Below are 40,554 nucleotides of genomic sequence, written 5' to 3' on the forward strand. Positions count from 1 at the left end.
TCTTGCTCGCAGGCTTTGCGGGTGAAGGTCTGGAGGACTTTGCCTTGATGACCGATTGCTTGGTGCCTGGTTTGCGGAGAGCAGACTTTTTGAGAGCAGACTTTTTGAGTGCAAGCTTGGAGCGCGAATTCATTGTGTGGGAAACCTGTGTTCAACAATCGCGACGGCGGGCGGGGGCATCAGGATTTAACAGTGCGTTAATCGGCTTCGGCCAGACTGCCCCGATTCGAGACAGATAGTAGTAGCGTGCGGGGAACACCATGGCTGCCAGTATTTTGATCGCCGACGACGACGCTGTAGCCCGCCGGCTGGTCGAAAACATGGTGCAGAAATGCGGCTATGAGACGATCGTGGTGGACTCCGGCGATGCGGCGATCGCCGCCCTCACCGCCCCCGACGCGGCCATCGACGGCGTCATCCTCGATCTCGTGATGCCCGGCCTCGACGGCATGGGCGTGCTGGCGAAAATCCGCGAAGCGGGTCTCAGCATCCCCGTCATCGTGCAGACGGCCCATGGCGGCATCGACAATGTGATCTCGGCGATGCGCGCGGGTGCGGCCGACTTCGTGGTCAAGCCGGTCGGCCTGGAGCGGCTCCAGGTCTCGCTTCGCAACGCGCTCAATTCGTCCGCGCTCAAGGGCGAATTGCAGCGCATCCGTCACAGCCGCGAGGGCCGGCTGACCTTCTCCGACATCATCACACGCGCCGAGGCGATGGCGGGCGTGATGCGCGCGGCGCAGAAAGCAACAAACTCCTCGATCCCGGTGCTGATCGAGGGCGAGTCCGGCGTCGGCAAGGAGATGTTCGCGCGTGCCATTCATGGCAGCGGCGAGCGCAAGGCCAAGCCGTTCGTCGCGGTCAATTGCGGCGCGATCCCCGACAACCTCGTCGAATCCATTCTGTTCGGTCACGAGAAGGGTGCCTTCACCGGCGCCACCGAACGCCACACCGGCAAGTTCGTCGAAGCTCATGGCGGCACGCTGTTCCTGGACGAGGTCAGCGAGCTGCCGCTGAGCGCGCAGGTCAAGCTGCTTCGCGCGCTCCAGGAAGGCGCGGTCGAGGCGGTCGGCGGCCGCAAACCCGTGAAGGTCGACGTCCGCATCATCTCGGCGACCAACCGCAGGCTGCTCGAGCGGGTCAAGCAGGGCCACTTCCGGGAAGACTTGTTCTATCGCCTGCATGTGCTGCCGCTGACGATCCCATCGCTGCGCGCCCGGCGCGAGGACATTCCGCATCTGCTCAGGCATTTCCTGGCGCGCTTTGCCGCCGAGGAGAACCGCCCCATCACCGGCATCAGCGGCGAGGCCGTTGCGCACCTCGCTCAGCTCGATTGGCCCGGCAACATCCGCCAGCTCGAAAACGCGGTCTATCGCGCCGTGGTGATGAGCGAGGGCGACCAGCTTGGCCTCGACGACTTCCCCCTGATCGCCTCGCAGCCGCATCCGGGAACAGACATTCCGACGGCGCCGCTGATGCTGGAGCCAATCGCGGCCCCCTCCGTCGTGTCGGGTAATGACATACCGATCGCACCGCTGCCGCAAGCGGGTGCTCTCTCCATGCTGACCGCGACCGGCGACGTCCGGCCGCTGGAGGACATCGAGAACGAGATCATCCGTTTCGCGATCTCGCATTACCGCGGGCAGATGTCGGAGGTCGCCCGCCGCCTCAAAATCGGCCGGTCCACCCTCTACCGCAAACTCGATGAGGCCGGGGTTCCCGGCCATGGCGGCAAAAGCGGTGAGGAGACGCACTGAGCCTGAGCGAACGGAGGTTCGTCCGGGCGGAGCGATACGACTGTAAGCCGTTCGTATGACGACGGAATTCGACTGCGATTTGAACCGTGACTTGGAAGTGACAGACACAGGGAAAAGCGCGTGGCAGAAGCGCACAATCCGTTGCCAAGAGGCGTGCTTGAAGTCAGTTTGTCGTGAGTTGTCCCGGGTAGCGCTGGCTGCGAAATCGGGGCCTGTATATCGTCCGCGTAAGATTCGTCTGCGTAGGAATCGTTGCGTGCAGGCGTGCAACTTTCGAGAGGCCGGCGCGGTTTAGCCGAAGCTCAATAGGCGATAACGAAGCTGTTCCACGGGGGACAGTTCACCCGAGGGGTGCGACACAATGCGTGACTGTTTGAACCACCGTGCAGGCTTTGACCGTGTCTTGTTCACGGTCGCGGCGACCTTCCTCACGGTATCGGCCAGCTCAGCCCTGGCGCAGGATCAGGCGCGCAGCAGCGCTGCCGAGCTCGCGATCGAAGCCGCAATCCCGCGCCCCGAACCCGCAAACGTCCCGCCCCCGACCGCATCAGACATCAAGGTCGACACCACCGCCACGATGGTGGACCCTGCTAAGGAGCCCGCCAAGGAACCCCTGAAGGCCGAATCCGCCCCCGCGCCGGACAAGGTCGAGACCAAGCCTTCCGACGTCGCCACCACGCCCGCCGCCGAGGCGACGAAGAGCGAGACGGCGAAGACTGAACCTGCCAAGACCGAACCTGCCAAGGCCGACACGGCGATCCCAACGCCGGCCGCGCCCGCCACCGCTGCGGCTCCGGCCTCGGAGCCGGTAGGGGCCGCGAGCAACGTTCCCGCGGCCGACCAGCCGGTCGCCGACAAGCTCAAGGACATCATTGGCGCAAAGGCCTCGCGCTATTTCGACCGTAAGAACGAACGCGCTGCGATCGAGAAGTTCTACGGTGCACGCGACTTCGCGCCGGTCTGGAGCCAGGGCGGCAGCCTGACCGCTGCGGCCAAGGGCGTGATCGCACGGCTGAAGGACGCGGCGTCCGACGGTCTCAATCCCGCCGATTACCCGGTGCCGGACTTCGCGGCCGCCACGACACCCGATACGCTCGCCGATGCCGAGCTCAAGCTCACCGCCAGCATGTTCGACTATGCGCGCCAGGCCCAGAGCGGCCGCATGCACTGGTCGCAGGTCAGCGGCGACATCCTCTATCCCGAGCATCCGGTCGATCCGAACGAGGTGCTCGCCAAGGTCACGACCGCGGCGGACGCCTCCGCGGCGCTCGACAGCTACAATCCGCCGCAAAAACTTTACAAGGAGCTGAAGGCGAAGCTCGCGGAGCTCCGCGGCCAGGGCAACGGCCCGGTGATCGAGATCGCCGATGGTCCGGCGCTGAAATACACCCCGGCCGGCAAGAAGCAGGCTGAAATCGTCGTTGAAGATCCGCGCGTGCCGCAGCTGCGCGCCAAGCTCGGCATCACCGAGAACGCCAGCGACACCCGCTATGACGCGGCGGTCGCCGAAGCCGTGCGCAAATTCCAGAACAGCGCCGAGCTCAAGGCGACCGGCATCCTCGACGACAAGACGGTCAGGGCGATCAACGCCCCGAAGCGCGACAAGCAGATCGACGTGGTGCTGGTGAACATGGAGCGCTGGCGCTGGCTGCCGCGCGACCTGGGCGCGCCCTCGCTGGGCGATGCCTATGTCATCCTCAACATTCCCGACTACACGTTGAAGGTGATGCAGCGCGGCCAACAGGTCTGGACCACCCGCGTCGTCACCGGCAAGCCCGGCACGCATGCGACCCCGCTGCTCACCGAGACGATGAAGTACATCACGGTCAATCCGACCTGGAACGTGCCGCCGTCGATCGTCTACAACGAATATCTGCCGGCGCTTCAGCAGGACCCGACCGTGCTCCAGCGCATGGGTCTCAAGCTCGAACAGAACCGCGATGGTTCGGTGCACATCTCGCAGCCGCCCGGTGAAGCCAACGCGCTCGGCCGCATCCGCTTCAATTTCCCCAACAAGTTCCTGGTCTATCAGCACGACACGCCGGACAAGAACCTGTTCGCCCGGGACGAACGCGCCTTCAGCCACGGCTGCATGCGCGTGCAGAACCCGGATCAGTACGCCTCGGTCCTGCTCAACATCGCGATGCCGAACGAGAAGTACACGCCGGAACGCATCCGCAGCATGTACGGCAAGAGCGAGATCGACCTGAAATTCCCGACCCCGATCCCGGTCAACATCACCTATCAGACCGCATTCGTGGACGATGGCGGCAAGCTGCAATTCCGCAAGGACGTCTATGGCCGCGACGCGACCATGATCAACATCCTGAAGAACGGTCGCGGCAAGGATCTCGAGAACGTCGTCGCGCACTCCCAGCCGAGCTATTCACGCCCGGCGACGACACTGCCGAACGGGGTGTTGGCGGCCAACAACGGCGGCTCGTCCGGGCCAAATTTCTTCGAGCGGCTGTTCGGAGCGCCCACCCCGCCGCCGGCCCCGGTCGGCCGCCGGCCGCAGCAGCAGCGGGTATTCACCCGCTGAGCCAGGCCGCCCGGCGCCTGATTTCCTGAAATTCTGCAGTACAATCAGCGACCTCATCCTCTGGTGGGGTCGCTTAACGTTAACCATTCTCCACCTGACCTCAGGCAGCGGGCGTTTTTTTGCCACACTCACCCGGTTAGGTTCGCGATCTGACTTGGTTTGGGGGCGGGAAGGTCAACCTCGAATTAACCTTCTCGCTTTAACAAAGCGTTCATCCTCTTTCGCGCGCTAACGGGGTTAGCGGGAGAGTCCATTTTGAACGCTCGTCGACTGGGTGGGCTCTAACGTGCTGACTGGAATCGCACGCCAATTCGCTGTGCTGTCGTTGTCCCATGCGGGAGTGAAGGCCGGATCCAGAATCGGCCTCGCTGCCGTATTGCTGCTTGCTGCCGCGGGTTCAGTTCACAACGCCGCCGCGCTCAACGAGACCAAGACGCTCTCCTTCCACCACACCCATTCCGGCGAAGACCTCACCGTCACCTTCAAGCGCGACGGACGCTACGACGAAGCGGCGCTGAAGCAGCTCAACCACTTCCTGCGCGACTGGCGCAGCCAGGACGAGACGGTCATGGACCGTCACCTCTTCGACATCCTCTGGGAAGTCTACCGCGACGTCGACGGCAAGCAGCCGATCCAGATCATCTCCGCCTACCGCTCGCCCGCGACCAACTCCATGCTCCGCCGCCGCTCCTCCGGCGTGGCGCGCTTCAGCCAGCACATGCTGGGGCATGCGATGGACTTCTACATCCCGAACGTGCCGCTGGAGCAGATCCGCTTCGCCGGCCTGCGCCTCCAGCGCGGCGGCGTCGGCTTCTACCCGACCTCCGGCTCGCCGTTCGTACATCTCGACACCGGCAGCATCCGGCATTGGCCGCGCATGACGCATGACCAGCTCGCCCGGGTCTTCCCGGACGGACGCACCGTCCACCTCCCGACCGACGGCACGCCGCTGAAGGGCTATGAGCTCGCCAAGGCCGAGATCGAGCGGCGCGGCAGCGGCGAGGATTCCGGCAGCAAGTCGAATTTCTTTGCCGCCCTGTTCAAGGGTAAGCCGGCTCCGGCCGCGGCGAGCAACGACGAGGATGACGAGGGCGCGCCCGCCCCGTCCGCGAAGACTGTCGCGCCGACCGTGGTCGCCGCCGCGACCAAGCCGGCCGATCCGGTGCCGACGCCGCGCGCCAAGCCGTCAGTCGCGGCGACGATTCAGCTCGCCTCGGCCGATGCGCAGATCGTCGCGCTGGCCAAGCCGAAGCCGGCCCCCGTGGCTGACAAGCCGGCCGCCGGCAAATCTGCTGACGCAAAGCCCGAGACCCCCGCCGACATCATCAATGCCCGTGGCTTCTGGGATACCCCGACTGCGCCGCAGCAGGCGACGCCGGCCCAAATTGCTGCGCTGAAGGCACGGCAGGCGCTTGCCGCCGCCACCGATCCGCAGCCGACCGCGAGCGTGTCCAGCGCCGCCTATCAGGCCCTGGCCTACGCGCCGGCGTCCGCCTCACCGGTCGACCGCGCCAACGTCGTCGCCGCCTCCGCGCCGATCCCGCGCTCCGCCCGTCCCGCCTCCGCGTCGCGTAACCTTGCGCCGGCGACCGAGATCAACACGGTAGTCGGTAAGCGCGTCGACGGCATGGTCGCAACCGCGACCCGGCTCTCCGCAGCCAAGGGCGAAAGCATCTGGCTCAAGATCGTGATGCTGTCGCCGAGCGCCAGCCGCGCGATGTCGGTCACGCTGATGGGTGAGCTCGACACCGCCGCAATGCGCGCCTACTTCGTCAAGCCGCAGTCCGTGATCGCCATGGGTTTTGCCGACGATCCGATGCAGGGCCTGTCCTGCGACAGTTTCTCGGGCACCGCCACCGCCAAACTCGAGACGACGTCCTTCGTCGTACGGACGGCTTCGCTGCGCTGACGTCTTCGCGCGCCGCTAACGCTTCCTCCGTCGATCCAGATGATACGTCAACGCCAGCGACAGGCAGACCGATAGGTCCTGCTTCGGCAGCTTGCCCGACACCGGCAACAGCAACGCCCTGGTCTGCCGATATTCGAACTGATCGGGAAAGCGTTCACGAAAGGTATCGACCAGCGTCGTCTTGCAGTTGAACAGAATCGCGGCGTGCGCGGAGTCCTTCAGGCGGCCGAGCCGGATCGTGCTGCCACTGCCGGTCTCTTCGGTCAGATAAGCAGGCTCGCCCCATTTCAACGTTTCGGTAAGACGGCCGATGCCTTCATGCGCCGCGGCGGCCGCGAAGATCAGCTCGCGTACCCAAAGCAGCCGCTTGCCGATCGACGCCGGAAAAGCATCGTAGGCACGGCTTACCTCGCGCGGCAGCGGCGGCGCAGTCACCGCGGTCTCCTTCGATCGGCATGGTGTCGCCCTGGCGAAAGCCAAGACGACACCGATAGCTCAGATCATCCCCAGTGCTTGCATGTAGGTCTCGAGGATCGTCTCGGCCTCGGCGCGCTCGTTCGGGTCCTGCTTGCGCATGCGCACGATGGTGCGCAGCGCCTTGACGTCGTAGCCGTTGCCCTTGGCCTCGGCGAAGACGTCGCGGATGTCGTCGGAGATCGCCTTCTTCTCTTCCTCCAACCGCTCGATGCGCTCGATGATGGACTTGAGCTGGTCCTTGGCAAATTTCGTCGCGGGCTCGTCGTCGCGGACGGCGGCGGAGGTGGCCATCTTGGTACTCCCAATAGAACTGGCAAAACGAGGTGACGCCGGCATCCTCACCGCGCGTGCTGGTTAGACCCTTAGGGTTCGGACCTCTCGCGTTCAAGGCAGCATCGCGCTCGTCCACAGCGCGCCCACACCTTCCTGCGGCGTGTCGAAGAAAGCGGTTGTGTGATGCGACTCAATGGCACCGCATATCAGGCTGCCGGCGAGGCCGTTCAGTGCCCGGGATGAACCTTCTTCATGGCATCGAGCTGCTCAGGCGTGGCCGCGCCCTGGTATTTCGACTTCCAGGCCTCGTAGGGCATGCCATAGACGGCTTCCCGGCTCTCATCCTTGCTCAAGGCGACGCCCTGGGCGTCGGCGGCGTCCTTGAGCCAGTTCGACAGGCAGTTGCGGCAGAAGCCTGCGAGATTCATCAGGTCGATGTTCTGGACGTCCGTCCGCGTCTTCAAATGATCGACCAGGCGCCGGAAAGCGGCAGCCTCGAGTTCCGTTCTGGTTTTGTCGTCAATTGCCATGGCTGGATCCCTCGGCTTTGCGAATTGGCTGTGACCTGGATGGGTCACCCTTACGAGATCAGGTGGGGCCTGTCACAGATTTTGCCATATCGCGGCGCAAACGGGCGCGAAGCCGGCTTCAGGCAGTTCCCGGGCTCTACGCCAAATCGTCAATGATCTGATATAGCTTCCGCGACAATGATCGCCGAATCTCCCCGCTCCCGCCTTCGCCTGCTCGCCCGGTTGGTCCCGGTGCTGGTGGTTGGCCTGCTGTGCCTCTGGGCCAGCCCGGCCTCCGCCGATTTCCGGCTCTGCAACAACACATCGAGCCGGGTCGGCATCGCGCTCGGCTACAAGGATGCCGAGGGCTGGACCACCGAAGGCTGGTGGAACATCTCGTCGCGCTCCTGCGAGACCCTGCTGCGCGGAACTCTGGTGGCCCGCTTCTATTACATCTACGCCATCGACTATGACCGCGGCGGCGAATGGTCGGGCCAGGCTTTCATGTGCTCGCGCGATAAGGAGTTCACCATCCGCGGCACCGAGGATTGCCTTGCGCGCGGCTATGACCGGACCGGCTATTTCGAGGTCGATACCGGCGAGCAGCGGGCCTGGACGGTGCAGCTCACCGATGCCAACGAACAGCCGTCAAAGCAGCAGCGCGTGCCAGGCCTCCCCGGCCCTGTTGGCCCGGGGGTCCCGGGTTTGCCCAATGGCCCGCCCGGTGGTACGCCCCCCGCCGCGCCTGGCCTCCCGCCAGCTCCCTCGCCCCCGTCTGGAAATAAGCCATGAGGCGTCTTCGCCGTATCAAGATTCTCGCGACCCTTGGACCCGCTTCTTCGGACCTCGCGATGATCCGCCGCCTGTTCGAGGCCGGCGCCGACCTCTTCCGCATCAACATGAGCCACACCCCGCATGACAAGATGCGCGAGCTGGTGGCGACGATCCGCAACGTCGAGAGCAGCTATGGAAGGCCGATCGGCATTCTGGTCGATCTCCAGGGGCCAAAGCTCCGGCTCGGTGCCTTCGCCGAAGGCGCGGTCCAGCTCCAGAATGGCCAGACCTTCACGCTCGATTCCGACAAGGCGCCGGGCGACACCACCCGCGTCCAGCTCCCGCATCCGGAGATCCTGGCCGCGCTGCGGCCGGGCCACGCGCTGCTGCTCGACGACGGCAAGGTGCGGCTGATCGCCGAGGAGACCTCGAAGGAGCACGCGGTGACGCGCGTCGTGGTCGGCGGCCGGATGTCCGACCGCAAAGGCGTCAGCCTGCCCGACACCGACCTGCCGGTCTCGGCGATGACGCCGAAGGACCGCGCCGATCTCGAAGCGGCGCTGGTCACCGGCGTCGACTGGATCGCGCTGTCCTTCGTGCAGCGCGCCGACGACGTGCTCGAGGCCAAGAAGATGATCCGCGGCCGTGCGGCGGTGATGGCCAAGATCGAGAAGCCGCAGGCGATCGATCGCCTCGCCGACATCATCGACGCCTCCGACGCCCTGATGGTGGCGCGCGGCGACCTCGGCGTCGAGCTGCCGCTGGAACGCGTGCCGAGCCTGCAGAAGCAGATGACGCGCATGGCGCGGCGCGCCGGCAAGCCGGTGGTGATCGCGACCCAGATGCTGGAATCGATGATCCAGTCGCCGGTGCCGACCCGCGCCGAGGTCTCCGACGTCGCCACCGCCGTCTACGAAGGTGCCGACGCCATCATGCTGTCGGCGGAATCGGCGGCCGGCAAATTCCCGGTCGAGGCCGTCTCGACCATGAATCGCATCGGCGAGGAGGTCGAGCGCGACCCGATTTATCGCTCCGTCATCACCGCACAGCGCCCGGCCCCGGAAGCCACCGCCGGCGATGCCATCGCGGACGCTGCGCGGCAGATCGCCGAGACGCTCGACCTGCCGGCCCTGATCTGCTGGACCAGTTCGGGATCGACCGCCGTGCGCGTGGCGCGCGAGCGGCCGAAGCCGCCGATCGTGGCGATCACGCCGAACGTCGCGGCGGGACGCCGGCTGTCGGTCGTCTGGGGCATACATTGCGTGGTGGCAGAAGATGCGCGCGACCAGGACGACATGGTGAGCCGCGCCGGCCAGATCGCGTTCCGCGACGGCTTCGTCCGGGCGGGCCAGCGCGTGATCATCGTCGCCGGCGTGCCGCTCGGCATCCCCGGCACCACCAACATGGTGCGCATCGCCTCGGTCGGCCCCGAGGGCGAAGCGAATATCTAGCTCCGCCGGCACCCGGCAAACAAAAAATGTCGAAAACAACCCCATGCACAGTAGCCGGCGAGTCCGGCGGATGTGCTGAGGTTTTTTGAAAAGGCGAGCTCGAGCAACGGCCTGGGCGCGATCAGGTCCGCCGGTCGATCAGGATGACGTTTTAGGCCCCAACCAGCGCTTTCGCCGTCGGCAGCAGCGTCTGCTGCACGACGAGCCCCCTGGCGCGGGCGTCCATGACGCCGACCGCGCGGAGCGCCAGCAGCGTCACGGTCTGCACGGCATCGCGCATCCTGGCGGGATCGTCGAGATTGTCCGGCGCGAGCGGTCCGACCAGGGCCTCGTGCAGCGCGCCGAGCAGCGCGGTGGCAGCAAGGGCCGTGTCCTGCGCCGGCAGGTGGCCGGCGCGCACGGCGGCGTCGATCCGCGAGGCCATCTCGCCCGCGATCTCGCGCCGACTGGCGAGACGTGAAGCGCTGACATCGACATCGACCGGCTCGGCCAGGATGCCCCAGGCGAGCCTGCGCTGTGACAGGGTATGGACAGCCACGGTGGTGACCGCCGCCGCCAGCGCCGAGGACGGCCCCGGCGCGGCATCGGCGGCTCGCCGGATCGCCGTGAGCTCGTCGCGGGAGACTTCGGCAATCAACTCGGAGATCAAATCGGCCTTGGAGGGGAAGTAGCGGTAGACCGTACCCGCAGCGACGCCGGCGCGAACCGCGACTGGCGCAATCTGCACCGCCGCCATCCCGCCTTCCGCCGCCGCCTCCCGCGCCGCCGCCAGTATCGCACTGCGCCGGGCCGCAAGGCGCTTCACCACTTGATGCGTCCGCCGATAAACCATGGCGCGCTTCCTGTCCCACACGCCGGTCGCACGCCCTGCGGCCGAACGCTTCGTCACTGATATCGCAAATCGCCCCGCAAGGACTGAACAACTATTCAGAGTGGATGACAAGGTGCAAATGCATGAAGCGTCACGCAAAAAAAACGCGAGCTCAAACAGCTAAAAACGTCGCGAACTGCTTTGGTGAAGGGGTAACCACGATCGTTACCGCCATCTTAAACCTGCTCCGCGACTGTGCTGCGGTATCGCGATCCCACCTCGGTGCAGCATGGTCGACACGGATGCCCGGACCGCCTGGCAGCTCTTCCACCTGAACTGGCTTCCCATCGCAGCCATGGGCAGCCTGCTGGCGCTGGGCCTCGCCTTCACCGGCCTGAGCCTCGAACCAGTCGCCTATTGGGTGACGCTGGCAGTTGCTGCAGTCTTGCTCGCGCTGGCCTATGGCCATCGCATCGTCAAAGGCGAGCTTGCTGACCCGAAGCTGCTGTTTTCGCTCGGAACGATCGGACAGATCATTCTCACCTGCGCCATCGTCGGACCGCTCAGCTATGTCGCGGCCAAGCTGAACTGGCCGCTGCAGGACCAGGCGCTGCTTGCGATCGACCGTGCACTCGGCCTCGATCCTGAACCGATCGCGCGATACGTCAACGACCATCCCTGGCTCGCGGACTGCCTGGCTCGCGGATATGGGCTGATCAAATTGCCGCTGCTCGGCATTCCCGTCGTGCTGGCACTGACGGCGCACTATATGCGGCTGCAATTGTTCATGCTCGCGATGAGCCTCGCGCTCGCAGTCACCATCGCGATCTCCGCCGTCGTGCCCGCGATCGGCACCTATTGGGGGCTGCAGCTGTCCGCCGCGCATTTTCCCGAAATCAACACCGCGGTCTATGCCGGGCAGTTGCGCGACATCCTCGCGCTTCGCGACGGTAGCCTGCACGAGCTCCAGTTGTTCTTCCTCGCCGGCATTGTCTCGTTTCCGAGCTTCCACGCCGCATCCGCCGTGCTCTACATGTGGGCGCTGTGGCCGGTGCGCGGCCTCGGCGGCATCGCGGCTGCGCTCAATCTGCTGATGATTGCGGCAACACCGGTGATCGGCGCGCATTACGTCATCGACGTCGCCGGCGGAATCGCAGTCGCCGCAGCGTCGATCTGGGCGGCGAAATTCTATCTCGAATGGCACCGCCGCGCGCAGCAAACGTCTGCCGCGCCTGCGCCGTCGGCGGTCTGGCAGCCCGGCCTCGCGGAATGACAGCCGACAAGTTGCCCTAGGGTCCGCGCGTAGCGGCGTGCCCGCCGGTAACTTTCAATGTTCAATGTTCTCGACGGTGGGAACGCCTGCGCTTTCGGAGCCGCGGCAGACGCTTTGCCGCCCTACAAGCTTGCTACAGCTTCACGACTTCTCAGATCCGGAAATCGTCCGCCAGAAGAAAAGAGCCCCGTCAAGGGGCTCTTTGAATTCGCGATTCGTACAGCGTTACTTGAGGCTGCTCGAGATCGAGGTGAACTTGGCGTTCAACGTGGTGCCCAGGTTATTGACGACAGTGATGATCGCCAGCGCAATGCCGGCGGCGATCAGACCGTATTCAATAGCGGTGGCGCCGGATTCATCTTTCGCAAAACGCGCAACGAGGTTCTTCATAAAGAGCTCCAAATGAGTACACGAGGCTACAACTGATCTGGTCTTTTGGGCTTCCCAGCGCCGCTTGACCATGGAACCGAACGTAGAGGCAAAGAATTGCGCCGCAGTTAATTCGACTGCGGAAACACAGAGCGGTTTGCGTGTATGCGTCGATGGTAAACCGAAATCTAAAACGATCCGTTAAATTGTCGAGACATCAAGCCGGCCCCGCCTCACCGGTTTACCCGGAATTATGACCGCCGTGGTCCAATGTCGATCGCTCGGCACAACGACAAAAACACCAGGACGACGAGGCGGCATGTCCCTTTCCTTTGCCAACAGCATCACGGTGCAGGGTCGTGCGCGAGCCCTGGTGCCGCTGTGCGTCGGTGCGGGCGCCTATCTCTTCTTCGTGTATGTCGGCGACACGCTGCTTCAGGACTCCGACTCGCTCTGGCAGATCAAGATCGGACAATGGATCCTCGATCACCAGGCGCTTCCCTACACGGACTTCTATTCCTTCACCCGTCCGGGGGCGCCCTGGGTTTCGACCTCATGGCTGTCGCAGGTCCTGTTCGCCCTCTCCTATGCGCAATGGGATTGGGCCGGCCCGGTGATCCTCACCGCGCTTGCGGTCGCATTGTCGGCGGCGATGCTGGTCGGCCTGCTCGAGGCCCATCTGGAAATTCCGCGAGCGGTTCTGTTCGCGATGTTCGCGCTGTTGCTGTCGCTGCACCACGTTCTGGCGCGGCCACACATGCTGGCGCTGCCCGTGATGATCGCGTGGGTCGGCGTATTGATGGCCGCAGCCGACCGCAAGGGCGCCCCGTCATGGTACTGGCTGCCGCTGATGTCCCTGTGGTCGAACCTGCATGGCGGCTTCGTGCTGGGCCTGGCCCTGATCGGCCCGATGTCATTTGTGGCGCTCTGGGGCATGGAGTCCGGCAAGCAGGTCCGACTGCTGTCGCGCTGGTTCCTGTTCGGTGTTGCGGCACTCGCCGCAAGCTGCGTCACGCCTTATGGCTGGCGCACATTGCTCGGCGCGATCAACATCCTCAATCTGGGCGAGCTGCTGACGATCATCTCCGAGTGGGCGCCCGCGAACTTCGCCTCCTTCAACGCATTCGAAGGCGCGCTGTTCGGCCTGATTGCGATCGGGCTGTATCGCGGCCTGACGCTCTCGCCCCCGCGTATTCTTCTGATCCTGCTTCTGACCTGGATGGCGCTCACCCACGTCAGGAGCATCGAGGCCTTCGCCTTCCTGGTGCCGCTGGTGCTGGCCAAGCCCCTCGGCGAACGGTCTGCGCTGCCGCAGCCTGGCACGCAGGGCGGCGAGAGTTGGGCTGCCCGTTACGTCACCGCGACCGGCGCGCTGATGATCGTGGCCGCAGGCTGGACCTCGACCTCACTCTACATGGCGCATCACCGCTTCACCTTCACGATGGATCAGACACCGGTCGCCGCCGTCGATCTGCTCGAGAAACGCAAGGCGCAACGCATCTTCAACGCCTACCAGTTCGGCGGCTATCTGATCTCGCGTGACATCCCGGTCTTCATCGACGGCCGCGCCGAGCTCTACGGCGAAACCTTCGCCATGGACGTCTTCAAGGCCGTGGAGCTCAAGAAGCTCGACAGTCTGACGCGGCTGCTCGACGCGTACCAGATCGACGCCACGCTCATGGTCGCGGACGCACCGGCCGCCCAGGTGCTGGACCACATCAAGGGCTGGAAGCGGCTCTACGCGGACAACATCGCCGTGATCCACGTGCGAACCGGCGGCACAGAGGCCGGCGCGATGCCGGAAGCGGAGTCCTCGAGGGAAGCCGTCAAGTGAGCGCGTCAGCTCAGCAGCCGATATCCGGTCCATCGCGCCGCTGGATCGGAATTCCTCTCGTGATGCTGCCAGCGTTTTCGATCGCAACGCTCTTCGCCTGGGGCGTCCTGATCTCCACCTTCACCCATCCCGGTTGGATCGGGCTGAACCACGTCGCTCCCGGCACCGACTGGATGGTGTTTTACGGCGCCGTCAGATCGTTGCTCGCCGGCAATCTTGCGCTGGTCACCGATGGTGACGCGTTCACGGCCTATCTCAACCAGTCGTTCGCATCATGGCTCACGGTGCCTCTGGAGTTCCGTCCATGGTTCTATCCGCCCGGCTTCCTCGTTCTGCTGCTGCCATTCGCGCCGCTTGGCTTCATCGGCTCCTATGTCGCATTCCAGGCCGCGACCGCAGGCTTCCTGGCCTGGGCGCTTCGCAACCGGTCCGATCAGCCGCAACTGACGCCCTACATCATCGCGGCCGTGCTGGTCTCGCCATCGGCATCTCTCAACCTGGCCGATGGACAATGCGCCTTTCTCGTTGCCGCACTGCTGGTCGCGGGCGTCAGGCTGCTCGGACCGCGACCGCTCCTGGCCGGGGCAATCCTCGGGCTGCTGAGTTTCAAGCCGCAATTCTTCCTGCTCGTCCCGCTCGCGCTAATGGGGGCGCGCCGCTATGGCAGCCTGTGCGCTGCTGCATGCTCGGCATTCGCATTGGCGGCTGCAAGTGCCATGATTTTTGGCGTCGAATTGTGGCTCTGGTGGATACCGCAGGCGTACAACAATCTGGTCAGCCCCGACGCGAAATGGCTGGCCTATGGCCGCATCTGGGGTCACAGCGTGTGGGCCTGCGCGATGCTGCTAGGCCTGCCGGAGCGGCTGGCCTCCATCCTGCAGCTGGCCGCGATCCTTTCGAGCGCGGCGGCAACGTTCGCGGTCTTTCGCTCCTCGCTCAGTACCAACAACAAGCTGATCGTACTGCTTGCGGCAACCGTGCTGGCAGCCCCGCATTCGGGCCCTTATGACGCGACGCTGCTGACGGTCGCCGTCGTGCTGTGGCTTGCCGCATCGATCGATGCTCCACGCTTTCGCGACTGGCTGATCGGGCTCGGCATCTGGATGGTGCCGTTGCTCAGCCCGGCGGTGTATATTCCGGCGGGACGACTATCGCCGCTCCTCATCGTCGCTCTCATCGGCGTCGTGTTCGGCGCGTTGCGCAGTCCGGCAGGGTCTGGCGAGCCGGCAATGTCGCCGCATTCCTGAATCCAATCTGCGGCTGGCGATGCGGGCGCCGAAGTGATGACGCAAACTCCAGAGCGTGTGCCACCACTTCTAGCGTGATTGGCGAGAGATGGTGGGCGCGGCGCTTAGGCACCTTTGCCTGCCGTACTTCTGAGTTTCCAGTGCAACTGCATCAAAATCGTCAATGCGAGCGCAGTGAAGCAAATCCAGACTGTCACCGCGGATCTATTCTGGATTTCTTCGCTGCGCTCGCAATGACGGGGCGCTGAGTTGGCACCACCCGCAAATCACCATCACCAACAAAAAACGCGGCGTTTCCGCCGCGTTTTTCAATTCGATCTGCCGTACGCGATTACGCCTGCGGCTGCGGCTCCAGGCCGGGATCCGGATCGGGTCGCGGGCGCGACTTGCCGGCCGGCGGCACGGCCGAGGCGCGCGGTGTGGTCGGCTCGAGCACGGATTCGCGGTTCGGCTTCTTGCCCTTGAGCAGGTCGATGATCTCGTCGCCGGAGAGCGTCTCGAATTCGAGCAGGCCCTTGGCGAGAGCTTCGAGATCGGCGCGCTTCTCGGTGAGAATACGCGTTGCCTCGTTATAGCCTTCTTCGACGAAGCGCCGGATCTCGGTGTCGATCTTCTGAACCGTCGCTTCCGATGCGTTCTGGGTGCGCGACACCGACATGCCCAGGAAAACCTCGTCCTGATTCTCGCCGTAGGACACGGTACCGAGCGCCTCGGACAGGCCCCAGCGCGTCACCATCATGCGCGCCAGACGCGTCGCCTGTTCGATGTCGGACGACGCACCCGAGGTTACCTTCTCGCGACCGAAGATCAGCTCTTCGGCGACGCGGCCACCCATCATGATGGCAAGGCGCGAGGTCATCTGCTCCAGCGACATCGACAGCTTGTCACGCTCGGGCAACTGCATGACCATACCCAGCGCACGCCCGCGCGGAATGATGGTCGCCTTGTGGATCGGATCGGTCGCGACGACGTTGAGGCCGACGATGGCGTGGCCGCCCTCGTGATAGGCCGTCAGCAGCTTCTCTTCCTCGGTCATGACGAGCGACTTGCGCTCGGCGCCCATCATCACCTTGTCCTTGGCTTCCTCGAACTCGGCCTGGGTCACCATCCGCTTGTTGCGGCGGGCGGCGGTGAGCGCGGCTTCGTTGACGAGGTTCATCAGGTCGGCGCCGGAGAAACCCGGGGTGCCGCGCGCGATGGTCTTGAGGTTGATATCCGGCGCCAGCGGCACCTTGCGGACGTGGACCTTGAGGATCTGCTCGCGGCCGACGACGTCCGGGTTGGGCACCACGACCTGACGGTCGAAGCGGCCGGGACGCAGCAGCGCGGGATCGAGCACGTCGGGACGGTTGGTCGCGGCGATCAGGATCACGCCCTCGTTGGCCTCGAAGCCGTCCATCTCGACCAGCAACTGGTTCAGCGTCTGCTCGCGCTCGTCATTGCCGCCGCCGAGGCCGGCGCCACGGTGACGACCGACGGCGTCGATTTCGTCGATGAAGATAATGCAGGGCGCGTTCTTCTTAGCCTGCTCGAACATGTCGCGGACGCGGCTGGCGCCGACGCCGACGAACATCTCGACGAAGTCAGAACCCGAAATGGTGAAGAACGGCACGTTGGCTTCGCCCGCGACCGCACGCGCGATCAGGGTCTTGCCGGTGCCGGGAGGTCCGACCAGCAGCACGCCGCGCGGAATTCGGCCGCCGAGGCGCTGGAATTTGCCGGGGTCGCGCAGGAATTCGACGATCTCCTGCAGGTCCTGCTTGGCCTCGTCGACGCCCGCGACGTCCTCGAAGGTGACGCGGCCATGCGCTTCAGTCAGCATTTTTGCGCGCGACTTGCCGAAGCCCATCGCCTTGCCGGCGCCGCCCTGCATCTGCCGCGACAGGAAGATCCACACGCCGATCAGCGCGATGAAGGGCAGCCAGGAGACCAGCAGCGAGACGAACCACGGCACGTTGTCGCCGGGCGGCTTCGCAGTGATCTGCACCTTGCTGTCATAGAGGCGCTTCACGAGCGTCGGATCGCTCGGCGCATAGGTCTGGAAGCTCGAGCCGTTGGTGAAGGTGCCGTGAATGTCCGGCCCCTGGATTACGACGTCGCGCACATTGCCGCGGTCAACCTCGCTCAGGAGCTGGGAGAAGGCGATGTCCTGCGAGGAGGCGCGCTGACCCGGATTCTGGAAGAGCGTGAACAACGCCAACAGCAGCAGGACAATGATGACCCAGAGGGCGAAATTGCGCAGATTGGCGTTCATCGATCTTCCTTCGTGGTCGCGCGGATCGCGGCCTGAGCCTTGGGCAGTTATTTGGGCAGCGCGAGGAAATCCCCAAGGAATCCTCTCGGTTAGACGCATACAATCTAGGTGTCGCTCCGGTCGCTGCCAAGGGAACGAGATGGGACTATTTAGCCCATCTTAGTCCGATTCCCGCTGAAATAATGGCGCTCGGGTCCGGGTTTTTCCTGCCTGGTTAAGGTGTCCTCACGGCGCGGTCTCGAAACGGCCGGTGCCATGATCCGCCCTTATCCACCCTTGATCCACCCTTGCGCCGGGCCGGCGCCGGGGCGATGCGGATACGTCCCCCGGCAAGGCTGATCAAGGCTCCCGCAAGCGTCTGCTTCAGGGCCGGCCGGCCATTTGCGGGTGCGCGGGCACTTGCGGCAATGGCCTGATCGAGCACGGCCAGGAGGGATTCGACCTTGCCGAGTTCCGCCGGCCCCTCATGCCCGAACGCGTTGATGGCCCGCAGCAGGATCCGCAGCCGGACCTCCTCCGGCAGGGCGGCAAACCCGGAGGCCTCGAAGCTTCGAACGCCGGCCTGCGGCGCATCGCCGCGATCCCGCAAACGGAGGAAGCGCTCGGCTCCATCGGTCAGCACCTCGACGGCCAAATTGGCGCGCGCCAGCCTTGCCGCGAGCCGAGCCAGGCTGCGGGCATCACCGCCCTCCGCCGCGAGCTGCGGCAGCAGCGCACGCAGCCGCGGCCGGGTAAAGGCAGCGTCGTGGTTGGTGGGATCGTCGGCAAAGCCGATCTTCGCCCGCTTCAAGGTCGCGATCAGCTGCGACTTCGGAACATCGAGCAGTGGACGCGCAAGAACGACGCCGTCGCGCTCGGTGAGACGGGCCATCGCCGACAGCCCGGCTAATCCGCTGCCGCGCACAAGCCGCATCAACAGGGTCTCGGCCTGGTCGTCGCGGGTGTGGGCGGTCAGCACGTGGCTCGCACCGGCGAGGCGCGCGGCCTGCACAAGCAGGCGGTAGCGAGCTTCGCGCGCGGCGGCCGGCAGTCCCGTTTTCGGCTTTGCCCCGCGCCAGCGCACGGTCCGGTGCGGCAGGCCAAGCCCGGTTGCGAGACGCTTGACCTCGCGCGCCTCGCGCGCCGCCTCCGGCCGCAAGCCGTGGTCGATAGTGACTACGGTGAGACGCGGGCCCCGCGAAAGGCTGCGATGCCAGCGCGCCGCAAGCCACATCAGCGCCACCGAGTCGGGCCCGCCGGAGACCGCGAGCAGCAGTCCCTGCGCGCCTTTCAGGCCTGCGAAGAGGCGCTTGGCCTCACGCGCCGAGATCGGTGAATTGTCCTCTGACATGACACTGCAATCGTCCGCGGATGGACACTGTTTAGCGCAGCGCCATCCTTCTTGTCAGGATCAATCGCCGCGCCTCAGCACTTCACCCGCTTCTGCTCGCGGTCGACCGCAGCTTTGACGCCGGCGGAAGCGCGCGGATATTTGCGACCGACTTCACCGAAGGCGGCACACGCCGCCTCCTTCTCCTTCAGCGCCGCCAGCGACTGGCCGAGCCGCAGCAGGGCATCCGGTGCCTTGGCGGATTTGTCGTATTTCGTGGTGACGGCGAGGAAGGCTTCCGCGGAGTCGCGATATTGCTGGCGCTGGAAATAGCTCTCGCCGAGCCAGTATTGCGCGTCACCGAGCAGCGGGTCGCTCGGATATTTCTGCGAGAAATTCTTCATGGTCTGCTCGGCCAGCGCATAGTCCTTGCGCTGCATGTAGCCGATTCCGAGGTCGAATTCGTCGCGCGGCGTTGCCGAGGGCGGCAGGGTCGCAAGGCCCGTGCCGCCTGATGGCGCGGGAGAGCCGGATGAGACCGGCGGATAGCCGGGCTGCGCAGCCTGAGGCCCGACCGCCTGCGGATAGCGGGGGCCGCTGTTGGCGAGATCAAGCGGTTCGCCGGCGCCACGGCCGCCGGGCGCGCCGCTCGGGGCACCTGCAGGCATCGGTTGCTGCCCGCCGCCGAGCGCGCGCGGCGCACCCGGCGCATTCGGACTCTGGTTCGGGTCGAAGGCATCGCCGCGGCGGCGCGTGCCCGGCGCGCCGGGCGCAGGCTGCTCCTGAACGATCGGTGCCGGAGAGGCGATCTGCGGCTGCTCGTAATTCGGCTGGGCCGCTTGCTGGTGCGGCGGCTGCTGGCGATAGGCCGGCGCGGCTTGTGCGGGCGGCATGGCCGCGACATTGGGCTGGACCGGCGTCTGGCCGGGCGAAGCTTGCGCGCCGCCCTCGAGCGCTCTTAGCCGCTCTTCGAGCTGGCGGTTGCGATATTGCAGCTCTTCGTTCTGACCGGTGAGCTGGCGCAGCTGGTTCTCCAGCCGCTCGATCCGCATCTCGGGATCTGCATCGTCCGATTGTGCGAGGGCGGGCGAGCACAACGAAAGCAGCGCGGCGATCGCCACGGTGCCGGTGAAAACCTTAAATCTGGATGACATCTTGCCCTGACGACGAAAGCGAAATGGCCTGCGACCGAACATTCGACGCGCCACACATTGAAGGGGAGTACGCCAAAACTGTGACTGTAACAAACGGGTTTCTGTCACAGATCGCTGAAACGAAACCGGCGCCCGAGAGGGCGCCGGCATAATCGCTATCTGAAGATGAACGGCGCCTGACCGATCGTCAGGAGCTCGCGTTCAGCACGGTGACGGCGCGGCGGTTCTGCGACCAGCAGGAGATGTCGTTGCAAACGGCCACCGGCCGCTCCTTGCCGTACGAGATCGTGCGCATGCGGTTCGGATCGATGCCGCGCGAGGCGAGGAACGAACGCACCGATTGGGCGCGGCGAGCGCCGAGCGCGATGTTGTATTCGCGGGTGCCGCGTTCGTCGGCATGACCTTCGACCGTGAAGCTGTAGCGCGGATAGCTCTGGAGCCACTGCGCCTGCTTCTCCAGGGTCACGATCGCCTGCGGGGTCAGATCGGTCTGGTCGCTTTCGAAGAACACGCGGTCGCCGACATTGACGACGAAGTCTTGCTGGCTGCCCGGCGTCGCCGCGTTGGCCATCGCATCCGTGGCAGAGTTCTTGTTGGCGCAGGCACCCATCGACAACGCGACGGCAAGCACCGCGGCCAGCTTCAATCCCTGGAGGATGCGCATAGGATGTTTCATTCCGGAGCCTCCACGCTCACGTTTCGTCCACTGCTGTCCGGTCTACAGGGGGTTGGTTAAGCGAACGTTCCGTCAACCTTGATGGAACCTTGCCACAGCCGGTCAAATGCCCCCAACCAGCGAAAAGCAACCGTCATGGTTAATGGGTTGTAAATGTGGCGCGACGGTGAAGGCAAGCCGCAACGACCGGCAAAAACCGCGGCCTTTGCTGGAATTTTAGGCTCGTCGCGTGGGGCCTAGCGGGCAGAACCCGTTGCCGAGACGGCTACGTCCGGGGGCCGCTGCGTGGCCAGCGACACCGGGCGCGCGGCAGCCTGGCGGGGGCTGCTGCGTTGAAACAGCATGCGCCGCTCAAACGCGCTGGAGCGCATGATCGGAAAGCGCGTCAGGACCTTTTCCCGCTGGTTCCGGAAATCGGACGCCATCAGCACGGCCTTCTTGGTGGGCCAGCCCGGAAACCCGCGTGGCTCCGGTGAAATGGTCTCGTGCAGGAAGATGCGACGATAAAACGCCTGGTGGTCGGTCCGGATCATGGCCAGCCCGGTATCGGCGTTGAAATGATCGCAGGCCACAAAGGCCAGCCGCACGGTCAGATAGGGCAGCTCCGGAAAACGCTGGTGCTTTTCGGGATCGGCAACAAACCGGCATGGATCGATGAGAACTTCGCCGCGGTCGAGGCGGGGATGCAGCACGTCGCCAAACACTTCGGTCGTGTAGGACATCCGCCAGTCCGACGTCAGGACGTGAATGCGAACGGAGCTGCAGAGCTCTCCATCGACATAGACCCCGAAATTCCAGGTGTTGGGCGCATCGTCGAAGCGATCGGTTACGCGCCGCGACTCCGACGGCTCGATCAGACCGGCGTGCAGATAGGCCCGGTACCGCATCAAATAGAGGTTGTCTCGGTCCTCGGGAGTTTCGATCAGGCGGTAATCGATGCGGTCAAACAGAGCGGCTCCCCGCGGAAGGAGCACCGTTTGCGGTTCAGCTCCAGACGTCATCCAGTACCCCTACACTCCAAAGCAACTTCTGCGAGTGTGAGGAGATTAATGGTTCATTAACGGAATTGCAAAGGCTTAGAAACGTTAGGGTTAACCTTTGCAGCCCGCAAAAACACGGGCGAACGAGAGCTAAATGCGTTGAAGGAGTGACGCGGAGAAAGATCAGGCGATCGATCGCGAGGACACCATGACGATGTGGTCCTCAGCCCCGCGGCGGCCATGCGAGGCATTGAGCAATTGGCGAATCCGGACTGCCGGCACCGGCCGGCTGAACAGATAGCCCTGCCCTTCGGTCACGGTGCCGTCGGCGCTGATCAACTCGAGCTGATCATTGGTCTCGATGCCCTCGACCACGACCGCCATGCCGAGATCGGCCGACAGCCGCGCTACGCCGCGCAGCAGCGTCAGCGGCCGGTCGGCATCGATGCCCTCGAGGAAGGAGCGGTCGATCTTCACCTTCTGCATCGGGAAATTGTGCAGGTAGCTGAGGCTCGAATAGCCGGTGCCGAAATCATCCAGCGAAATGCGCACGCCGATCGCATGCAATTGCGACAGGATGTCGTGCGTGAGCTGGGTGTTGCGCAACAGGGAGGATTCGGTGATCTCGATCTCCAGCCGATGCGCCGGGAGCCCCGAAACCTCGAGCGCGTAGCGGATTTCGCTCAAGACGTCGCGCTGGTGGAATTGCTGCGGCGAGAAGTTGACGGCGACGCTGACGCCCTCCGGCCATTTCATGCATTCCATGCAAGCGCGGCGCAGGATCCAGCGGCCGAGATCGACGATCAGCCCCATGTCCTCGGCGACCGGGATGATGTCGATCGGCGAGACCGTGCCGCGCACCGGATGATTCCAGCGCAGCAGCGCCTCGCACGTCGTGATCTTGCCGGATTTCAGATTGACCAGCGGCTGATAGAACAGCTCGAACTCCTCGTTGGCGAGCGCCTTGCGCAGATCGAGCTCGAGGATGCGGCGCGCCTCGACGGTCGCCGCCATCTCGTCGCGGAAGAAGCAGAAGGTGCCGCGGCCGTCGGCCTTGGCCCGGTACAGCGCCATGTCGGCATTCTTGAGCAGCGTGTCTGCGCTGATGCCCTCCGGCAAGGTCAATGCGATGCCGACGCTGGCGCCGATCTCGACCAGATGATTGTCGATGCGGTAACGCTCGCTCAGCCGTTCGACGATCCGGCGCGCCAGCGCAGCGGCGTCCTCGGGCGAGGAGATGTTCTCCTGGAACACGACGAATTCGTCACCGCCGAAGCGGGCGACGAAATCCTCGGGGCGCAGCATCTCGCGCAGACGGTTGGCGACCGCGCACAGGAGCTGGTCGCCGCAGGGATGGCCGAGCGTGTCGTTGACCTGCTTGAACTGGTCGAGGTCGACGAACAGCAGCGCGGACAGGCGCTCGGCGCCGTGCGAGATCGCCAGCAGCCTTTCGATCTCATCGCGGAAATGAACGCGGTTGGGCAGCGCGGTGAGGTCGTCGTAGCGCGCCAGATGCGTGATCTTGGCCTCGGCGCTACGTCGCTCGGTAATGTCCTCGAGCAGCACCACCGCGCCACCGTCAGCCATCGGCTGGACAGTCCAGGACAACGACCGGTTTCGCTGCGTATCGGGATCGGCGGTGATGATCTCCTTGGCTTGCGAACTCTCGATGTCCGCGACGATTCGCTCGCCGCTCCCAGCCGAGATGGATCCCGCGCTCACGCACGCCGCGACGATGTCACGCGCGTTGACCCCGCGCTGCGCGAGACCTTCCGGCAGATTCATCATTGCGCCGAAGCGGTGGTTCATGACCGCCAGCTGTCCGTCGACGCGGAACATGCAGAGGCCGTGCGGCATGTTGTTCAGAGCCGTATCGAACTGGCCGGCGAGCGCGGCTTCACGCTCACGTGCCACGACCGCTCCCATGAAGATTCGATGCAGATTCACCGAGAGCTGCATGATCGCCATCAGGAACGCGGCGCTGACCAGCGCCATCGCGATGTAGTAGGGTGTTCCACGCAGCGCCAAGGCAAGCACGGCCGGGCCGAAGATCAGCACGGCCTGGAGGTGGAAGATCGCAGGCCGGCCATATGCCCTGCCCGCGCCGCCTGCCGCGATTCCGGTCGTGACCGACAAGGCGATCATGTGGGCCACGGCGTCGTCCGTGGCCAACAGGGTGGTGGCGCACCAGATGCCGATCGCAGCCGCCTGGATCTTTGCTCCGATCTGATAGCGCTTCTGCCAGCGTGCGGCCGCCTCGACGGTCATGACCGCGTGACGTGCCTGATAGAGGCGCAGGTCGATCGCCCGCGCGGTCCCGGCCAGGATCAGAAGTGCGACGCACGACCAGATCAGCGGCTCGCCCGTCCTCAGCGCGGTCAGGGCCGCACCAATCGACACGAAAATGAGTCCCGCCAGCAACGGGCCAGGCGCTTCGAACAGCGAATCGATTTGCGCCGCCGAAGTTTTCGGCGGCCGCTGTTCCGGCTCTCCGCTATGACTTGCAAACTGCATCTGGTGTTTACGCGCGTCCTGTCTGGAGCGCAGTTTTACCGATCCGGTATGAAGTCTTTCTGAGGGAACATCGTTAAAGTCGAGTTGTTTTGAATGACCAATAGTCGGAATACATCAATAGAAACAAACCCATGGGAAAAGTTTGCCTAGTGCAACCTTAAAGAACAATTATCGCGGGGAAACATCTCGCCAAGTTTTCGGAAAAGGCGCGCGGTCAAATCATCGCGCGCCGGGGGCGGCGGCTAGCCCGATGTCGAGGACAAGAGCGGCGACCATGCCGGGTCGGAGGCGAAGCCCGGCGTCGGCACCTTCAGCTCGTTGCGGCCCGAGATGTCGACGGAGAACAGCGACGGCCCGCCGCTGCCGCCCGGATCGCGGAAGAACATCAGCACGCGGCCGTTCGGCGAGAAGGTCGGACCTTCGTTGTGGTAGCCAGAAGTGAGAAGCCGTTCGCCGGAGCCGTCCGGCTTCATCACGCCGATCGAAAACTGCCCGCCGCCTTGCCTGGTGAAGGCGATGTAATCTCCGCGCGGCGACCACACTGGCGTCGAATAGGTGGCGTTGTTGTCGTCCTTGGAGAAGGAGATGCGCTGCGCCGCTCCGCCGCCCGCGGCCATGACATAAATCTGCGATCTGCCGCCGCGATCGGACTCGAAGCAGATGCGGGTGCCGTCCGGGGAGTAGGAAGGCGAGGTGTCGATCGCGGGCGTGTCGGTGAGGCGCGTGGTCGAGCGCGAGCGCAGATCCATCACGAACAGGTTGGAATTGCCGCCCTGCTGCAGGCTCATGATGACGCGCTGGCCGTCCGGCGAGAACCTCGGCGCAAAGGTCATGCCGGGGAAGTTGCCGACGATCTCGCGCTGGCCGGTCTCGATGTTGAACAGGTAGACCTTCGGATCGCCCTGGCCAAATTCCATGTAGGTGATCTCTTGCGAGTTCGGCGAGAAGCGCGGCGTCAGCACGAGGTCGGAGCCGCGGGTCAGATAGCGCACATTGGCGCCGTCCTGGTCCATCATCGCGAGCCGCTTGACGCGGCGCTCTTTCGGCCCGGTCTCGTCAACGAACACCACGCGGCTGTCGAAATAGCCCTTCTCGCCGGTCAGCTTCTCATAGATCTGGTCGGAGATGATGTGGGCGATGCGACGCCAATATTCCGGCGAGGTGAAATATTGTTGGCCGGCGAGCTGCTGGCCGGTGACGACGTCCCACAAGCGGAATTCAGCCTTGAGGCGGCCGTCCGGCTGCCGCGTCATGCGGCCGGTGACGAGGGCCTGCGCGTTCAGGGTCTTCCAGTTCTCGAACTGCGGCGCGACGTCGATGTTGCTGATGCGCTCGATGAAGGCGGCCTGGTCGACCGGCGCAAACAGGCCCGAGCGCTTCAGATTGTTGGTGATGACCTGGGTGACGCCGTTGCCGACGTCACCGTCGGCCGGCGAGCCCGGCACAAAATTGGTGATCGCAATCGGAATCGGCCGAAACTCGGTGGGATCGATGCGGAGCCGTCCCTGCGGCTGCTGGGCCAAGGCTTGTCCGCCCCCCAGCATCGCGAGCGTCGATCCGGTCAGGGTCATGAAGCGGCGGCGGTTCATCGATCGAACGTCATTCATCGCAAAATTCTTTTGTTCGGATGTCACAACATGTCTTTCAGGCCGAAAGTCATCGGAATGAGCTTCCAGCTCTCGTATTGCTGCTTCGGCATGAACGAATAGACCTGACACTGCACGATGGCGCGTCTGGCACTCTCCGCCACCGCCTGTGCGATCGATCGCGACGGTCCCCTCACCGCGACGACGATCGGCTCGGACGCGAGCGATCCGTCGATCTTCATGGGAATGTCGATGTCGGCTTCGTATTGATCCGCATCCTGGCCGTTATAGGTCGGCGTGAAGCAGCGCTTCACCGCCCCCTGGAACGCGCCCCGCCAGGTCGCAATGTTGTTGGCGGCCGTTCCGGTCGTCGATCCCAGCGAGGCCGACGCATTCAGCGTCGAGCCGGCGAGTTCGTGCCGGGTCGCGGCGCGCTTGTCGAGATCGCGCTGGATCTGCGCGGGATCGAAGCTGCGCTCCTTGGGCTTCGGCAGCTGCTGTTGCGGCTGCACCGCCGCGACCTTTTGCTCCGGCGGCTTGGGCGGCGGCTTCTTGGTTTCGAGCTTTTTCTGCAGCTCGGCGATCGGATCTTCCTTGGCCGGGTCAGGCTTTTTTTCCGGCGGCTTCGGTTCTTCCTTGGGCTTCGCCTCAGCGACGGGCTTGGGCGGCTCGGGCTTCTTCTCGACCGGCTTCTCCACGGGTTTTGGCGGCGGCTCCGGCGTCGAGTTGGTCTTGATCAGCTCTTTCTTCTCGGTGACCTTGCCGACAGCGTCTTCCTCGGGCTTGGCTTCCGCGATCTTCTCGACCTTCGGCTTCGGCTCTTTCTTGTCGCCGGTCTTCTGCCCCGACATCATCTGCGCGAGTTGATCGGTGGAGATGATGTCGATCGGCAGCGACTCTTCCGCCGGCACAAAAGCCCTGCTGCTAAAGGTGACGAGCCCCCATCCCAGCACGAGGACGTGGAGGGCAATCGACGCAACGAGTGTCTTGTCGACCTTCACCTTCACGGTTTACCCCTGATCCGCTTCCGTGACGAGCGCCAGCTTCTTGAAGCCTGCGCCGGACAACTGGCCCATGACCTTGGCCACCGTCCCGTAATCCGCCTTCTTGTCGGCACGCAAATAGATGCGTTCCTCGAGCCCGCCGCGCGCGTCCGTGATCGCCTTCAGCTTGGGGATCAGTTCGTTGATCGCGATCTCGGCGTCGTTGATGAACACCTTGCCCTTGATGTCCACCGACATCTGGATCGGCTTCTGGTCGTTGTTTTCGAGGCTCTTGGCCTGGGTCTGCGGCAGGTCGAGCGGCACGCCGACCGTCAACATCGGCGCCGAGACCATGAAGATGATGAGCAGCACCAGCATCACGTCCACCATCGGCGTGACGTTGATTTCGGCCACGACCGGCTTGCGCCGGCCACGGCGCCCACCGCCTCCGGACGAACTCGCAACGTTCATGCCCATGGTCTGGTGCCCAAATTGCCCTTCACACTATACATGCCGTCCGTCAGCCCCGCTCGTCGATCTGGCGCGACAGGATGGCTGAAAATTCATCGGCGAAGCCTTCGAGCCGCTGGGCCTGCCGGTTCACCTCGGAGGTGAACTTATTGTAGAAAATAGTGGCAGGAATGGCGGCGATAAGGCCGACGGCGGTCGCAAACAGCGCCTCCGCGATGCCAGGGGCCACCACCGCCAAAGAGGTGTTTTTCGACGCCGCGATCGACTGGAAGCTCGACATGATGCCCCAGACGGTGCCGAACAGGCCGACGAAGGGGCCTGCGGAGCCGACGGTGGCGAGCACCAGCAGCCGGCGTTCCAGCCGCTCGACCTCGCGGGCGATCGAGACATTCATGACCTTGTCGATGCGCATCTGAAGGCCTGCGACCGAGCGGGCCTGGCTCTCGAACGAACGCTTCCACTCGCGCATCGCGGCGACGAAGCAGGCCGCCATGGAATGTGTCGGCTTGGCCGAGAGCGTGCGATAGAGGTCCTCGATCGACTCGCCGGACCAGAAAGCCTGCTCGAAACGGTCCATCGAGCGGCGGGTGCGGGCAAACAGGAAGATCTTGTCGATGGCGATCGCCCAGACCCAGACCGAGCAGGCGAGAAGCCCCAGCATCACCGCTTTCACGATCCAGTGAGCCTGCCAGAACAGCGCGATCAGCGACACGTCCGCGGAAGCGGCAACCGGAAGGGCTGACTGAGCCACGTCGGCCGGATTCATAAGCAGTATCCTCTCAAGGCGATCGTTACCTGATGTCCCGACCTAATGTCCCGGCCAGCAAATGGCCGCCGGTTCCCCAATAGCCGCGCTAGAACCGGCGCGGCCGGCAAGCCCGCTCAAAGCCTTGTCTTTCTGGGGTGCAGGGCTCGTCCAAAGCCGGCCGCCTGCATTCCCTGCCAAGATGTCAAAACTATGGGCCCGACCCCAAGGCTCAGACTTCAGGCTTTGGGCGCGCGATTGTCCGCAATTACCAGAGCCCGGCGATGGTTAATGCTGGGTTACCGCAGACGAATTTGAGTGCGGGAAAGGGAGGTCGCACAGGGGGATGGGAGGCGCGGCGGGCGGGCCGTGTTCCCGACGGGACGGTGCGCTGCGCCCGGGACAGCAGAGTTCCGCTTTCCCGTGCGCATCAGGAGCGGAGCCCGCTATCCCGGTCAGAGGAACCAGCCTCCGTCCGAAAAATTGTCTGGAAAATCACTTCTCGCGAGGTTTTGCCATGAGCATCAACCCCAAGACGACCGCCGCGGTCGGCGATCATCCGCTCCACCCCATGATCATCCCGTTCCCCGTCGCCTTCCTGGTCGGCGCGCCCATCGCCGATCTCGCCTTCATCGGCACCGGTGACGGCTTTTGGGCCAGAGCCGCGATCTGGCTGATCGGCGCCGGTATTGTGATGGCGCTCGTTGCGGCCGTGGCCGGCTTCACCGACTTCTTCAGCGACGCCCGCATCCGCAGCCTCAATGACGCCTGGTATCACATGATCGGCAATCTCGTAGCCGTCGTGCTGGCCCTGATCAATTTCTACCTCCGCTACGCGCAAGGCGCGGAAGCTGCAATCAAGCCGTGGGGCGTGGCGCTGTCCCTGGTCGTGGTCGGCATTCTGCTTTTCACGGGCTGGAAGGGCTGGGAGTTGGTCTACCGGCATCACGTCGCGGTGCTGGACGCGCCGGGCCAGACCAGTTCGGAGCCGGTCAGCCCGCGTCATGGCGGCGAGAGCCGCCGCCGCGCCGCGTGAACGAGGAGCACGTCGCCTGATGACGTGACGGCGAGTCAGGCCGCGGAAGCGGGCTCTGGGCAATTGGTCAGCCGCGCCGGATTGCCGATTGCGGTGCAGCCCCGGGGCACGTCGCTCGTCACGACGGTGTCGGCGCCGATCTTTGCAAAATCGCCGATTCTGACGTTGCCGAGAATTGTCGCGCCGGAGCCGATGAACACGCCGCGACCAATGCGAGGCGAGCGCGCCGGCAGTTCCGTGCCACGACCGATGCTGACGTTCTGAAGGATGGTGGCCTCGTCGCCGATCACCACATCGGCACCGATCACGATGCCGGTGGCGTGGTCGAGATACACCGACGATCCCAAGCTCGCCGCCGGATGAATGCTGACCTGCAGGACGTTCGACGCCTCGTTCTGAAACAGCAGCGCCGCGTCACCACGGTCGTGATGCCAGAGCCAGTTCGAGACGCGCCACGCCTGCAAGGCGACGTAGCCCTTCAAGTGCAGCAGCGGCGCCAACACTCCGCTGATGGCGGGATCGCCAAGCACGATGGCCTGCAAGTCGCGGCCGGCCGCCTCGATCAGATCCGGCTGACCATTGAAGGCGTCGCGGGAAAATGTCGTGAAGCGCGCGCGTTCGACCTCGCTGTCGCCAAGCCGGCGTCCGATCAGGTCGGACAGTGCGGCGGTAAAATCGTCATGGACGAGGATGAGTCCGACAAGAGCCTTGCCGAATATGGCGTCGGCTGCCGCGGTGCGCTGCGCCTCGTCGCGGATCTTCTGCCAGAGGGTTTCGCTCGCCATCATCGCCGCTTCCGCCATCGTTGCTGCCTGCGGTATTTTGACGCTTCCTTTTCACTGTCGGCTATAGGCCGTCGGCAGCCCGCGCGCCACGCACCCCGTGAGGCTACGAGCTTGCATGCCAAGCAGTCGGGATCATATATATGGAGGCAGCCGAGTTCCGCCCGTAGCTATGGTCTCAGGTTCGTGCTGCCGCGCTGGCCCGGGTTGCTCAGGCAAAGCATCTCGTTCAAAGCCCCGCAGTGGTCCGCCATCCCCGGGATTGTCGCACACAGCGGCCCTCAGTGCTGCCGAAGCGATTCCCGAATCCCCGTCCTCCAAGGTCACGCCAATACATGTCGCCCAACGCCCCCGCTGACGACCAACACGACGACATCATGTATCCCTCCGCCCTGCCGTTCCTGCTGGTCCATCTCGGCTGCATTGCTGCGATCTGGACCGGCGTTACCTGGCAGGCCATCGCGATCTGCGCCTCACTCTATGTCGTCCGTATGTTTGCGATCGGAGCAGGCTACCACCGCTATTTCTCCCATCGGGCTTTTGCGACCGGTCGAGTGTTTCAGTTCATCCTGGCCTGGCTTGCGCAAAGCACCGCGCAGAAAAGCGTTTTGTGGTGGGCGGCCAAGCATCGACATCATCATCTGCATTCCGATACCGAAGACGACGTGCATTCGCCGCGTCATCGAGGCTTCCTCTACAGTCATCTCGGCTGGATTTTTTACAGGGAGCACGATGGCACCGACCTCGTGAAAGTCGGAGATTTCGCCGCCTATCCGGAGTTGATGTGGCTGCATCGCCTGGAACTCCTGCCAGCCGTCACGCTGGCTGCGCTCTGCTTCCTGGTTGGCGGATGGTCCGGTCTCGTCGTCGGCTTCCTGTGGAGCACCGTGCTGGTCTATCACGCGACCTTCTGCATCAATTCCCTCGCCCACGTGCATGGACGCAAGCGGTACGTGACCGGCGATGATTCACGCAACAATTGGCTGCTGGCCTTGTTCACTCTCGGTGAGGGCTGGCACAACAATCACCACGCCTACCAGAGCAGCGTGCGGCAGGGTTTTCGCTGGTGGGAAATCGACGTCACCTATTACATCCTGAAGGTGCTGTCCTGGTTCGGCATCGTCTGGAACATGAAGTCGCCACCCGAGCAGGTGCTGCGCAACGAGCAGCCGCTTGGCGCACGCGTCATCAACCGGGCGGCCCGCGAGCTTGCCGGACGGTTCGATGCGCAGACCCTGGCGCATGCGATTTCGTCGGCGCTCCGCCGAGCCGATTTGGCCCAGTTGCAACTGCCGACGCTGCACGACATCCTGAGTCGCGCGCACGAAGGTGTCGATGCACTGACGCATCTGCATTTGCCGAAGATTCCGACCCGCGACGAGTTTCTCGCCGAGGCCAAGGCGATGTTTGCGCGAACGCGATCACTGAACGAGATCGTGGACTATGCCTACGAACACTTCCTGGAGTCGGTTCGCGCGCAGCTCGCCACGGCGCGCTGACCAAGTCTCTCTGGACCAGGACTTTCCAGACCAAGACTTTTCCAAACCAAGGCAATCCGGACGGTCGCGGCAGCCTGACGCGCATTCCCAAAATCAAACCGCCCCCCAGCGGGTTGCGCAGGCGGGCGGCTCGGGGCCATCAGGACTTTGGGGGCATGCGCCTGACGGCTTTGAGAGGCGTCAGTCCCGAGATCAAGCTTGAGATCAACCTTGCTGCTGGTCGGTCGGCGGCGGGGTCGGGCGTGTCTTGTGTTGCGCCATGAACTGGTCGAACTCTTCCTTGTCCTTGGCGTGACGCAGACGGTCGAGGAAGTTCTTGAACTCGACCTGCTCCTCCTCGAGCCGCTGCAATGTCTCGGTGCGGTACTCGTCAAAGGCGCGGTTGCCGCTCGAGGGCGGACCGAAGCCAAAGCCGAAACCGTGGCGCTCCATGCGGCCGCGCATACGATCCATCTTGTACTGCATCCGCTCCATCTTGTTCTGCCAGCGATCCTGGTTGCTCCAGCACGACATTCTTCTGCTCCCGAGTGTGAAAAAGAGAAGGGCAAGTCCGATCGGCCACCAGATGATGAAGCCGAGGATGGTCACGGCGATCCAGCCGGGATGCCAGGGCGTATTGAGCATGTGGGGGCGCTCGTAGTGTTGGTCCGAAGGGCCGCGCCATCGATTGACATCAGCGGTGTAGGCCATTTCCCTCTCCATGACGGCATCAGCGCCGTTGTGAATGTAAATAACATTTACATAGGTAGATCATCCCGCGGTTTTGTCAAGCCGACCGCCTGACAGGGCGGGGCAATTATTTGGGTAACTTTATTTCGGCTTGCCCCAGGGACCACCGGGCGGCACGCCTGAACCGGAGGATGCCTCCGGCGGCACCGGCGGCGGCTCGGCGCTTTTCGCCGGGGGACGGCGATCGGTCGGGAACCCGAGACCGCGCAGATAGATCAGCACCTCAGCTTCGAGCAGCTCGTCCGGCGACATCGGCAGCTTTCGACGCGCGGCGTCACCGCGGGAGAACAGCGAGGCCACGCCATGCGCCATGGACCAGATGTGCAGCGCCATCATCATCGCCGGCGGCCGCGGCGTGCCCGGCGGCGCCAGCGCGGCAAGCCGCTCCGCCGCGGCACGAATGATGTTGAAAGCACGCTCGCTGGCCGCCTGGAGCGCCGGATTGGCATCCACCGGGAGGCCAGATTCGAACATCGCGTTGTAGAACGCGGGCTCCTCGCGGGCGAAGGCGAGATAGGCCCTGCCGACACGCTCGAACGCCGTGACGGTGTCGGGCCGTCCGTCGTCCCAAGCCGCGGTCAGGCGCGATTCAAACTGCTCGAAGCCGCGCTGCGCGATCGAGGACAGCAGTTCTTCACGGTCGCGAAAATGCCGGTACGGCGCCGCCGCACTGACGCCGGCCATGCGCGCGGCATCGGCAAAGGTGAAGCCGGCCGCGCCCTTCTCGGCGATCAATCCGAGGGCGGCCTGCAACAGGGCTTCCTTCAGATTGCCGTGGTGATAGCCGCGCTCGGCGCGGCGCGTCTCCTTGCGCCAGCTCATGTGAACGACCTTTACATGAGCCGGCGGTGAAGGTCACTAGCGGCGACGGGTTGATCAGCCCGTATTCTTCCCGGTCCGGCGAGGCGGCCCGAGATCCTAGCCGCTAGGGATCGGCAGCACCGGCATGATCTCGACGCGTTCGCCGGGGAAGATCGTGAAGTGCGGGTGGTTCTCGAACATCTTCGCCGCGGCTTCATGGGACGCTGCGCGCACCACGGTGAAGGCGCCCATCTCGTTGGCGATGTCGGCGATGCCCTTGCCGTCGACCTTCTTGGTCTTGCCGAGCGGGCCGCCCATGGCCTCGATCGCGCCCTGGTGCTTTTCGACCCAGCCTTTCCACGCCGCCATGCCCGCCTGCTCTTTCGCCTTGCGCTCGGCCTCGGGCATCGCATTCCATGCGGTCCATTTGGAACTGGTCTTGCTGCCGAGGAAAACGGCGAGATAGGTGTCGGTGCTCATCGGTTCTCTCCTTTGGTGATGGATAGACGAAGCTGCGGCTATTTCTTCAGGTCGCCGAAACCGGCGGCCTCCTGCACGTCAGGCGGGAAGTCGCTCATCTCCTGCACCTGACGGATCTCGATGATTTCGTTCGGTGCGGCCGGACACCGCCTGGCCCAGGCGATCGCCTCGGCACGCGAGGCAACCTCGATCATCCAGTAGCCGCCCAGGACCTCCTTGGCCTCGGCGAACGGACCATCGGTCACGATGGGCTTGCCGGCCGCAAACGAGACGCGCGCGCCCATCGAGGGCGGGTGCAGGCCGTCGAGCGTGATCAGCACGCCGGCGTCCTTCAGCGCCTCGTTGTAGCGCACCATCGCAGCGACCCGCTCGGGATCGAGTTGAACGTCGGGCGCCGCGGTCTCGTAGCCGAGCGGGATCATCAGCATCATGAATCGCATGAGCACTCCTTGCGTGCTTTTTCGTTCGGGTTGCGCGGCGAGGCGCCACTCCGGATGGACGGGAGCGACGCCCGGGCCGCCCGCTCTCACCTCCAAGACGAAGGAACCTTGACGAAACCGACAGGTGACGAAATTTCTTCTGGCGATTATTGGCTGGCGCTAGCGCGCCTGCGGCAGGAAACGCCCGTCCCGCCGGGCAGCGCCGAAATAGACGTCGATGCGGCGAACCTTGCCGCCGGCGAAGGTGAAGAACTCGGTGTTGCGAAAGCTCCTGCCATCTGTCGCCAGGCAGAGATAGGTGACGAAGGCCTCGTCGCCTTGGACGAAGATCCGCTCAATGTCGTGCCGCGCAATCCAGCCGGTGTCCCTCCAGCAACGCTCGAAATAAGCCGCCTTGTCGAGGTCGTCGTCGAACGGGCTGGTGAAGCGGAAATCGTCCGCCAACGCGTCGGCGACCCGTTGCCGGTCGTTGCCGAGATAAGCGGCGAAAAGGTCTCGAATCTGGCGCTCGTGGTTGGACATTGCGGATCTCCCTGGCAATGATCCCCTGGAAGACGATCCATCGAGGACCGTCCCGACATCGTGCCTTCGAGTTAAGGCCTTCCTCGTCGGGACGAAAGCGAAGTAAAAGAGGCTCGCGTTTGCGCGACCCAATCTTTCATAAGGACCGATCAGCCAATGCCCCCTACCCCGCACCGCGTTGCCCTCGTCACCGGAGCCGCGCGTGGCATCGGGCTTGCGACCGCGAAGAAGTTTTTGAGCGAGGGCTGGCGGGTGGCGTTGATCGACATCGAGGGCGAGTTGCTCGGCTGCGCGGTCGCCGAGATCGGCCGGGACGAGGCCACGCTGGCGTTGACCTGCGACGTCTCGGACGCAGCCGCGGTTGCCGCCGCGATGACGACGGTCGAACAGCGGTTTGGCCGGCTCGATGCGCTCGTCAATAATGCCGGCATTGCCGTGTTCGCGCCGCTGATGGAGACGTCGGAGACCGATTGGCGGCGCGTGCTCGAGGTCAACCTCACCGGCCCGTTCCTCTGCACCAAGGCGGCGGTGCCGCTGATGCGCGACGGCAATGGCGGCGCCATCGTCAACATCACCTCGATCTCGGCAGTGCGCGCCTCGACGCTGCGCTCGGCCTACGGCACCAGCAAGGCCGGTCTCGCGCACCTTACCAAGCAGCTCGCGGTTGAGCTCGCGTCCCTCAACATCCGTGTCAACGCGGTCGCGCCGGGACCGGTCGACACCGCGATGGCGAAGCAGGTGCACACCAGCGAGATCCGCGCCGATTATCACGACGCCATTCCGCTCAACCGCTACGGCCTGGAAGAGGAACTCGCCGAAGCCATCTACTTCCTGTGCTCGGAACGATCGAGCTACATCACCGGACAAATTTTGGCCGTCGATGGCGGCTTCGATGCGGCAGGCATCGGCCTGCCGACGCTGCGCGGCGAGCGGAGGAACGGGTAGGCACCGCGTAGGTTGGCCTAGCGAAGCGTTACCACCTCTTCTCGTCGGCCTATCCTACGGACTCGAATTCGCGGAGGCTTCATGCGGCGCGTCACCTTTCTCAGGGCCCTGATCCTCGCATCCGCGCTGCTCGCCGCCACGCCTGCCTCGGCCGAAATCCGCATCATCCAGTCGCCCGGTGGACAGGTCGGGCCGTTCCTCGATTTGTTCGAGAAGGTGCGCGAGAGCGGCGAGCGCGTGGTGATCGATGGTCCCTGCCTGTCCGCCTGCACACTGGTACTGAGCATCGTGCCGGGCGAGCGGATTTGCGTGACGAAACGCGCCGTGCTCGGCTTCCACGCGGCGCGATCGGTCGATCGGCGCGGACGCTTCTACGCCGAGCCGGAAGCATCAGATGCGGTGCTTGCGGCCTATCCCGGCCCGGTGCGTGACTGGATCAGCCGCCGCGGCGGCCTCTCGTCGCGGTTGCTTCTGCTGAAGGGACGCGACCTCGCCGCGATCTATCCGCGTTGCCGGTGATGATCGGCGGACGCAATCGCCCGCCAAAATTGCGCCGGTCACCTGCTTCGAGAGGTCTAGTAAAAACTCTGGATCAACTCGGTCAATTCCATGCTCGCGCAGATGAGCATACCCCAAAGTGCAAAGTTGATCTGCAGCGCCGCCGCCATCGGTCGCTCCCCTTCCAAGTCCGCCCGCCCCAGTTTTTAGAATTTATGACGAAATAAATAACGATTCTGTCCCGGAGTTCACAGCCTAATCTTGCGCCAGTTGTTGTGCGATGCGGTCCGCATCATTTCACGAAGCGGCCTCACTGCTCTCGCAATGTGGTGCGACAGCAGAATTCATATTCGGCCATGTCGGCCACGCGTTTCCCTTAGGTTCCATTTGAGCGGTGCGACGCAAGCTTCGGTAAGCGGACTTGGCGCGTCGCATACAACACCCAAGGGTCCGGCATGATGCGACACGGCTTCGTCTTGCTCACTTTTTGCGCAACGCTCATGGGATGCGTGGTCGCGCCTGCGCAGGATCGCCGTCCGATCGCATGGGACGGCCTCGGTCAGGATCCGAACCGTCCCTCCGTCATCAAGCGTCGCGTGGCGACCCAAGCTCCCGCGGCGAGTGATCCGAATCAGGAGCGGGAGAGAGTCCTCGGCACCTTGCGCCCGTACTCCGCGGCGTGGTGGGCAATCCACGACGAAATCGAAGCGGAGAATGACAGGCAGCTCGGGACAAAGCTCGTGATCTGTCCGCGCTGCGTTCCCTCCTCCCAGCCACCGAGCAATGACGTGACCGGATCGATCCGCTGAGGGGCACGCGGTCGACGCGACGTCCTCATGGGCGCCCCTCTCCCGCATCGTAGGGGAGAGGGGATCGCCGTTCAGCGCGTCAGGCGATCGCGCCTGTCACATTCCCTCGGCCGGGCAGTTCACCATCCAGGGAATGCCGAACTTGTCGACGCACATGCCAAAACCCTTGGCCCAGAACGTCTTGCTGAAGGGCATGGTGACGTTGCCCCCATCGGCGAGCGCGTTGAACTTGCGCTCGCCCTCCGCCGGGTCCGCGACCGTGAGCGAGATCGAAAAGCCCTGCGGCTTGTGAAAATGTTCGCTTGGTGCGTCGGAGGCCATCAGCACGCTGCCGTCGGGCAGCGACATCCGCGCATGCATGATCGTCTTCTCGCGGCCGGGCGCCGCAGCCATGTCCGGCGGTGCGTCCGAAGAACGCATCATGGCGTCGATCTTGCCGCCGAGAACCTTGGCGTAATAATTGAACGCCGCTTCGCAGGTGTCCTGATAGAACAGATAGGGATTGAGCATCGTTTCTCTCCTTTTTGCTTTGGTTCGGGGTGACGGCGCTACTTCTCGGTGAGCTTCTTCAGGCTGGCCAAGCCCGCCTCGAAATCCTTGCCGATCATGTTGTCCATGTTGACGAACACCTGCATGACTTTGGACAGGAACGGGGCCGGACCGGACATCGCCCACGTGACCAGTGTGGCATCGCCTTGCGGCACAAAGGTGAACTCGGCGGTGTTGTGGCCTTCGAAAGGCCGCTCGAAATCGAGCTTGATGCGTAGTTTTGACGACGCACTCGCCTCGAGGATCTCCATATGGCCGGCGCCGACATTGTTGTTGCCGTCCCAGGCATAGGTCGCGCCCTTGCCTTGCGCGGTGCCGCCAAACGCCCGCTTCATCGCAGGATCGCGGTTCTCGTAGGGGGACCAGGCCGTCCAGCGATGGAAATCGGCAACCAAGGGATAGACTGCATTGGCCGGCGCTTTCACGGCGAGGCTGCGCTCGACGCGGAATGTGTCGGGCTTCGTCAGGGCAAAGCCGAGCACGCCCACGATTCCGACCGCGAGCAGGATGGCGATGACGGCAATGGCTTTCAGCATGAATGGCTCCCTGGATACGCTCCTAGGACGAAGGGAGGGGACCGGGCCCGACAAGGCGAAGCGGAAAAATTTGTTATGCCCCAGGCAGGCGCTCCCTACTTCACCTTTGCGCCTTCGACCTTAGCGTCTTGCCTGGCGCCGCCATTGGCGCCCTTGGGCTGGCTGTCCCGGATCAGGCGATCGAGATGCATGCGGATGTGAGCGGCTTCTGCGGACGTGTTGGCGAGGGCGATGGCGCGGTCGAAGGCGATGCGGGCTTCGTCGTTGCGGCCGAGCTGCATCAGGAAGGCGCCGCGCACGCCATAGAAATGGAAGTAGTTGGCAAGCTTTGGCGCCAGCGGCTCGATCAGGTCGAGCGCGGCTTGCGGTCCGCGCACCTTGGAAACCGCGACCGCGCGGTTGAGCGTCACCACCGGCGAGGGCTGCACCACCTCCAGCGCACCATAGAGCAGGTCGATCTGCGCCCAGTCGGTCTCCTCAGGCGTGGAGGCGCGGGCATGCAGCGCAGCAATCGCGGCCTGGATCTGGTAGGGCCCGCTGCGGCGATGGCGTATCGCCTTGTCGATCAGCGCGAGGCCTTCCGCGATCATCGTGCCGTTCCACAGCGAACGATCCTGGTCGTCCAGCAGGATCAGCGAGCCATCCGCGGCAAAGCGCGAGGCACTGCGCGCATGCTGCAACAAGATGAGCGCCGTGAGTCCCATGATCTCCGGCTCGCTCTGGAACAGCCGCAGCAGCAGCCGCGCCAGCCGGATCGCTTCCTCGCACAGCGGCTTTCTGATTTCGGCGGTGTCGCCGCTCGCCGAATAGCCCTCGTTGAAGATCAAATAGATCATCGCCGCGACAACGGCGAGCCGCTCCGAGCGCTCGACCGCGCCCGGCGTTTCAAACGGCGTCCCGGCCTCCGCGACCTTGGCCTTGGCACGCGTGATGCGCTGCTCCATCGCCGCTTCCGACACCAGGAAGGCGCGCGCGATCTGCTTCACCGTCAGGCCGCAGACGATGCGGAGCGCCAGCGCGATCTGCTGCGTTGCCGGCAGCCCTGGATGGCAGCAGATGAACATCAGCCGCAAGATGTCGTCGCGGTAGTGCGAGCCGTCGAGCCGCTCGGCGAGCGCGCCCTCGGCGTCGTCGAGATCGGAGATCGCCTGGTCGTCCTCCGGCAGCGGCTGCTGCTTGCGGGTGCGGCGCACCTCGTCGATGGCAACGTTGCGGCCGACCATGATCAGCCAGGCGGCGGGATCGCGCGGCGGTCCGTTCTGCGGCCAGGTCTTCAGCGCGCGCAGGCAGGCGTTCTGGAAGGCCTCCTCGGCGGTGTCGAGATCGCGGAAATAGCGCAGCAGCGCGCCGACCGCCTGGGGGCGCGCCGAGGTCAGCGCGGTCTCGATCCAGGCGGTATCGGCTTCGCTCATTTCAGATTCCCTCCGGGACTGAACACGCCGACGGGGCGCACCTCGTAGGCGCCGCCGGGATTGGCGGCACCGAGGTCGCGGGCGACATCGAGTGCGTCATCGAGATTCTTGCAATCCACGATATAGAAGCCGAGCAACTGCTCCTTGGTCTCAGCGTAGGGGCCGTCGAGCACCAGTGGCGGGTCCTCCTTGCGCAGCGTCGCTGCCGCAGTGGTCGGCAGCAGCCGCGCCACCGGGCCGAGCCTGCCCTGCTTCGCGAGACCTTCCTGCACCACGGCGAGCTTCTTCATCACGGTCTCGTCCTGGTCCTTGCTCCATGAGCCGACGAAGTCCTCGTCGTGATAGCAAAGGATCGCATAAAGCATGGGCAGTACCTTCTCTGAGCGCTTGTTTTGAAGACGATCCAGTATGCCTTGCCCCGACATGGCTGCGGAAAAAAATTGCAAGAAAAATCCGGCAGATCGTGCCAAGGAGGGCCTTCAAAAGCGGAACTTAAAGAGGCACTTCGAATGACCGTTGGCACCCTGGCCGTCCTGATCAACAGCACGCAGCAGAACTGGCTGCCTGAGCGCTGGAAGGCCCGGTTCGACGCCGTCTGCGGCGGCCGCCGCGTGGTGCTGCTGCCCGATGCCGGGCTCGATCCGGCCGAGGTGCATTATGCCGCGGTGTGGAAGCCGGTGCCGGGCGACCTCGGCTCTTTCCCCAATCTGCGTGCGATCTTCAATCTGGGCGCCGGCGTCGACGCGCTGATGGCGGACAAGAGCCTTCCGAACGTGCCGCTGGTGCGCGTGGCCGTGCCTGATCTGACCGGCCGCATGACCGAATACGTCGTGCAGCACGTGCTGATGCACCACCGCCAGGAGCTTTATCTGCGCCAGTCGCAGCGCGAAAAGCGCTGGGAGCCGACCTATCAATGGCCAGCGAGCGCCGTCACGGTGGGTATCATGGGCCTGGGCACGCTCGGCACTGATGCGGCCGATGTGCTGCGGCGGCTTGGTTTCCGCGTCGCCGGCTGGAGCCGCAGCCCGCGTATCATCGCGGGTGTCGAATGTTTCCATGGCGCCGGGCAAATCGACGCGTTCCTGCGCACGACCGATATTCTCGTCAGCCTATTGCCGCTGACGCCTGATACACACGGCATCCTCAACCGCGACGTCTTCACCAAGCTCAACCGCAAGAGCCCGCTCGGTGCGCCCGTGCTGATCAACGCCGGCCGCGGCGGCCTCCAGAATGAAGCCGACATCCTGGCCTGCCTCGACGACGGCACGCTGGGCGCCGCCTCGCTCGACGTCTTCGTACAGGAGCCGCAGCCGGCGGACAGCCGGTTCTGGACCCATCCCAAGGTCTTGCTGACCCCGCACAACGCCGCCGACACCGACGCCGACGCGATCTCGGCCTATGTCGCCGAGCAGATCGCGCGGTTCGAGGCGTGTGGTGTGCTGGAGAACGTGGTGGACCGGACGCGGGGGTATTAGGCCGCACGCCTGAAAAAGGCACGACCGCTCCCTACCCTCCGTGGGGGGGGGGGGGGGGGGGGGGGGGGGGGCGCGGGACGGGGGGTGGGGGGGGGCGCGCCCCGCCGCCCCCCCCCCCCGCCGCCCGCCGCGCGCGCCGGCCGGGG

Annotated in this window: 40 protein-coding genes (1 of these 40 cut by a window edge); 14 read left to right on the plus strand and 26 right to left on the minus strand. The window is 64.5% G+C overall.

The features are described from left to right. Positions 1-133 carry the 5' portion of a M3 family oligoendopeptidase gene (locus tag AC0L23_RS23065; protein ID WP_085359450.1) on the minus strand. 1,775 nt of this gene lie to the left of the window's left edge, so 133 of the gene's 1,908 nt are visible here — the first part of the coding sequence; the start codon lies at positions 131-133; its stop codon lies beyond the left edge, outside the window. 127 nt (positions 134-260) lie between these two features. On the opposite strand from AC0L23_RS23065, the gene AC0L23_RS23070 reads away from it, so the two are divergent. From AC0L23_RS23070 to AC0L23_RS23080, 3 genes are all read left to right on the plus strand, one after another. Further along, a complete protein-coding gene (locus AC0L23_RS23070) occupies positions 261-1,754 on the plus strand; it encodes a sigma-54-dependent transcriptional regulator (RefSeq protein WP_085359452.1) in 1,494 nt (497 codons plus the stop codon). A gap of 361 nt (positions 1,755-2,115) precedes the next feature. Then, on the plus strand, positions 2,116-4,296 hold the full coding sequence (locus AC0L23_RS23075; protein WP_085359454.1) for a L,D-transpeptidase scaffold domain-containing protein: 2,181 nt from the start codon (positions 2,116-2,118) through the stop codon (positions 4,294-4,296). Positions 4,297-4,582: 286 nt separating this feature from the next. Further along, entirely contained in the window at positions 4,583-6,205 is a 1,623-nt protein-coding gene (locus AC0L23_RS23080) for a peptidoglycan L,D-endopeptidase MepK (RefSeq protein ID WP_240543275.1), read from the plus strand. Positions 6,206-6,220: 15 nt separating this feature from the next. Here AC0L23_RS23080 and AC0L23_RS23085 read toward each other — a convergent pair whose 3' ends face one another. From AC0L23_RS23085 to AC0L23_RS23095, 3 genes are all read right to left on the minus strand, one after another. Continuing rightward, complete coding sequence (locus AC0L23_RS23085) at positions 6,221-6,640, minus strand: hypothetical protein (protein WP_085359457.1); 420 nt, start codon at positions 6,638-6,640, stop codon at positions 6,221-6,223. Between the two features lie 60 nt (positions 6,641-6,700). Then, positions 6,701-6,973, minus strand: coding sequence for a DUF2312 domain-containing protein (locus tag AC0L23_RS23090; protein ID WP_007596286.1), 273 nt, complete (start codon positions 6,971-6,973; stop codon positions 6,701-6,703). A 209-nt stretch (positions 6,974-7,182) separates the two neighbouring features. Next, positions 7,183-7,485 carry a DUF1244 domain-containing protein gene (locus tag AC0L23_RS23095; RefSeq protein ID WP_007596287.1) on the minus strand — a complete coding sequence of 101 codons (303 nt, stop codon included), beginning with the start codon at positions 7,483-7,485 and terminating at the stop codon, positions 7,183-7,185. Between the two features lie 177 nt (positions 7,486-7,662). On the opposite strand from AC0L23_RS23095, the gene AC0L23_RS23100 reads away from it, so the two are divergent. Together AC0L23_RS23100 and pyk are read left to right on the plus strand one after the other, a co-directional pair. Continuing rightward, the gene (locus AC0L23_RS23100; RefSeq protein ID WP_085359459.1) at positions 7,663-8,256 is read left to right on the plus strand and encodes a DUF1036 domain-containing protein; all 594 of its coding nucleotides are present in this window, start codon (positions 7,663-7,665) and stop codon (positions 8,254-8,256) included. After that, positions 8,253-9,689 (plus strand): pyruvate kinase, encoded by a 1,437-nt coding sequence (gene pyk / locus AC0L23_RS23105; protein WP_026232597.1) that lies wholly within the window; start codon positions 8,253-8,255, stop codon positions 9,687-9,689. Before AC0L23_RS23100 ends, pyk begins: the two co-directional genes overlap by 4 nt. 151 nt (positions 9,690-9,840) lie before the next feature. Here pyk and AC0L23_RS23110 read toward each other — a convergent pair whose 3' ends face one another. Next, complete coding sequence (locus tag AC0L23_RS23110; RefSeq protein ID WP_026232596.1) at positions 9,841-10,521, minus strand: helix-turn-helix domain-containing protein; 681 nt, start codon at positions 10,519-10,521, stop codon at positions 9,841-9,843. Positions 10,522-10,789: 268 nt separating this feature from the next. Here AC0L23_RS23110 and AC0L23_RS23115 point away from each other — a divergent pair, with 268 nt between their 5' ends. Further along, entirely contained in the window at positions 10,790-11,773 is a 984-nt protein-coding gene (locus tag AC0L23_RS23115) for a phosphatase PAP2 family protein (RefSeq protein ID WP_085359461.1), read from the plus strand. Positions 11,774-11,998: 225 nt separating this feature from the next. Here the strand turns inward: AC0L23_RS23115 and AC0L23_RS23120 are convergent, their stop codons facing one another. Then, positions 11,999-12,163 (minus strand): Flp family type IVb pilin, encoded by a 165-nt coding sequence (locus AC0L23_RS23120; protein WP_007614256.1) that lies wholly within the window; start codon positions 12,161-12,163, stop codon positions 11,999-12,001. A 298-nt stretch (positions 12,164-12,461) separates the two neighbouring features. Between AC0L23_RS23120 and AC0L23_RS23125 the strand changes: the two genes are divergently transcribed. Further along, a complete protein-coding gene (locus tag AC0L23_RS23125; protein ID WP_085359463.1) occupies positions 12,462-13,976 on the plus strand; it encodes a hypothetical protein in 1,515 nt (504 codons plus the stop codon). 62 nt (positions 13,977-14,038) lie between these two features. Further along, entirely contained in the window at positions 14,039-15,223 is a 1,185-nt protein-coding gene (locus AC0L23_RS23130; RefSeq protein ID WP_085359465.1) for a glycosyltransferase family 87 protein, read from the plus strand. A 331-nt stretch (positions 15,224-15,554) separates the two neighbouring features. On the opposite strand, the gene ftsH is transcribed toward AC0L23_RS23130, so the two are convergent. From ftsH to tolQ, 10 genes are all read right to left on the minus strand, one after another. Next, the gene (gene ftsH / locus AC0L23_RS23135) at positions 15,555-17,477 is read right to left on the minus strand and encodes an ATP-dependent zinc metalloprotease FtsH (protein WP_007596301.1); all 1,923 of its coding nucleotides are present in this window, start codon (positions 17,475-17,477) and stop codon (positions 15,555-15,557) included. Between the two features lie 214 nt (positions 17,478-17,691). Continuing rightward, on the minus strand, positions 17,692-18,807 hold the full coding sequence (gene tilS, locus AC0L23_RS23140; protein WP_085348901.1) for a tRNA lysidine(34) synthetase TilS: 1,116 nt from the start codon (positions 18,805-18,807) through the stop codon (positions 17,692-17,694). A 74-nt stretch (positions 18,808-18,881) separates the two neighbouring features. Further along, entirely contained in the window at positions 18,882-19,940 is a 1,059-nt protein-coding gene (ybgF, locus tag AC0L23_RS23145; protein ID WP_018453795.1) for a tol-pal system protein YbgF, read from the minus strand. 187 nt (positions 19,941-20,127) lie between these two features. Continuing rightward, on the minus strand, positions 20,128-20,616 hold the full coding sequence (gene pal, locus AC0L23_RS23150) for a peptidoglycan-associated lipoprotein Pal (RefSeq protein WP_026232595.1): 489 nt from the start codon (positions 20,614-20,616) through the stop codon (positions 20,128-20,130). 236 nt (positions 20,617-20,852) lie between these two features. Next, a complete protein-coding gene (locus tag AC0L23_RS23155) occupies positions 20,853-21,617 on the minus strand; it encodes an N-acyl amino acid synthase FeeM domain-containing protein (protein WP_026232594.1) in 765 nt (254 codons plus the stop codon). 162 nt (positions 21,618-21,779) lie between these two features. Further along, complete coding sequence (locus tag AC0L23_RS23160) at positions 21,780-24,110, minus strand: putative bifunctional diguanylate cyclase/phosphodiesterase (RefSeq protein WP_085359468.1); 2,331 nt, start codon at positions 24,108-24,110, stop codon at positions 21,780-21,782. Between the two features lie 242 nt (positions 24,111-24,352). After that, entirely contained in the window at positions 24,353-25,699 is a 1,347-nt protein-coding gene (gene tolB, locus AC0L23_RS23165) for a Tol-Pal system beta propeller repeat protein TolB (protein WP_026232593.1), read from the minus strand. A 41-nt stretch (positions 25,700-25,740) separates the two neighbouring features. Continuing rightward, positions 25,741-26,703 (minus strand): hypothetical protein, encoded by a 963-nt coding sequence (locus AC0L23_RS23170; protein WP_018453790.1) that lies wholly within the window; start codon positions 26,701-26,703, stop codon positions 25,741-25,743. A gap of 3 nt (positions 26,704-26,706) precedes the next feature. Further along, on the minus strand, positions 26,707-27,156 hold the full coding sequence (gene tolR / locus AC0L23_RS23175; protein WP_018453789.1) for a protein TolR: 450 nt from the start codon (positions 27,154-27,156) through the stop codon (positions 26,707-26,709). A gap of 43 nt (positions 27,157-27,199) precedes the next feature. Continuing rightward, a complete protein-coding gene (tolQ, locus tag AC0L23_RS23180) occupies positions 27,200-27,916 on the minus strand; it encodes a protein TolQ (protein ID WP_007596319.1) in 717 nt (238 codons plus the stop codon). Between the two features lie 496 nt (positions 27,917-28,412). Here tolQ and AC0L23_RS23185 point away from each other — a divergent pair, with 496 nt between their 5' ends. Further along, positions 28,413-28,931, plus strand: coding sequence for a DUF2231 domain-containing protein (locus tag AC0L23_RS23185; RefSeq protein WP_018453788.1), 519 nt, complete (start codon positions 28,413-28,415; stop codon positions 28,929-28,931). A 35-nt stretch (positions 28,932-28,966) separates the two neighbouring features. Here AC0L23_RS23185 and AC0L23_RS23190 read toward each other — a convergent pair whose 3' ends face one another. Further along, positions 28,967-29,734 (minus strand): serine acetyltransferase domain-containing protein, encoded by a 768-nt coding sequence (locus AC0L23_RS23190; RefSeq protein ID WP_085348906.1) that lies wholly within the window; start codon positions 29,732-29,734, stop codon positions 28,967-28,969. 314 nt (positions 29,735-30,048) lie between these two features. On the opposite strand from AC0L23_RS23190, the gene AC0L23_RS23195 reads away from it, so the two are divergent. Then, positions 30,049-31,212 carry an acyl-CoA desaturase gene (locus AC0L23_RS23195; protein ID WP_018453786.1) on the plus strand — a complete coding sequence of 388 codons (1,164 nt, stop codon included), beginning with the start codon at positions 30,049-30,051 and terminating at the stop codon, positions 31,210-31,212. Positions 31,213-31,416: 204 nt separating this feature from the next. Here the strand turns inward: AC0L23_RS23195 and AC0L23_RS23200 are convergent, their stop codons facing one another. The 5 genes from AC0L23_RS23200 to AC0L23_RS23220 all read right to left on the minus strand — a co-directional run bounded on the left by AC0L23_RS23200 (position 31,417) and on the right by AC0L23_RS23220 (position 34,184). Continuing rightward, the gene (locus tag AC0L23_RS23200; RefSeq protein ID WP_007596323.1) at positions 31,417-31,902 is read right to left on the minus strand and encodes a DUF2852 domain-containing protein; all 486 of its coding nucleotides are present in this window, start codon (positions 31,900-31,902) and stop codon (positions 31,417-31,419) included. A 120-nt stretch (positions 31,903-32,022) separates the two neighbouring features. Continuing rightward, on the minus strand, positions 32,023-32,763 hold the full coding sequence (locus AC0L23_RS23205) for a TetR/AcrR family transcriptional regulator (RefSeq protein WP_085348908.1): 741 nt from the start codon (positions 32,761-32,763) through the stop codon (positions 32,023-32,025). A 96-nt stretch (positions 32,764-32,859) separates the two neighbouring features. Next, on the minus strand, positions 32,860-33,222 hold the full coding sequence (locus AC0L23_RS23210; RefSeq protein WP_085359470.1) for a YciI family protein: 363 nt from the start codon (positions 33,220-33,222) through the stop codon (positions 32,860-32,862). 38 nt (positions 33,223-33,260) lie between these two features. After that, complete coding sequence (locus tag AC0L23_RS23215; RefSeq protein ID WP_085359472.1) at positions 33,261-33,662, minus strand: YciI family protein; 402 nt, start codon at positions 33,660-33,662, stop codon at positions 33,261-33,263. Between the two features lie 159 nt (positions 33,663-33,821). Continuing rightward, positions 33,822-34,184 (minus strand): nuclear transport factor 2 family protein, encoded by a 363-nt coding sequence (locus tag AC0L23_RS23220; RefSeq protein WP_085359474.1) that lies wholly within the window; start codon positions 34,182-34,184, stop codon positions 33,822-33,824. Positions 34,185-34,340: 156 nt separating this feature from the next. Here AC0L23_RS23220 and AC0L23_RS23225 point away from each other — a divergent pair, with 156 nt between their 5' ends. The 3 genes from AC0L23_RS23225 to AC0L23_RS23235 all read left to right on the plus strand — a co-directional run bounded on the left by AC0L23_RS23225 (position 34,341) and on the right by AC0L23_RS23235 (position 36,436). After that, positions 34,341-35,129 carry an SDR family NAD(P)-dependent oxidoreductase gene (locus tag AC0L23_RS23225; RefSeq protein ID WP_085348910.1) on the plus strand — a complete coding sequence of 263 codons (789 nt, stop codon included), beginning with the start codon at positions 34,341-34,343 and terminating at the stop codon, positions 35,127-35,129. 81 nt (positions 35,130-35,210) lie between these two features. Then, the gene (locus AC0L23_RS23230; protein WP_018453779.1) at positions 35,211-35,648 is read left to right on the plus strand and encodes a hypothetical protein; all 438 of its coding nucleotides are present in this window, start codon (positions 35,211-35,213) and stop codon (positions 35,646-35,648) included. Positions 35,649-36,082: 434 nt separating this feature from the next. Further along, on the plus strand, positions 36,083-36,436 hold the full coding sequence (locus AC0L23_RS23235) for a hypothetical protein (RefSeq protein ID WP_085348911.1): 354 nt from the start codon (positions 36,083-36,085) through the stop codon (positions 36,434-36,436). A gap of 96 nt (positions 36,437-36,532) precedes the next feature. Here AC0L23_RS23235 and AC0L23_RS23240 read toward each other — a convergent pair whose 3' ends face one another. From AC0L23_RS23240 to AC0L23_RS23255, 4 genes are all read right to left on the minus strand, one after another. Continuing rightward, positions 36,533-36,946, minus strand: a complete 414-nt coding sequence (locus AC0L23_RS23240; protein ID WP_085348912.1) for a VOC family protein — start codon at positions 36,944-36,946, stop codon at positions 36,533-36,535. Between the two features lie 38 nt (positions 36,947-36,984). Continuing rightward, positions 36,985-37,521: an SRPBCC family protein gene (locus AC0L23_RS23245; protein WP_018453775.1), complete on the minus strand. Its 537-nt coding sequence runs from the start codon at positions 37,519-37,521 to the stop codon at positions 36,985-36,987. Positions 37,522-37,616: 95 nt separating this feature from the next. Continuing rightward, on the minus strand, positions 37,617-38,933 hold the full coding sequence (locus AC0L23_RS23250) for an RNA polymerase sigma factor (protein WP_018453774.1): 1,317 nt from the start codon (positions 38,931-38,933) through the stop codon (positions 37,617-37,619). Next, positions 38,930-39,298 carry a YciI family protein gene (locus AC0L23_RS23255; RefSeq protein WP_026232592.1) on the minus strand — a complete coding sequence of 123 codons (369 nt, stop codon included), beginning with the start codon at positions 39,296-39,298 and terminating at the stop codon, positions 38,930-38,932. Before AC0L23_RS23255 ends, AC0L23_RS23250 begins: the two co-directional genes overlap by 4 nt. A gap of 144 nt (positions 39,299-39,442) precedes the next feature. Here AC0L23_RS23255 and AC0L23_RS23260 point away from each other — a divergent pair, with 144 nt between their 5' ends. Next, a complete protein-coding gene (locus AC0L23_RS23260) occupies positions 39,443-40,408 on the plus strand; it encodes a 2-hydroxyacid dehydrogenase (protein WP_018453772.1) in 966 nt (321 codons plus the stop codon). The last annotated feature ends 146 nt before the right edge of the window (positions 40,409-40,554 follow it).

The organism is Bradyrhizobium sp. MI1.4 (genome assembly GCF_055811315.1).

Coding starts and splice junctions, on each gene's coding strand:
- AC0L23_RS23260 (WP_018453772.1), top strand. CDS start 39,443: ATGACCGTTGGCACCCTGGCCGTCCTGATCAACAGCACGCAGCAGAAC.
- AC0L23_RS23190 (WP_085348906.1), bottom strand. CDS start 29,734: ATGGCGGAAGCGGCGATGATGGCGAGCGAAACCCTCTGGCAGAAGATC.
- AC0L23_RS23155 (WP_026232594.1), bottom strand. CDS start 21,617: ATGACGTCTGGAGCTGAACCGCAAACGGTGCTCCTTCCGCGGGGAGCC.
- pyk (WP_026232597.1), top strand. CDS start 8,253: ATGAGGCGTCTTCGCCGTATCAAGATTCTCGCGACCCTTGGACCCGCT.
- tilS (WP_085348901.1), bottom strand. CDS start 18,807: ATGTCAGAGGACAATTCACCGATCTCGGCGCGTGAGGCCAAGCGCCTC.
- ybgF (WP_018453795.1), bottom strand. CDS start 19,940: ATGTCATCCAGATTTAAGGTTTTCACCGGCACCGTGGCGATCGCCGCG.
- AC0L23_RS23100 (WP_085359459.1), top strand. CDS start 7,663: ATGATCGCCGAATCTCCCCGCTCCCGCCTTCGCCTGCTCGCCCGGTTG.
- AC0L23_RS23195 (WP_018453786.1), top strand. CDS start 30,049: ATGTCGCCCAACGCCCCCGCTGACGACCAACACGACGACATCATGTAT.
- AC0L23_RS23210 (WP_085359470.1), bottom strand. CDS start 33,222: ATGAGCACCGACACCTATCTCGCCGTTTTCCTCGGCAGCAAGACCAGT.
- AC0L23_RS23240 (WP_085348912.1), bottom strand. CDS start 36,946: ATGCTCAATCCCTATCTGTTCTATCAGGACACCTGCGAAGCGGCGTTC.
- AC0L23_RS23130 (WP_085359465.1), top strand. CDS start 14,039: ATGCTGCCAGCGTTTTCGATCGCAACGCTCTTCGCCTGGGGCGTCCTG.
- AC0L23_RS23225 (WP_085348910.1), top strand. CDS start 34,341: ATGCCCCCTACCCCGCACCGCGTTGCCCTCGTCACCGGAGCCGCGCGT.
- tolQ (WP_007596319.1), bottom strand. CDS start 27,916: ATGAATCCGGCCGACGTGGCTCAGTCAGCCCTTCCGGTTGCCGCTTCC.
- AC0L23_RS23125 (WP_085359463.1), top strand. CDS start 12,462: ATGTCCCTTTCCTTTGCCAACAGCATCACGGTGCAGGGTCGTGCGCGA.
- AC0L23_RS23120 (WP_007614256.1), bottom strand. CDS start 12,163: ATGAAGAACCTCGTTGCGCGTTTTGCGAAAGATGAATCCGGCGCCACC.
- pal (WP_026232595.1), bottom strand. CDS start 20,616: ATGAAACATCCTATGCGCATCCTCCAGGGATTGAAGCTGGCCGCGGTG.
- AC0L23_RS23070 (WP_085359452.1), top strand. CDS start 261: ATGGCTGCCAGTATTTTGATCGCCGACGACGACGCTGTAGCCCGCCGG.
- AC0L23_RS23215 (WP_085359472.1), bottom strand. CDS start 33,662: ATGCGATTCATGATGCTGATGATCCCGCTCGGCTACGAGACCGCGGCG.
- AC0L23_RS23250 (WP_018453774.1), bottom strand. CDS start 38,933: ATGAGCGAAGCCGATACCGCCTGGATCGAGACCGCGCTGACCTCGGCG.
- AC0L23_RS23160 (WP_085359468.1), bottom strand. CDS start 24,110: ATGCAGTTTGCAAGTCATAGCGGAGAGCCGGAACAGCGGCCGCCGAAA.
- AC0L23_RS23205 (WP_085348908.1), bottom strand. CDS start 32,763: ATGAGCTGGCGCAAGGAGACGCGCCGCGCCGAGCGCGGCTATCACCAC.
- AC0L23_RS23185 (WP_018453788.1), top strand. CDS start 28,413: ATGAGCATCAACCCCAAGACGACCGCCGCGGTCGGCGATCATCCGCTC.
- AC0L23_RS23110 (WP_026232596.1), bottom strand. CDS start 10,521: ATGGTTTATCGGCGGACGCATCAAGTGGTGAAGCGCCTTGCGGCCCGG.
- tolR (WP_018453789.1), bottom strand. CDS start 27,156: ATGGGCATGAACGTTGCGAGTTCGTCCGGAGGCGGTGGGCGCCGTGGC.
- AC0L23_RS23245 (WP_018453775.1), bottom strand. CDS start 37,521: ATGCTGAAAGCCATTGCCGTCATCGCCATCCTGCTCGCGGTCGGAATC.
- AC0L23_RS23230 (WP_018453779.1), top strand. CDS start 35,211: ATGCGGCGCGTCACCTTTCTCAGGGCCCTGATCCTCGCATCCGCGCTG.
- tolB (WP_026232593.1), bottom strand. CDS start 25,699: ATGAACCGCCGCCGCTTCATGACCCTGACCGGATCGACGCTCGCGATG.
- AC0L23_RS23235 (WP_085348911.1), top strand. CDS start 36,083: ATGATGCGACACGGCTTCGTCTTGCTCACTTTTTGCGCAACGCTCATG.
- AC0L23_RS23095 (WP_007596287.1), bottom strand. CDS start 7,485: ATGGCAATTGACGACAAAACCAGAACGGAACTCGAGGCTGCCGCTTTC.
- AC0L23_RS23075 (WP_085359454.1), top strand. CDS start 2,116: ATGCGTGACTGTTTGAACCACCGTGCAGGCTTTGACCGTGTCTTGTTC.
- AC0L23_RS23255 (WP_026232592.1), bottom strand. CDS start 39,298: ATGCTTTATGCGATCCTTTGCTATCACGACGAGGACTTCGTCGGCTCA.
- AC0L23_RS23115 (WP_085359461.1), top strand. CDS start 10,790: ATGGTCGACACGGATGCCCGGACCGCCTGGCAGCTCTTCCACCTGAAC.
- ftsH (WP_007596301.1), bottom strand. CDS start 17,477: ATGAACGCCAATCTGCGCAATTTCGCCCTCTGGGTCATCATTGTCCTG.
- AC0L23_RS23220 (WP_085359474.1), bottom strand. CDS start 34,184: ATGTCCAACCACGAGCGCCAGATTCGAGACCTTTTCGCCGCTTATCTC.
- AC0L23_RS23200 (WP_007596323.1), bottom strand. CDS start 31,902: ATGGCCTACACCGCTGATGTCAATCGATGGCGCGGCCCTTCGGACCAA.
- AC0L23_RS23090 (WP_007596286.1), bottom strand. CDS start 6,973: ATGGCCACCTCCGCCGCCGTCCGCGACGACGAGCCCGCGACGAAATTT.